54 protein-coding genes and 1 riboswitch (1 of these 55 only partly in view) are annotated in these 56,907 nt (G+C 67.7%); of the genes, 35 read left to right on the top strand and 19 right to left on the bottom strand.

Going from position 1 to position 56,907, the window contains the following annotated elements; translation table 11 throughout:
• On the bottom strand, nt 1-1,882 hold the 5' portion of the coding sequence (locus EEB19_RS21190) for a DUF4878 domain-containing protein (protein ID WP_187589339.1). 59 nt of this gene lie to the left of the window's left edge; only the first 1,882 of its 1,941 coding nucleotides appear in the window; its start codon is at nt 1,880-1,882; its stop codon lies off the left edge, out of view.
• A 175-nt stretch (nt 1,883-2,057) separates the two neighbouring features.
• Between EEB19_RS21190 and EEB19_RS21185 the strand changes: the two genes are divergently transcribed.
• The 4 genes from EEB19_RS21185 to EEB19_RS21170 all read left to right on the top strand — a co-directional run bounded on the left by EEB19_RS21185 (nt 2,058) and on the right by EEB19_RS21170 (nt 5,405).
• Nucleotides 2,058-2,495 carry a DUF3151 domain-containing protein gene (locus EEB19_RS21185; RefSeq protein WP_187589338.1) on the top strand — a complete coding sequence of 146 codons (438 nt, stop codon included), beginning with the start codon at nt 2,058-2,060 and terminating at the stop codon, nt 2,493-2,495.
• Nucleotides 2,492-3,595 (top strand): aromatic acid exporter family protein, encoded by a 1,104-nt coding sequence (locus tag EEB19_RS21180; protein ID WP_187589337.1) that lies wholly within the window; start codon nt 2,492-2,494, stop codon nt 3,593-3,595. Before EEB19_RS21185 ends, EEB19_RS21180 begins: the two co-directional genes overlap by 4 nt.
• Nucleotides 3,596-3,666: 71 nt before the next feature.
• The gene (locus tag EEB19_RS21175; protein WP_187589336.1) at nt 3,667-4,581 is read left to right on the top strand and encodes a cation diffusion facilitator family transporter; all 915 of its coding nucleotides are present in this window, start codon (nt 3,667-3,669) and stop codon (nt 4,579-4,581) included.
• Nucleotides 4,582-4,757: 176 nt separating this feature from the next.
• Entirely contained in the window at nt 4,758-5,405 is a 648-nt protein-coding gene (locus tag EEB19_RS21170) for a pyridoxamine 5'-phosphate oxidase family protein (RefSeq protein WP_262365836.1), read from the top strand.
• On the opposite strand, the gene EEB19_RS21165 is transcribed toward EEB19_RS21170, so the two are convergent.
• Nucleotides 5,372-6,220 carry a site-2 protease family protein gene (locus tag EEB19_RS21165; RefSeq protein WP_187589334.1) on the bottom strand — a complete coding sequence of 283 codons (849 nt, stop codon included), beginning with the start codon at nt 6,218-6,220 and terminating at the stop codon, nt 5,372-5,374. The genes EEB19_RS21170 and EEB19_RS21165 overlap by 34 nt on opposite strands.
• Nucleotides 6,217-6,873, bottom strand: a complete 657-nt coding sequence (locus EEB19_RS21160; RefSeq protein WP_187589333.1) for a hypothetical protein — start codon at nt 6,871-6,873, stop codon at nt 6,217-6,219. The genes EEB19_RS21165 and EEB19_RS21160 overlap by 4 nt, the downstream gene beginning before the upstream one ends.
• Nucleotides 6,874-6,951: 78 nt before the next feature.
• Here EEB19_RS21160 and EEB19_RS21155 point away from each other — a divergent pair, with 78 nt between their 5' ends.
• Together EEB19_RS21155 and EEB19_RS21150 are read left to right on the top strand one after the other, a co-directional pair.
• Nucleotides 6,952-8,238, top strand: a complete 1,287-nt coding sequence (locus EEB19_RS21155; protein ID WP_187589332.1) for an adenylosuccinate synthase — start codon at nt 6,952-6,954, stop codon at nt 8,236-8,238.
• 27 nt (nt 8,239-8,265) lie between these two features.
• Nucleotides 8,266-9,822, top strand: coding sequence for an adenylate/guanylate cyclase domain-containing protein (locus tag EEB19_RS21150; protein WP_187589331.1), 1,557 nt, complete (start codon nt 8,266-8,268; stop codon nt 9,820-9,822).
• A 313-nt stretch (nt 9,823-10,135) separates the two neighbouring features.
• On the opposite strand, the gene EEB19_RS21145 is transcribed toward EEB19_RS21150, so the two are convergent.
• Nucleotides 10,136-11,734 carry a Na+/H+ antiporter gene (locus EEB19_RS21145; RefSeq protein ID WP_187589330.1) on the bottom strand — a complete coding sequence of 533 codons (1,599 nt, stop codon included), beginning with the start codon at nt 11,732-11,734 and terminating at the stop codon, nt 10,136-10,138.
• A gap of 70 nt (nt 11,735-11,804) precedes the next feature.
• Here EEB19_RS21145 and EEB19_RS21140 point away from each other — a divergent pair, with 70 nt between their 5' ends.
• From EEB19_RS21140 to EEB19_RS21115, 6 genes are all read left to right on the top strand, one after another.
• Nucleotides 11,805-12,146, top strand: coding sequence for a UBP-type zinc finger domain-containing protein (locus EEB19_RS21140; protein WP_262365840.1), 342 nt, complete (start codon nt 11,805-11,807; stop codon nt 12,144-12,146).
• Between the two features lie 20 nt (nt 12,147-12,166).
• Nucleotides 12,167-13,855 (top strand): formate-dependent phosphoribosylglycinamide formyltransferase, encoded by a 1,689-nt coding sequence (purT, locus tag EEB19_RS21135; protein WP_187589329.1) that lies wholly within the window; start codon nt 12,167-12,169, stop codon nt 13,853-13,855.
• Nucleotides 13,856-13,858: 3 nt separating this feature from the next.
• Nucleotides 13,859-14,338, top strand: coding sequence for a DUF456 domain-containing protein (locus tag EEB19_RS21130; RefSeq protein WP_187589328.1), 480 nt, complete (start codon nt 13,859-13,861; stop codon nt 14,336-14,338).
• Between the two features lie 10 nt (nt 14,339-14,348).
• Nucleotides 14,349-15,071 (top strand): YoaK family protein, encoded by a 723-nt coding sequence (locus EEB19_RS21125; protein ID WP_187589327.1) that lies wholly within the window; start codon nt 14,349-14,351, stop codon nt 15,069-15,071.
• Nucleotides 15,072-15,223: 152 nt separating this feature from the next.
• Nucleotides 15,224-15,850 carry a helix-turn-helix domain-containing protein gene (locus EEB19_RS21120; protein WP_187589326.1) on the top strand — a complete coding sequence of 209 codons (627 nt, stop codon included), beginning with the start codon at nt 15,224-15,226 and terminating at the stop codon, nt 15,848-15,850.
• Between the two features lie 33 nt (nt 15,851-15,883).
• Nucleotides 15,884-16,540 (top strand): enoyl-CoA hydratase-related protein, encoded by a 657-nt coding sequence (locus EEB19_RS21115; protein ID WP_187589325.1) that lies wholly within the window; start codon nt 15,884-15,886, stop codon nt 16,538-16,540.
• 125 nt (nt 16,541-16,665) lie between these two features.
• On the opposite strand, the gene EEB19_RS21110 is transcribed toward EEB19_RS21115, so the two are convergent.
• The 7 genes from EEB19_RS21110 to EEB19_RS21085 all read right to left on the bottom strand — a co-directional run bounded on the left by EEB19_RS21110 (nt 16,666) and on the right by EEB19_RS21085 (nt 25,659).
• On the bottom strand, nt 16,666-18,558 hold the full coding sequence (locus tag EEB19_RS21110) for an FUSC family protein (RefSeq protein ID WP_262365835.1): 1,893 nt from the start codon (nt 18,556-18,558) through the stop codon (nt 16,666-16,668).
• A gap of 249 nt (nt 18,559-18,807) precedes the next feature.
• Nucleotides 18,808-19,731 carry a molybdopterin dinucleotide binding domain-containing protein gene (locus EEB19_RS27065; RefSeq protein WP_262365834.1) on the bottom strand — a complete coding sequence of 308 codons (924 nt, stop codon included), beginning with the start codon at nt 19,729-19,731 and terminating at the stop codon, nt 18,808-18,810.
• Complete coding sequence (locus tag EEB19_RS27060) at nt 19,728-21,092, bottom strand: molybdopterin-dependent oxidoreductase (RefSeq protein ID WP_262365833.1); 1,365 nt, start codon at nt 21,090-21,092, stop codon at nt 19,728-19,730. The genes EEB19_RS27065 and EEB19_RS27060 overlap by 4 nt, the downstream gene beginning before the upstream one ends.
• Before the next feature lie 237 nt (nt 21,093-21,329).
• Nucleotides 21,330-22,529 carry an ATP-grasp domain-containing protein gene (locus EEB19_RS21100; protein ID WP_187589324.1) on the bottom strand — a complete coding sequence of 400 codons (1,200 nt, stop codon included), beginning with the start codon at nt 22,527-22,529 and terminating at the stop codon, nt 21,330-21,332.
• Nucleotides 22,530-22,655: 126 nt separating this feature from the next.
• On the bottom strand, nt 22,656-23,483 hold the full coding sequence (locus EEB19_RS21095) for an ABC transporter ATP-binding protein (protein WP_187589323.1): 828 nt from the start codon (nt 23,481-23,483) through the stop codon (nt 22,656-22,658).
• Nucleotides 23,480-24,604 carry an iron chelate uptake ABC transporter family permease subunit gene (locus EEB19_RS21090; RefSeq protein ID WP_187589322.1) on the bottom strand — a complete coding sequence of 375 codons (1,125 nt, stop codon included), beginning with the start codon at nt 24,602-24,604 and terminating at the stop codon, nt 23,480-23,482. The genes EEB19_RS21095 and EEB19_RS21090 overlap by 4 nt, the downstream gene beginning before the upstream one ends.
• Complete coding sequence (locus EEB19_RS21085) at nt 24,601-25,659, bottom strand: iron ABC transporter permease (protein WP_187589321.1); 1,059 nt, start codon at nt 25,657-25,659, stop codon at nt 24,601-24,603. The genes EEB19_RS21090 and EEB19_RS21085 overlap by 4 nt, the downstream gene beginning before the upstream one ends.
• A gap of 178 nt (nt 25,660-25,837) precedes the next feature.
• Here EEB19_RS21085 and EEB19_RS21080 point away from each other — a divergent pair, with 178 nt between their 5' ends.
• Entirely contained in the window at nt 25,838-26,320 is a 483-nt protein-coding gene (locus tag EEB19_RS21080) for a hypothetical protein (RefSeq protein ID WP_187589320.1), read from the top strand.
• 292 nt (nt 26,321-26,612) lie between these two features.
• Here EEB19_RS21080 and EEB19_RS21075 read toward each other — a convergent pair whose 3' ends face one another.
• Both EEB19_RS21075 and EEB19_RS21070 read right to left on the bottom strand, forming a co-directional pair.
• Complete coding sequence (locus EEB19_RS21075; RefSeq protein ID WP_187589319.1) at nt 26,613-28,010, bottom strand: FAD-dependent oxidoreductase; 1,398 nt, start codon at nt 28,008-28,010, stop codon at nt 26,613-26,615.
• 168 nt (nt 28,011-28,178) lie between these two features.
• A complete protein-coding gene (locus EEB19_RS21070) occupies nt 28,179-29,219 on the bottom strand; it encodes an ABC transporter substrate-binding protein (RefSeq protein ID WP_187589318.1) in 1,041 nt (346 codons plus the stop codon).
• A 104-nt stretch (nt 29,220-29,323) separates the two neighbouring features.
• Between EEB19_RS21070 and EEB19_RS21065 the strand changes: the two genes are divergently transcribed.
• The 3 genes from EEB19_RS21065 to EEB19_RS21055 are packed head-to-tail and all read left to right on the top strand — an operon-like array spanning nt 29,324 to nt 31,445.
• Nucleotides 29,324-29,839 (top strand): hypothetical protein, encoded by a 516-nt coding sequence (locus tag EEB19_RS21065; RefSeq protein ID WP_187589317.1) that lies wholly within the window; start codon nt 29,324-29,326, stop codon nt 29,837-29,839.
• Entirely contained in the window at nt 29,836-30,249 is a 414-nt protein-coding gene (locus EEB19_RS21060; RefSeq protein ID WP_187589316.1) for a rhodanese-like domain-containing protein, read from the top strand. Before EEB19_RS21065 ends, EEB19_RS21060 begins: the two co-directional genes overlap by 4 nt.
• Complete coding sequence (locus tag EEB19_RS21055; RefSeq protein ID WP_187589315.1) at nt 30,213-31,445, top strand: O-succinylhomoserine sulfhydrylase; 1,233 nt, start codon at nt 30,213-30,215, stop codon at nt 31,443-31,445. Before EEB19_RS21060 ends, EEB19_RS21055 begins: the two co-directional genes overlap by 37 nt.
• A gap of 242 nt (nt 31,446-31,687) precedes the next feature.
• Here the strand turns inward: EEB19_RS21055 and EEB19_RS21050 are convergent, their stop codons facing one another.
• Entirely contained in the window at nt 31,688-32,644 is a 957-nt protein-coding gene (locus tag EEB19_RS21050) for an ERCC4 domain-containing protein (RefSeq protein WP_187589314.1), read from the bottom strand.
• Nucleotides 32,641-33,876 carry an isochorismate synthase MenF gene (locus EEB19_RS21045; RefSeq protein WP_262365832.1) on the bottom strand — a complete coding sequence of 412 codons (1,236 nt, stop codon included), beginning with the start codon at nt 33,874-33,876 and terminating at the stop codon, nt 32,641-32,643. The genes EEB19_RS21050 and EEB19_RS21045 overlap by 4 nt, the downstream gene beginning before the upstream one ends.
• 130 nt (nt 33,877-34,006) lie before the next feature.
• Nucleotides 34,007-34,120, top strand: a riboswitch (SAM riboswitch).
• Nucleotides 34,121-34,137: 17 nt separating this feature from the next.
• Here EEB19_RS21045 and EEB19_RS21040 point away from each other — a divergent pair.
• Together EEB19_RS21040 and EEB19_RS21035 are read left to right on the top strand one after the other, a co-directional pair.
• Complete coding sequence (locus tag EEB19_RS21040; RefSeq protein WP_187589313.1) at nt 34,138-35,496, top strand: aminotransferase class V-fold PLP-dependent enzyme; 1,359 nt, start codon at nt 34,138-34,140, stop codon at nt 35,494-35,496.
• Nucleotides 35,493-35,951, top strand: a complete 459-nt coding sequence (locus tag EEB19_RS21035; protein ID WP_187589312.1) for a hypothetical protein — start codon at nt 35,493-35,495, stop codon at nt 35,949-35,951. Before EEB19_RS21040 ends, EEB19_RS21035 begins: the two co-directional genes overlap by 4 nt.
• 197 nt (nt 35,952-36,148) lie before the next feature.
• Here EEB19_RS21035 and alc read toward each other — a convergent pair whose 3' ends face one another.
• Nucleotides 36,149-37,132: an allantoicase gene (gene alc / locus EEB19_RS21030; protein ID WP_222929965.1), complete on the bottom strand. Its 984-nt coding sequence runs from the start codon at nt 37,130-37,132 to the stop codon at nt 36,149-36,151.
• 177 nt (nt 37,133-37,309) lie between these two features.
• Between alc and EEB19_RS21025 the strand changes: the two genes are divergently transcribed.
• On the top strand, nt 37,310-37,819 hold the full coding sequence (locus EEB19_RS21025) for a MarR family winged helix-turn-helix transcriptional regulator (RefSeq protein WP_262365831.1): 510 nt from the start codon (nt 37,310-37,312) through the stop codon (nt 37,817-37,819).
• Nucleotides 37,816-39,525 carry an MDR family MFS transporter gene (locus EEB19_RS21020; protein WP_187589310.1) on the top strand — a complete coding sequence of 570 codons (1,710 nt, stop codon included), beginning with the start codon at nt 37,816-37,818 and terminating at the stop codon, nt 39,523-39,525. Before EEB19_RS21025 ends, EEB19_RS21020 begins: the two co-directional genes overlap by 4 nt.
• A gap of 247 nt (nt 39,526-39,772) precedes the next feature.
• Here EEB19_RS21020 and EEB19_RS21015 read toward each other — a convergent pair whose 3' ends face one another.
• The gene (locus EEB19_RS21015; protein ID WP_187589309.1) at nt 39,773-40,285 is read right to left on the bottom strand and encodes an inorganic diphosphatase; all 513 of its coding nucleotides are present in this window, start codon (nt 40,283-40,285) and stop codon (nt 39,773-39,775) included.
• Nucleotides 40,286-40,460: 175 nt separating this feature from the next.
• Here EEB19_RS21015 and dacB point away from each other — a divergent pair, with 175 nt between their 5' ends.
• Genes dacB through tilS form a run of 3 tightly spaced genes read left to right on the top strand, consistent with a single transcriptional unit; the run spans nt 40,461 to nt 43,833 of the window.
• Entirely contained in the window at nt 40,461-41,804 is a 1,344-nt protein-coding gene (dacB, locus tag EEB19_RS21010) for a D-alanyl-D-alanine carboxypeptidase/D-alanyl-D-alanine-endopeptidase (protein WP_187589308.1), read from the top strand.
• Complete coding sequence (locus EEB19_RS21005) at nt 41,801-42,907, top strand: zinc-dependent metalloprotease (RefSeq protein ID WP_262365830.1); 1,107 nt, start codon at nt 41,801-41,803, stop codon at nt 42,905-42,907. Before dacB ends, EEB19_RS21005 begins: the two co-directional genes overlap by 4 nt.
• Nucleotides 42,886-43,833: a tRNA lysidine(34) synthetase TilS gene (gene tilS / locus EEB19_RS21000; protein WP_187589306.1), complete on the top strand. Its 948-nt coding sequence runs from the start codon at nt 42,886-42,888 to the stop codon at nt 43,831-43,833. Before EEB19_RS21005 ends, tilS begins: the two co-directional genes overlap by 22 nt.
• Before the next feature lie 31 nt (nt 43,834-43,864).
• Here the strand turns inward: tilS and EEB19_RS20995 are convergent, their stop codons facing one another.
• Nucleotides 43,865-44,584, bottom strand: coding sequence for a glycine zipper family protein (locus EEB19_RS20995; RefSeq protein ID WP_187589305.1), 720 nt, complete (start codon nt 44,582-44,584; stop codon nt 43,865-43,867).
• A 288-nt stretch (nt 44,585-44,872) separates the two neighbouring features.
• Nucleotides 44,873-45,538: a glycine zipper family protein gene (locus EEB19_RS20990; RefSeq protein WP_262365829.1), complete on the bottom strand. Its 666-nt coding sequence runs from the start codon at nt 45,536-45,538 to the stop codon at nt 44,873-44,875.
• A 270-nt stretch (nt 45,539-45,808) separates the two neighbouring features.
• Here EEB19_RS20990 and hpt point away from each other — a divergent pair, with 270 nt between their 5' ends.
• From hpt to EEB19_RS20930, 12 genes are all read left to right on the top strand, one after another.
• Complete coding sequence (gene hpt / locus EEB19_RS20985; protein WP_187589303.1) at nt 45,809-46,387, top strand: hypoxanthine phosphoribosyltransferase; 579 nt, start codon at nt 45,809-45,811, stop codon at nt 46,385-46,387.
• Between the two features lie 201 nt (nt 46,388-46,588).
• The gene (ftsH, locus tag EEB19_RS20980) at nt 46,589-49,006 is read left to right on the top strand and encodes an ATP-dependent zinc metalloprotease FtsH (RefSeq protein ID WP_187589302.1); all 2,418 of its coding nucleotides are present in this window, start codon (nt 46,589-46,591) and stop codon (nt 49,004-49,006) included.
• Nucleotides 49,007-49,064: 58 nt separating this feature from the next.
• Nucleotides 49,065-49,706 (top strand): GTP cyclohydrolase I FolE, encoded by a 642-nt coding sequence (folE, locus tag EEB19_RS20975; protein ID WP_187589301.1) that lies wholly within the window; start codon nt 49,065-49,067, stop codon nt 49,704-49,706.
• Between the two features lie 16 nt (nt 49,707-49,722).
• On the top strand, nt 49,723-50,622 hold the full coding sequence (gene folP / locus EEB19_RS20970; protein ID WP_262365828.1) for a dihydropteroate synthase: 900 nt from the start codon (nt 49,723-49,725) through the stop codon (nt 50,620-50,622).
• Entirely contained in the window at nt 50,622-50,996 is a 375-nt protein-coding gene (gene folB, locus EEB19_RS20965) for a dihydroneopterin aldolase (protein WP_187589300.1), read from the top strand. Before folP ends, folB begins: the two co-directional genes overlap by 1 nt.
• Complete coding sequence (folK, locus tag EEB19_RS20960; RefSeq protein ID WP_187589299.1) at nt 50,993-51,568, top strand: 2-amino-4-hydroxy-6-hydroxymethyldihydropteridine diphosphokinase; 576 nt, start codon at nt 50,993-50,995, stop codon at nt 51,566-51,568. The genes folB and folK overlap by 4 nt, the downstream gene beginning before the upstream one ends.
• Nucleotides 51,565-52,098, top strand: a complete 534-nt coding sequence (locus EEB19_RS20955) for a DUF3180 domain-containing protein (RefSeq protein ID WP_187589298.1) — start codon at nt 51,565-51,567, stop codon at nt 52,096-52,098. The genes folK and EEB19_RS20955 overlap by 4 nt, the downstream gene beginning before the upstream one ends.
• 83 nt (nt 52,099-52,181) lie before the next feature.
• Nucleotides 52,182-53,540, top strand: coding sequence for a DUF6779 domain-containing protein (locus EEB19_RS20950; protein WP_187589297.1), 1,359 nt, complete (start codon nt 52,182-52,184; stop codon nt 53,538-53,540).
• A gap of 181 nt (nt 53,541-53,721) precedes the next feature.
• Nucleotides 53,722-54,687 (top strand): Rossmann-like and DUF2520 domain-containing protein, encoded by a 966-nt coding sequence (locus tag EEB19_RS20945; protein ID WP_187589348.1) that lies wholly within the window; start codon nt 53,722-53,724, stop codon nt 54,685-54,687.
• Nucleotides 54,684-55,598 (top strand): pantoate--beta-alanine ligase, encoded by a 915-nt coding sequence (panC, locus tag EEB19_RS20940; protein ID WP_187589296.1) that lies wholly within the window; start codon nt 54,684-54,686, stop codon nt 55,596-55,598. The genes EEB19_RS20945 and panC overlap by 4 nt, the downstream gene beginning before the upstream one ends.
• 43 nt (nt 55,599-55,641) lie before the next feature.
• Entirely contained in the window at nt 55,642-56,067 is a 426-nt protein-coding gene (gene panD, locus EEB19_RS20935) for an aspartate 1-decarboxylase (RefSeq protein WP_187589295.1), read from the top strand.
• Nucleotide 56,068: 1 nt separating this feature from the next.
• Entirely contained in the window at nt 56,069-56,869 is an 801-nt protein-coding gene (locus EEB19_RS20930; RefSeq protein ID WP_187589294.1) for a type III pantothenate kinase, read from the top strand.
• Nucleotides 56,870-56,907: the final 38 nt, after the last annotated feature.

Raw genomic sequence — 56,907 nt, 5'->3', positions numbered from 1 at the left:
TCTGCGGATCCGCGGGCCGCCCGCTGTGCACCGCGTTGACCTCGACGACCGCCTGATTGCCGTCGTCGGTGACCTTGACGGCCTTCACCTCGCTGACCTGGACGAGCTCGTTGCGGGCCTTCTGGCCGTCGTAGATCTTCTGGAAGTCGGAGTCGCTGATCGACGCGTAGAACTGGTTGCGCTCGCCGCAGGTCACCGTCCGGAGCGTCTCGAGATCACCTTCGTAGAGCGCGGTCGAGAACTTCTCGGCGGCGTCGGCGGCCTCGTCGGCGGGGGCCGGCGGACGCAGGTTGAGGTAGGCGAACACCGCTGCCGCCGCGGCGATGACGACGACCACAGCGGCTCCGAGGAGCAGCGGCCAGCGCTTGCGCCCACGCGATTCGGTCGACTGGGCGGAGGCGGTGGTGGCCTTGTCCCGGCCGTCACCCTTGCCCTTGCCGGGGATCACCTCAGGCTTGTGAGCGGTCGTCGACCAGCCCTGAGAGGCCGAGGTCTTGGCGTCCGCGGGTGCCGACGACGACGCGCCCGCCGCAGCGGCGCCTGCTGCCGCGGCAGCCCCCGCTGCGGCCGCTCCCGCTGCGGGGGTGGGCTTCGTGACCGGCCGGGTGGAGGTGTCGTCGTCCGGGTCGGCCGCGGGATCGGTGTCGGCCGGGAACGCCGTGGTCGTGGCGGTGTCGTCGTCCGCGTCGCGGTCCGACGGCGATTCGACTGCGGCCTTGCCGGAGGTCGGGACCGGGGTCGTGTCGTCGGCGGACGTGTCGCCGGTCGTACTGTCGTCGACGGCGTCGATCTCGGACAGATCGTCGAGGTCGTCGGGGTCCGGCAGGTCGTCGCGCCGGATGACCGTCGTCGCGGAGTCGCTCGGTCCGATCCCCGACTTCTTGGCTGCGGGTGTCTCGGTCGTCGTGGAGTCCGCGTCGTCGGCGTCCTCGGTGGCCGATGCGTCGTCGACGGCATCGATGCTGTCGAGGTCCTCGAGCTCGGTGATGTCGGGCAGGTCCTCGCGCCGGATCACCTTCGTGGCGGAGTCGATTCCTCGGCCGCCCTTGGGTTTCGGTCGTGCGGCCGGCGGGGCGGGAGTCGTGTCCGGGGTGTCGGATTTGTCGGTCGCGGGATCGGCGGTGTCAGCGTCGGGAGTCTCGTCGGCCGGACGTACGGAGTCCTCGGACTCGGTCTCGATCGTGGACTCCGATTCGGCCTCGACCGGATCCGGCTGCTCCACCTCTGCGTTCGCCGACTCTGTGGCCGCTGCCTCTGTGTCTGACGACTCGGTAGCGGTCTCGGCGTCGTCCGCTACGACGGCGTCAGGAGATGCGCTGTCTGCGTCCCCGGCGGCCGCGGCCTCGTCGGCACTCTCGGTATCTGCGGCCTCGGTGTCTGCGGTCTTGGCCGCGGCAGACTCGTCGAGCTTCTGCTCGGCGGTGGCCTCGCCGGACCCGTCGGCGTGACTGGACTCGTCGGCGTCATCGGTCGTGGACTCGTCGGAGACACCCGTGGCAGTCTCGTCGTCCGAGCCCTCGGCGGGGTCCTCGGAGGACGGGCTCTCGACGGCATCTGGGGAACCGGAGTTTGCCGACTCGGTCTCAATCGACTCGCCCTCTGCCGACTCGGTCTCGGTCGCCTCGGCGCTCTCCGCGCTGTCGGCAGTGGTGTCGGTGTCGACGTCGGTTGCGTCGACGTCCGTCCCCTCGTCGCTCGAATCCGTCACACCGTCTGCGTTCGTCGAATCGGTCACCGCTGCGTCGTCGCCCTTCGTGCTCTCCACCCAGGAATCGTCCGGGCCCCTGCGGCCGCCCTGCCCCGCCTGGTCGTTACCGCGATTGCGCCACGCGGAGAGGGCGCGACCGACCAATGACTCCTTGTCGTCCCGTGATGGAGGCATCGTCGTATACACCCCGCCTTCTCCGAACTAGAAGTGTTTCGGCGTCCCCTGTCCCGTGTGAGCTCCGCCGAGCTGGTCGCGTCGTGGCCGACCGCGCCATTCACCCTAGCGAATGCTCTCCGGATCCAGCACTCGGTGGGCGGGGAATCGTCGTCGCTGATGCTTGAATGGAGGCGTGACTTCTTTCGGAGATCTTCTCGGACCGCAACCGGTGCTGCTCACAGGTGATGACGAGGCCGAATCGGACCTTCTCAACGGGGCCGACCCGGCCGCCACCGCAGCCGCGCACCCGACCGCATCGATCGCGTGGGCCCACCTCGCCGATGCCGCGCTGGCCGGCGCCGACGACGGCGCCGACATCGGCAAGGTGATCCAGGCGTACGCCTACGCGCGCACGGGTTACCACCGCGGACTCGATCAGCTGCGACGACATGGCTGGAAGGGCTTCGGTCCGGTGCCGTGGTCGCACGAGCCCAACCAGGGGTTCCTGCGCTGTGTCGGTGCGCTCGCACGTGCCGCCAAGTACATCGGTGAGGAAGACGAGTACCTGCGCTGCCTCGACCTCCTCAACGACAGCGACCCGGCCGCGGCCCAGCAACTCGGACTGGCTTGACCGACTGGCTGCGTCGACGACTGAACTCGTTGCCGCCGCCCGTGCGGCGACGGGTTCGCCGATTGTGGCTGTCGCTGGTCCCGATCGCCCAGTGTTCCCTGGCCGCCGGGGTGGCCTGGTGGGTCGCGGTCCACGTGTTCGGTCATCCGCAGCCGTTCTTCGCGCCGATCGCGGCCGTCATCTCGCTCGGACTGTCCCTCGGTAAACGCTGGCGTCGGACGGTCGAGCTGGTCGCCGGTGTGGCGATCGGCATCCTCGTCGGCGATCTCCTCATCTCGGTCATCGGTTCCGGGACGTGGCAGATCGTCGTCGTCATCGCCCTGGCGATGGGCATCGCCGTCTTCCTCGACGACGGCCCGCTGATCCCGATGCAGGCCGCGTCGTCGGCGGCGCTCGTCGCGACCCTGCTGCCGCCGGGTGGGGTCGGCGGCTTCCATCGGGCGATCGACGCGCTGATCGGCGGGGTCATCGGCATCCTGGTCGGCGCGTTGTTCCCGGTGAACCCGGCGCATCGGGCACGCCGGGACGCCGCGGGCGTGCTCGCCACCCTGCGCGACGCCGCGGGACGCCTCGCCGGCGGCCTGCGCGCGATGGACGAGGACGAGGTCCTCGCCGCGCTGACCTCGGCGCGTGGCACCCAGGAGGCGATCAACACCATGCGCGCCGACATGCGTGGTGGGCAGGAGGTCAGCACGATCTCCCCGCTCTACTGGGGCTCGCGTGAACGGCTGGAACGGATCTCGGCGACCGCCGATCCGATCGACAACGCCGTCCGCAACTTCCGCGTGATCGCGCGCCGGTCGCTGGGCATGACCCAGCGCGGCGAACGCCTCGATCCCGAGCTGGTCGACATCATCGCCGAGATCGGCGAGGCCTTCGAGGTGCTGCGGGAGATGATGATCGCCAAACCGGGGGAGGAGCCCGACCAGGCCGACGCCGCGCGCGTGTTGCGGACCGTCGCCCGTAAGGCCAAACCCGAACTCGTCTCGCACAGCACGCTGTCCGAGACCGCCGTGCTCGCCGAGTTGCGGTCGCTGCTGATCGACATGCTGATGATCGCCGGGCTGCGCAGATCGTCGGCCACGGCCACCCTGCGCTGACCGCCGGGAATTCTGTCCCGTGGGACCACGCTCTTGTCATATATGCGAAAACACGCATATATTGGCGACAAATGGGTCACTCACATTCGCACACGCACTCCGAACCGGTCGGTTCGGTCGGGAACCGTCGCATCTGGCCGATGGCCGTCGCCGTCGCGATCATCGGCGGCTACTTCGTCGTCGAGCTGGTCACCGGCATCATCGTCAACTCGCTGGCGCTGATCGCCGACGCCGGTCACATGCTCACCGACGTCGCCGCGCTGGTGATGGGTCTCATCGCGTTGCTGCTGGCCAAGCACGGCTCGGCCACCGACGACCGTAGTTTCGGATGGCATCGCGCGGAGGTGTTCACCGCGGTCGCCAACGCCGTGCTGCTGATCGGGGTCGCGGTCTTCGTCCTCTATGAGGCGATCCGTCGGATCGGCACAGACCCGGAGGTCCCCGGACTCACGCTCATCGTCGTCGCGCTGATCGGCCTGCTCGTCAATCTCGCGGTGATGCTGTTGTTGCGGTCGGATGCGCAGGGTTCGATCGCCGTGCGCGGCGCCTATCTCGAGGTGCTCGCCGACGCCGTCGGCAGTGTCGGCGTCCTGATCGCCGGCATCGTCGCGCTCACCACCGGGTGGGGATACGCCGACATCGTTGTCGCCGTCCTCATCGCACTGTGGGTGGTGCCCCGCGCGATTCGTCTCGCACTCGACGCGCTCCGCATCCTCAATCAACAGGCCCCCGCACACATCGACGTCGACGCGCTGCGCACCGAGCTCGCCGCGATCCCCGCCGTCGACGACGTGCACGACCTGCACGTGTGGTCGCTGACCACCGGAATGGACGTCGCGACCGTGCACCTCGACAGCGACGGCCCGAACCAGGACGTCCTCACCGCCGCCCAGGCCGTGATGGCTCGCCACGGCCTGGAGCACGCCACCATCCAGGTCGACCCACACGATGTCCAGCGACGCTGCCGCGACGAACTGCAGTGGTGAGGCACGCCCGTCCGCGGTGATCGCGCGCGATCATCACACCGCTCGCCGACAGCCACCCCGACTCCGGAACATCACCGTGGTTCGCAACCAGGGTGATGTCCCGAACAGCGGGTGGCTGCCGGAAGCGCGTCGAAAACCGCTCGCGCGCCGCACGACGGGGCGCCATGCTGGCAACCATGCCCTCAGACGACCTCTCCACCCTCACCCGTAAACCCGAGCGCGGGGGTGAGCGCGCGCTGCTCGACGAGATCCTCGACGAGGCGACTGTCGGCGTGCTGTCGACGGTCACCGACGACGGGCTGCCGTGGTCGGTGCCGATGCTCGCCGCCCGTGACGGCGACCGACTCCTCGTGCACGGATCGTCCGGCGCCGGGGCACTGCGCCACGTCGCGGCCGGTGCGCCGGTCACCTTCACCGCCTTCATCGTCGACGGCCTCGTCGTCGCGGACACGCTCTTCGACCATTCGGTGAACTACCGATCGGCCGTCGTCCGCGGGCGGCTCGAAACCGTATCCGCCGATGACGCGCAACGCTCGCTCGACGTCTTCTCCGACGCGATCCTGCCCGGACGCAGCGCCGAGGTCCGCGATCACACGCGAAAGGAGTTGTCGGCCACGGCAATCCTGGCGCTACCCATCGTCGACGGCGGGTGGCTGGCGAAGGCGCGGGCCGGCGGTCCCGGATCGGGCGACGACACCCACGGCTGGACCGGGCACATCCCGACCCGCCGGGTCTACGACGAGCCGATCACCGACCACGACGGCGAGCTACCGGACTCGGTGGCCGGGCTCTATCGCCAGAAGACGAACAGGTCCCACCCGTAGGACGCGAGCGCGCTGGGCACACCGGACAGACCGAAGAGCCAATACACCAGATCGAAGAAGGCGCGGTTCAGGAACGGGATGAACAAGAGCGCGAACACGATCAGGAATCCGTAGGGCGCGACCTTCTCCATCGAGAACCGGGTCTTGTCCGACAGATACGGCTCGATCGCGCCGTAGCCGTCGAATCCCGGGACCGGCAGGAGGTTGAGTACGGCCGCGGTGATCTGGAGGAACGCCAGCATCGACAGGGCGGCCCACAGGTTGAAGCCCTCGGAGACGTAGAGGACCCCACCCCCGCCCCAGGAACCAGAGCCCTGCGCGCCGAACGACTCCGGAGATGCGAACCGCACGACCGCCAACAGGATCGCGGCCAGGACGGCATTGGTGAACGGCCCGGCCAACGACACGATGGTGCGCTGGGCGCGGGTGAATCCGTGCTGGTTGACGTACACCGCGCCACCGGGAAAACCGATGCCGCCCAACAGGATGATGAGCAGTGGCAGGCCGATGGACAGGCCGGGATGGGTGTAGCGCAACGGATTCAGCGTGAGATATCCGCGCAGCTCGGCATTGCGGTCGCCGAACCGGAACGCGGTGACCGCATGCGCGAACTCGTGCAGGCACAGCGAGATCACCCAGCCGGCGAGCACGATCAGCAGCGTGCCGCCGACGGATTCGAGGTTGCGGCCCGGCTCCGAACCGGCCACGATCCACCCGCCGACGACGGCGACGACGACCAGGCCGAGGAACAGCGGGCCCGGCCGGATCGCGCGCAGGATCTCGCGTGTCGACGGGCGCAGCGGTGTCGCGGTCATGGCCGCACCAGCAGCAGATCGGTGTCATGCCGATAAAAGGTGGAGCGTTTGAGCACGCGTGGGGTCACCACACCCTCCCGTTCGACGACGATATTGGTCCCGCCGGTCTGGGCGGCCCGGCCATGGAGCCAACGACCGGGCAGCAGCAGGCGTTCCACCTGGGCGCGCAGCCCGGGTTCGTCGGGGGTCGGTTCGATGCGGACCGACCCCACCTCACCGGTGAAGAGGCGCTCGCTGTCGACATAGGTCTCGCCGTGCAGCTTGGCGCCCTCGGCGCCGAGGTGGCGAGCCCGCCCGACCAGGACGGTCGCCGCATCGTCGCGGATCAGTGGAACCGCGGATGCCTGGCCGTTCTCGGCGAGCTCGCGCGCCGCCGGGCCGTGCGGGAGCCCGTAGCGCTTCGTGGCCTGCGTCGCCTCTGCCGGCACGTATGCGACCTCGACGTCGAGGCGTTCGGTCACCATCAGTGCGGCCAGCACGTGGGCGAAGAAGAGGTCCGACTCGTCGCCGAGGTTGGGTGCGACCCGCTCGGCGACCCGGGGTTCGACGAACAGACGCGTGACAGCCCGGTCGGACACCGCGGCGGCCACCGCGGCCCGGATCGCCTTCTTGTCGTCGGAGCGGGAGTCCTGAGAGATCAGCGCAAACGGCACGTGGATAGCGTATCGAGAGGCCGGAACAAGTAGGGTTGGCCTGTTGTTCAGCGTGCCAACTCAAAGGAGTAACCGACCATGGCCGCGATCGTGCTGATCGGCGCCCAGTGGGGTGACGAGGGCAAAGGCAAGGCGACCGACCTCCTCGGAGGAAAGTTGCAGTGGGTTGTCCGCTATCAGGGCGGTAACAACGCGGGTCACACCGTGGTGCTGCCGAACGGTGAGACCTTCGCCCTGCACCTGATCCCGTCCGGCATCCTGACGCCGGGCGTCAAGAACGTCATCGGCAACGGTGTCGTCGTCGACCCGGGTGTCCTGCTCACCGAGCTCGGCGGGCTGGAGGATCGCGACGTCGACACCACGGGCCTGCTCATCTCGGCCGACGCCCACCTGTTGATGCCGTACCACGTGGCCATCGACAAGGTCACCGAACGCTTCTTGGGCAACAAGAAGATCGGTACCACCGGCCGCGGCATCGGACCGTGCTACCAGGACAAGATCGCGCGTGTCGGGGTCCGCGCCGCCGACGTGCTCGACGAGAAGATCCTGGCGCAGAAGGTCGAGGCGGCCCTCGAGCTGAAGAACCAGATCCTGGTCAAGATCTACAATCGCCGGGCCCTGGACCCAGCCCAGGTCGTCGACGAGGTACTCACCCAGGCAGAGGGTTTCAAACACCGCATCGCCGACACCCGGCTACTGCTCAACCAGGCACTCGAACGCGGGGAGACCGTTCTGCTCGAGGGCTCGCAGGGCACTCTCCTCGACGTCGACCACGGCACCTACCCGTATGTGACGTCGTCGAACCCGACATCGGGTGGCGCGGCGGTCGGATCCGGCATCGGCCCCAACAAGATCACCACCGTCCTGGGCATCCTGAAGGCGTACACCACGCGCGTCGGCTCGGGACCGTTCCCGACCGAACTGTTCGACGAGTGGGGTGCCTACCTCGCGAAGACCGGCGGAGAGGTCGGCGTGACGACCGGCCGCGCGCGTCGTTGCGGTTGGTTCGACGCCGTGATCGCGCGGTACGCGACCCGCGTCAACGGCATCACCGACTACTTCCTCACCAAGCTCGACGTGCTGTCCAGCCTGGACACCGTGCCGATCTGCGTCGCCTACGAGATCGACGGCGAGCGCGTCGACGACATGCCGATGACCCAGACCGACTTCCATCATGCGAAGCCGATCTACGAGGAGATGCCCGGGTGGTGGGAGGACATCTCCCAATGCAGGCGGTTCGAGGATCTGCCGAAGAACGCGCAGGACTACATCCTCCGGCTCGAAGAGCTTGCCGGCGCGCATATCTCGTGCATCGGTGTGGGCCCGGGTCGCGAGCAGACCATCGTCCGCCGGGAGATCGTGTAGCAGAAGCGGATTCGAGGGGGCGGGGCAATGGCGCGGGGAAGCCGTGACTACGGTTCGATCCTGCTCGGGTCGAAGTCGGAGGGTGGTACCCGGCAACGCGTTCGCATCCAGACCCTGCTGACCACCTTCATCGTCGTCGCGAACCTGATCGGTGCGACGTTGGCGATCGCGTTGTCGGCGGTCGGGATTCCGCAGCCGACACTGATCCAGTCGAAGCTGTGGTGGATCAACTTCATCGCGGTACCCGTGTACGTCGTCGTCGCCTTCGTCGTCGGCACGACACTCGGCACCGTGGTCGTGGTGCGCGACCTGCGATGGGCGATACGTGACCAGCGGCCCACCGCCAAGGACGCCCGTCGGGCGAATCGTGCTCCCTGGCAACTGGTTCTGATCCAGGGCGTGCTCTGGGGCGTTGCGACGATCATGTTCACCATCATGTACGGCGTCCTCGACCCGAACCTGATCCCGAAGATGTTCTTCGTCGTCGGGTTGAGCGGATTCGTCGTCGTGGCGGTGTCCTACCTGCTGATCGAGTTCGCTCTGCGGCCGGTTGCGGCCGAGGTCATCACCGCCGGATATCGGCGTCGCAAGCGAAGTGGCGTCCGGTCGCGGTCGATCGTGTCGTGGACCGTCGGTTCGGGCATCCCGATCGTCGGCATCCTGCTGGTCGTGTTCTTCGGCGCTTTTCGTGAGGACACCTCGAAACTCGATCTGTTCGTCGGTGTCACCGTCCTCGCGGTGATCGCCCTGTCGACCGGGCTGCTCCTGACGGTGCTGACCAGTATCAGCGTCACCGCCCCCATCCGCAGCGTCCGCAACGCGATGAATCGTGTTCAGCGGGGCGAGATCTCCGACGTCGACCTCGTCGTCTACGACGGCACGGAACTCGGTGATCTGCAGGTGGGGTTCAACGGCATGGTGTCCGGACTGCGTGAACGCGACCGGATGCGCGATCTCTTCGGTCGCCACGTCGGTCGTGACGTCGCCGAGGCCGCGCTACAACGGGATCCGGAACTCGGCGGCTCCGAGCGGACCGTCGCGGTGGTGTTCGTCGACGTGATCGGCTCGACGACCCTTGCCGCCGGACGCAGCCCGACCGAGGTCGTCGAGATCCTGAACCGGTTCTTCGCGGTGATCGTGTCGGCGGTGGAGGAACACGGCGGTCTGGTCAACAAATTCGAGGGCGACGCGGTGCTCGCGATCTTCGGTGCGCCCATCGACCTCGACGACCCGGCCGGTGCCGCCCTCGCGGCCGCGCGGACCATCGCGCACGGCCTCGCCGACGATGTCCCGGACATCTCTGCCGGACTCGGGGTGAGTCATGGTCCGGTGGTGGCCGGAAACGTCGGCGCCATCGAACGATTCGAGTACACGGTGATCGGCGATCCGGTCAACGAGAGTGCTCGACTCTCGGAACTGGCCAAACGGGATCCGACGCGACCGCTCGCCGCGGGACGTGCTGTGGACGCGGCCGACCCGGCCGAGGCGCAGCGGTGGGAGCGTCTGGAGACGACCGAACTGCGCGGCCGCACCGAAGAGACCGAGGTCTATGCGGCCAGGATCGGCGAACCCGAGGAGCTTTGATCCCTGAGGAGCGAGGCGGCCGATCCCTGAGAAGCGGGGCGTCACGCAGCGCCCGATCCCTGAGGAGCGAGGCGATAGCCGAGCGTCACGAAGGGCGGCCCCTTCGTGACGTTCCTCCGCTGGCGCTCCGGAACTCCTCAGGGAGCAGGCGATCTGGGCGCTCCGGAACTCCTCAGGGAGCGAAAGGATCTGCGCGCTTGGCAATCCTCAGGGATCAGGTGATCTGGGTGCTCCGGGATTCCGCAGGGAGCAGGTGGATCTGCGCGCTTCGGAACGCCTCAGGGAGCGAGAGTATCTGCGCGCTGGGCAATCCTCAGGGATCGAGTGGTCGATCCATCTGTCCCTCGGTGAAATCGAGGCGGCGCAGCGCCGAACGCAGCACCTCGTCGTCGATCCGGCCGGCGTCACGTTCGTCGATGAAGACCGCTCGCTGAATCTGCAGGAGCTCCATACGCATCCGGTTGCCGGCGGCGGTCGGGCTCTCACCGATGTCCTCCGGCCCACGGCCGAGTTCCTCCCAGGCGACATTGCGCTGGGTGGTCACCCACTTGCGGAGCATCATCACCTGATGTCGACGGGGGTCGTCGTCGGCGAGGCCTGCTGCCACCTCGTCGAGGTGGCGTTCGGACTCCCGGGACGCACGGTCCTGCGCACCGGCAAACGCCAGCCGGTCCCGTTCGGCGTCGTCACCGGCCACTCCGAATCGCCGGATCATCGGGCCCAACGTGGTGCCCTGGATGAGCAGCGTCCCGACGACGACCACGAATGTCAGGAACAGGATCTCGGCGCGCGCCGGGAACGGCTCACCGGAGTCGGTGACCAGCGGGATGGCGAAGGCGGCCGCCAGGGACACCACGCCGCGCATGCCGGCCCAGCCGACGATGAAGACCGCCTTGGGGGTCGGCAGCGGTTCGCGTTGCCGGATCCGGGCGGAGAACACCCGCGGCAGGTAGGTGGCCGGGTAGACCCACAGGAAGCGGGCGACGATCACCGCGACCAGCACCACGGCCGCGTCGATGGCCACCTGTGCCCAGGACTCGCCGGCGAGCCCGCGGATCAGGAACGGCAACTGCAGGCCGATCAACAGGAAGACGAGTGACTCGAGGATCGCGTCGAGGGACTTGCGGGCCGCGTCGTCCTGCAGGCGGGTGGCGTAACCGAGGCGCACCGAGCGCTGACCGAGGAACAGGCCGGCGACGACGACCGCGATCACGCCCGACGCATGCGCCTCCTCGGCGACGTAGTAGGTGGCGAACGGGACGAGAATGCCGATGGCGGTCTCCATCGGTGGGTCGGTCAGCCACAGCCGGAGCCACGACACCGCGTATCCGACGACCAGGCCGATGACCACGCCGCCGACAGCGGCGATCGCGAAGGTCGCGAGCCCCTCCCACAGCGAGGCGGTCGCGCCGACGACCGCCGCCAACGCCACTCGGTAGGCGGTCAGCGCGGTCGCGTCGTTCAGCAGACTCTCGCCGCCCAACAGCGTCATCAGACGTCGGGGCAGACCCACGCGTCGGCCGATGGCCTGCGCCGACACCGCGTCCGGTGGTGCCACCACCGCTCCCAGTACCAGCGCTGCGGCGAGGGGGAGATGGGGCACGGTCCAGTAGGCGACCAGCCCGACGACCAGTGTGGAGAACAACGGCAGGCCGATGGCCAGCAACCCGATCGCCCGCCGATTCGCCCGGATGGCCTGATATGAGCTCTCCTGGGCTGCGGAGTACAGCAGCGGCGGCAGGATCAGGAACAACACGAGTTCGGGATCGAGCTCGACCTCGGGGGTACCGGGTATCCACCCGATACAGAGTCCGGCGAGGACGAGGATCAGCGGCGCCGACAACCCGTACCGCCGGCACAGGGCGGCGACGATGACGGCGACCACCGCCACCAGCAACAGCGATGCGCTCACCGGAGAAACCTATCCCGCCCGCGACGACGGCGGTGAACGCGGAGCGATCGGCGATAATGACGGCATGCGCATGTTCCGGCGATCCCCAGCAGAACAAGCCGAGTCCGCGGCACCACGGACCGACATCCCGGACGGTCGGTGCGCTGAACTGGGCACCCTCGGGGTCGACGTCACCGCCGACCCCGATCCCCGCGTCGGTGATCTCAGCGCGTGCGAGGAATGCACGCAACTCGGCGAACATCATTGGGCACATCTGCGGATCTGTCTGACCTGCGGACACGTCGGCTGCTGCGACTCCAGCCCGCGGCGGCACGCCACGTCGCATTTCGAGGAGAGCGGCCACCCGGTGATGCGTTCGGCGGAGCCGGGCGAGGTCTGGCGATGGTGCTATCTCCACGAGGTGATGGGCTGAACTGCACGTAGGATCTGGTCATGACGTCAGACAGCCACAGCGCTCCCGAGGCGTCGGTGCCGCCCGACGGTGATCCACAGGCGTCGGCCGGTCCCGACGCGGTCGCGGCTCCGGCGCCGGTCGAGCCGGCCGCCCCGCCGGCCCGCACCGCACCGCCGGTCGGTCCGCCCGCGGTACTCGGCACCCCGTTGAGTCCGACCGCGACCAAGGTGATGGTCCTCGGTGCCGGTGAGCTCGGCAAAGAGGTCATCATCGCGTTTCAACGGCTCGGTGTCGAGGTGATCGCGGTCGACCGGTACGCAGACGCACCCGGTCATCAGGTCGCCCATCACGCCGAGGTCATCGACATGACCGACGCCGACGCCGTGCTCGGTCTCATCGAACGTCACCAGCCGCACTACGTCGTGCCGGAGATCGAGGCGATAGCGACGCAGGCGCTGGTGCAGGTCGAGGAGCGCGGGCTGGCCGAGGTCATCCCGACCGCGCGTGCCGTCGTCGCGACCATGAACCGCGAAGGCATCCGACGTCTGGCCGACGAAGAACTCGGCCTGCCGACATCGCCCTACCTGTTCGCGTCATCGCTGGAGGAACTCGAAGCGGCGGTGCAGGAGATCGGTTTCCCGTGTGTGGTGAAGCCGGTGATGTCGTCGTCGGGCAAGGGACAGACCGTGCTGCGCGCCCCCGCCGACATCGGGGTCGCGTGGGACACCGCGACGACCGGCGCCCGCGTGCAGGGTGAGCGGGTGATCGTCGAGGGATTCATCGAATTCGACTACGAGATCACCCTGCTGACGGTGCGTGCCGTCGATCCCGCGACCGGACGTCTCGCGTCGTACTTCTGTGCCCCGATCGGGCATCAGCAGGTCTCCGGCGACTACGTGGAGAGCTGGCAGCCGCATGAGATGAGCACCGACGCCCTCGGCGCTGCGACGTCCATCGCCGCGCGGATCGCCACCGCGCTGGGCGACGGTCGTCTCGGCGGCCGCGGCATCTTCGGGGTCGAACTGTTCGTCAAGGGTGACGACGTCTACTTCTCCGAGGTCAGTCCGCGCCCGCACGACACCGGGCTGGTCACCCTTGCCACACAACGGCTCTCGGAGTTCGAAATGCACGCGCGGGCCATCCTCGGTCTGCCCGTCGACGTCACGCTCGCCTCACCCGGCGCGTCCGCCGTCATCTACGGGCAGCTCGACGAACCCGCGATCGGATTCACCGACGTGGCCCGGGCACTCGCGGTGCCGGAGACCGACATCCGTCTGTTCGGCAAACCTCAGAGCTTCCATCGCCGCCGCATGGGTGTCGTCACCGCGACGGCCGACGACGTCGACACGGCGCGCCGCCGCGCTGTGCAGGCCGCGTCGATGGTGACGCCCGTGCCGGGACGTCCGTTCGAACGTGCGGTGCCTGCACCCATCGTCGGGCAGTCGACCCCGGCCGTGCGACCGCCCGCACCACCGCAGCCGCCCGCACGCCCCGCAGGCCCGAGTGGCCCCGGTGGACCGGCCGGGCCCCCACCGCGCAACGGCCCGGTCCCGCCGCCGGGTGCACGACCCGGTCCGCTTCCACCCCGCGGTCCGATGCCGCCACGGGGCGTCCCCGGCCGACCCGCCGGACCTCCGCCGCGTCAGGTTCCGCCGCCCGCGGCCGGCCGGCCCGCCTCACCGCCGCCGCCCCGACAGTCGAATCCCTCACGCGCCACGGTCGACTAGCGGATGTCATTGGGTGGGGAGCTGCTCGTCGGAGCGGTCATCCTCGTCGGACTCCTGGGCATCGTGTTCCCGGTCCTCCCGGGAGGGCTGTTGGTCATGGCGGCGATCGGTGTCTGGGCAGCTCTGGTCGGCGGGTGGGCGTGGGCGATCTTCGCCGCGGCCGCCGTGGTGATCCTGCTCGGTGAGGTCGTCAAGTACTTCGTCGCCGGGCGGTCGCTGCGGTCCGCCGGCATCCCGAACGTCACGATCGCGGTCGGCGGTGTACTCGGCATCGTCGGGTTCTTCGTCATCCCGGTGATCGGCCTGTTCATCGGGTTCGTCGTCGGCGCGATGCTGGCCGAACTGGTCCGCACTCGCAGCGCCGGTGCGGCCTGGCGCGGCACGGTGTCGGCGTCGAAAGCGGCCGTCATCACCATGGGCATCGAGCTGTTCGCCGCATTGCTGGGCACCGCGATCTGGCTTGTCGGAGCGGGGATCTGGTGAGGGAGCGGGCATGACCGAGTCGCCGGCAGAAGGCTCGAGGGACCGCATCGCGCGGCGCGTGACCGCACCGTCGTTGTTGCTCGTGGCCGGGTTCGTCGACGCCATCGCCTTCGTCTACCTACAGGCCAATTTCGTGTCCTTCATGTCCGGGAACACCACGGTCCTCGGAGCGTCGTCGAGCGTCGGCCGGTGGGCCGATGCCGGGATGTGTGCAGGACTCATCGCGTTGTTCTTCCTCGGTGTCACGTTCGGGTCGATCGTCAACCGTTCCATGTCCCGGCCGCGAGAACGGTTGCTGTGGATGGTGTTCGGAGGTCTGACGATCGGAGCCGCGATCGCGATGTGGGAGCCCGGGGTGGCGGTCGACGGTGGTGTGGCCGGCGCGGGCACCGTCGGCATGCTCGTGGTGGCGGTGGCGACCGGGATGGTCAACGCGGTGTTCGAGAAGGACCCGAGCATGCCGTACGGGCTGACCTACGTGACCGGGACCCTGGTGACCGCGGCCCGTCAGCTCGCCGACGTCGTGGTCTCGGTCCGTCGGCAGCCGGTCTCCGCCGCTGGACGCCGCGCGTGGTTGACCTCGTTGGGAATGTGGGCACTGCTGGCCGTCGGCGCTGTCATCGGCGGATTGTGCTATCGCTGGATATCGTTGTCGGCGTTGTGGATACCCGCCGCTGTCCTGCTCCCGATGGCGGCTGTGATGAGCGCGATGTCGGGATCGCGCACTCGCTGACCGACGACGCCGCGGCAAACCGGACGACGCCTGTCGACCCGGCCCACCGTTCGGGATGTCGTGATGGCGCGCGTCGGGGGGATCCGAGGTTCCGGGCCAGTCGGGAGCGCATAGGTCTATAACAGAGCACGTGCTCTGTTATGGTTGCGTGCATGCCTCGACCGCGCACTCATGATCTCGACGCGTTGATGGATGCTGCTGAGACCCTGGCGGTCGAATCTGGAGCCGCGGCAGTGACCGTTCGCGCCCTGTCGGAGTCGACCGCGGTGTCCAACGGCGCGATCTATCACGCATTCGGATCGCGAGCCGGATTGGTTGGCCGGGTGTGGCTGCGCGCAGCGCTACAGTTCCTCGCGATGCAGCGCGAGGCCGTGGATGCCGCCCTGGGTGACGGCACACAGCCGGGCGCGGCAACCGATGCCATTGTGGCCGCGGCGGATACCCCGGCGGTGTTTCTCCTCGAGCATCGTGTGCGAGGGCAGTTCCTGCTCACGGTCAGCCGCCGCGAACTTCTCGGTTCCGACGATCTTCCCGAGGACCTTGCCGCAGATCTCCGCCAACTCGACGACACCCTGACCGAGCTGTTCATCGCGCTCTCGCAAGCGATGTGGGGTCGTGCTGACAAGAGTGCCCTGGCGGTCGTCCGGGACTGCGTCGTCGAGTTGCCCACGGCGTTGTTGCTCCGGGGCAGAAGAACGCCCGACCGCCATGTCCGGCAGCGGCTCGCGACAGCGGTACGCGCTGTGCTGACGGTCCCACTTCCAGAAGACGTCAACTGACAAACGATCAACCGACCTGTGAAAGGAACTGTCATGGCTACTTCGGTGACCTACGACGGCGACATCGCCGTGCTGACCCTCGGCGACGACGAGAACCGTTTCTCCCCCGACTGGATCGACAGTGTCAATGCGCACCTCTCCGAGATCGAAACGAAGGCAACCGGTCTCATCACCGCCGGCGAGGGCAAGTTCTACTCGAACGGTCTCGACCTCGACTGGCTGATCGCCAACAGCGAACGTGGGGACTGGTACGTCGATCAGGTGCACAACCTGTTCGCCAGGATGCTGACCTTTCCGCTGCCCACTGTCGCCGCGGTCAACGGCCACGCCTTCGGCGCCGGAGCGATGCTCGCCATCGCCCACGACTACCGGATCATGCGATCCGACCGCGGCTACTACTGCTTCCCCGAGGTCGACATCCACATCCCATTCACACCCGGGATGGCTGCCCTCGTCCAGGCCAAGCTCACACCGCAGTCGGCGATCACCGCGATGACCACCGGACGGCGATTCGGGGCGACAGAGGCACTCGAGGCAGGTCTGATCGACGCCTGTGCCGCAGACGGTGAAGTCGTCGACGCTGCCCTGAACAAGCTGAAGGACGCCGGCAAGGACCGCACAACTCTTGCCGCCATCAAGTCCACCATGTTCGCCTCGGTCACCACAGCCTTGCGTCAAGGCCGCCAGTAGCCTGCTCGTCGTCCCGGTATCGACGGAACTGCCAGATGACTCACCATCTGTTCGACGAGATCTCGGCTCGACAGCGTCAGATGGTTCAGCAGTACGCGCGGCCAGTCCTCGATCGAATCACCGGCTCAGTTCGCCTGCGCACGCGCGACCAGCGTCCGAAGATGGGCGATCTCGTCGGCGAGCTGACGGATGTCGGCGTCTGCGGAATTGCCGGCCCGGGCCGGGGGCACTGGCGTGCGGTCGTCGGCCGAACCGGAACCGGTGGCCAATCGGTCCAGCGCGTCGGCGACGGCTAGGAGATCCTCGGTGACCACGGGAGTCCGGGCGGCCGAGGCGCCGGTGATCCGATCGGTGATGCGTTCGGCCGCAGCGACCACGGGGACCCAGGCCCATGCTTCCGCGCCGGCCGGCGGCGGTTCGGACAGTGTGCGTTGAAGACTGACCCGAGTGTCGGACAACTGTCGGTAGACCGACTGGCGGTCGATCCCGATTCGGCGGGGACCGACCTCGTCGACGATGTCCCGCGCATAGTGCGCCACATCGGACAGCGTCGCGTCGAACGGTTCGGCGATGCGAATGTGTCTCTGCGACGGCCAGATCAGATAACCGAACACCACCACGATCAACCCGCCGACGAACGTGGTCGCGACTCGGGCCCCGCCGAGGTCGAGTACCGATTCGTGGGGAACCACGAGGTCGATCAGGATCATGACGAGCGGTGTCAGGAACAGGGCCTGCCAGAGATACGACCGCGCCATCGCCCACGGGAGGCAGGCGGCGAGTACGGCGATCGCGATCGCCGCGATCTGGGGTTCGACCAGTACAGCGCTCACGGTGACGCCGATGACCGCCCCCGCAACAGTGCCGGCGCTGCGCAGCACGGCCCTGCTGAAAATCGAACCGAGGTCGGGTTTCATCACCAGCGCGACCGTCAGCGCGATCCAGTACCCGTGCGCGAGTGTCAATGTGAAGAAGGCGGTGTAGGCCAGCCCTGTACAGAGGGCCAGGCGGGCTGCCGAGGCGATGAGCGCGGGGCCCGGCCGGGACAGGCGGGCGCGTTCGGCGGTGGGCAGGATCTCGATCCCCGTGTCGTTCTCCCACATGGCCGACTCGAGCATCCGTAGACGGATCAGCAGATTGCCGGACACCTCCATCGGCAGCAGGCGCCGACGGTGGGTGACGGCGTCTGCGTCGTCGGTGAGCCGGTCGGCGGTGCGGGCGCACAGATCTCGGTCGGCGTCGTCGGCGAGCAGGCGGGCGAGGAGCTGATCGGCGGCCCGGGTCACGGATGCTGCTCTGGCGTACTCGGGCGTCGGTCCGTGGGCGGAACCACGGGCGGCGATCGCCATCGCGTCGAAGGCATCGATGGCCGAGATCGCCCGCGCGCGCAGCGAGGTCACATCGGCGGTGTCGTCGGCGCGCGCTCGGGAGAGGGCTGCGAGGGACCGGAGCATCGCCACCTGCGATTCACGGTGCGGGCGACGTCGGTCGGTGACCATCTCGATCGCGAGGGCGAACACGTAGAGCAGTGCGCCCGCGACGAACAGTGCAGCGGCTTCCCAATACGGCGCGGCAGCGGGTACCCCGATGGCGATCGCGGCGATCAGCATCGCCTGCATGGTGCCCACCGACAGCGTGCTCGAGTATCCGCTGACGATCCCGCACGCGAATGCGACTGCTGCCATGACCGCGATGGTGACCACGTGGGGAGCGTGCGACAGCTCGCCCAGGAAGTAGGCTGCGGCCGCAAGGGGAGTGGTCACCGCGATCTGTCGGAATCGTGCGGCGTAGGTCACCGATCGCTCGCCCGCGGCGAGCAGCAGCGTGCCCATGCTGATCCACATCCCGATGAGTGCGTGGTCGAGCAGAGCACCGACGAGAAGTGGTCCGGCGACGGTGATTCCAGCGCGCACCGAACGCCCGACCGGCCAGGCGGCCGGCGTGGCGGCGAGGAGCGACCGAAGCCAGATCGACGGTCGCCAGGGCGTCGATGACCGGTCGGTGTGTGTTCCCACCACGCGCCTGTTCCCTTCGTCGGCGTGAACAGCCGCTCGTCGCGGGAACCGACCGACCGTAGATCTCGATCTCTGTCTACCCGACTCGTGGGACGAATCCGACGCGATGTCGATCTTGTGTCATCTCATGGCACAAACACGCCGTCGACCCACGTGTTGTGCCCGGTGCGTGCACCGCCGATCTGTTGTGATGACGCCCGATCCTGACCCGAGCGTCAGCGAGTGATCGGACGTCCGCTGGCGACCGGCTGCTCACCCGGCTTCGATCCGCACGATGACCTGCTTGGACGTCGGGGTGTTGCAGTCGTCGGCCACCGATGCCCGCGGGATGAGGGCATTGCCTTCGGGGAAATACAGTGCAGCACAGCCACGTTTGGTCGGAAAAGAGACCACTCGGTAGCCACGCAGGGCGCGATCGGGCTCGCCCGGCCACTCGCTGAAGATGTCGACGGTGGCGCCGTCCTCGAGCCCGAGGTCGGCGATATCCTCGGGATGGAGGAACACGACGAAGCGTCCGTTCGAGATTCCTCGATAGCGGTCGTCGAGCCCGTACATGGTGGTGTTGTGCTGATCGTGCGCCCGGAGAGTCTGCAGCATCAGTCGGCCGGGCGGGCACGTCACGTGTTCCGGGTGATGAATGGTGAACCGCGCCTTGCCGCTCGGTGTGAGGAAGGTGCGCGAGTCGCGGGGCGGGTGCGGGAGCATGAAGCCGTGGTCGCGACGGATGCGCTCGTTGAAGTCGTCGAAGCCGGGGATCACATGTTCGATCGCGTCACGGATCGTGTCGTAGTCCTCCTCGAACTGCTGCCACGGAATCTCCTTGTCGGCCAACACTCGTTTCCCGAGTCGGCAGAGGATCGAGACGTCGGACAGCAACCCCGGTGCGACCGGGGGCAATTCGCCACCGCTCTGATTCACGAAGCACACCGTGTCCTCGACGGTGGTGATCTGTCGTCCGGTGACCTGCTCGTCGTACTCCGTCCGGCCGATGACCGGCAGGAGCAGCGATTCCTGACCGGTGACGGCATGGGACCGATTGAGTTTCGTGGTCACCGACACCGTCAGGTCGACCGAACCGATGCCGGAATCGGCCCGGTTGGAATCGGAGATGGCCGCGATCAGGTTGCCTGCCATCGAGAACAACACCCGGATCTCGCCACGATCGATGGCGTTCATCGCGTTGACGGAGTCCAGACCGTGCGCGCGGGGCGGCTCGAACCCGAATTCGCACCCAACGCATCGAGAAATGGATCGGGCATCCGCTCCCAGATGCCCATCGTCCGATCGCCCTGCACGTTGGAGTGCCCGCGGATCGGTGATGCGCCCGCCCCGGGCTTGCCGATGTTGCCCTTGAGCATCAGGAGATTCATGATCTCGGCGATGGTGCCGACCGCCTTGCGGTGCTGGGTGATACCGAGCGCCCAGGTGATGATCGTCGCGTCGGAGTTCAGATACCGCTCTGCGAGCTCCTCGATCTCGGCGGCGTCGAGCCCGGTGGCGGCAAGTACCTCGTCGTCGTCGAGAGCGAGGATGTGCTCGCGATAGGCGTCGAAGTTCTCACGGTGCGCGTTGATGAAATCCCAGTCGAGAACGTTCGTCGGATCGACCTCCTCGGCCAACAGGACGCGCTTGGCGATGGCCTGGATGAGGTGCATGTCCCCACCGATCTTGATGTGCACGAACTGATCCGACAACTTGAGGCCGTCGCCGATGATCCCGATCGGCTTCTGCGGGTTCTTGTACCGCATCAGCGACGCCTCGGGGAGGACGTTCACTCCGACCATCTGTCCACCGTTGACCTTGGTGTCCTGCAGCGCATTCAGCATGCGAGGATGATTCGTGCCGGGATTCTGTCCCATCACGATCACGAGGTCGGCGTGGGCGAAGTCGTCGTAGTGGACCGTCGACTTGCCGATGCCGATGGCCGGGGTCATCCCAGCGCCGGTCGCCTCATGACACATGTTCGAGCAGTCCGGCAGGTTGTTCGTCCCGAATGCGCGCGCGAACAGCTGAAACAGGAACGCGGGCTCGTTGGTGATGCGGCCGCTCGTGTAGAACACCGCTTCGTCGGGGGTGGCCAGACCGCGCAGCTTGTCGGCGACGAGGTCGAGCGCCTCGTCCCAGCCGATCGGCCGGTAATGGTCGGAATCGGCGCTCTTGTACATCGGTTCGACAATTCGACCCTGCAAACCGAGCCAGTACTCGGACTTGGTCGCGAGGTCGGTCAGCGAGTGCTCGGACCAGAACTCGGTCGGGATCGTGACCGGCGTCGACTCCCAGACCACCGACTTCATGCCGTTCTCACAGAACTCGAGCGGCTTGCTCTTGTCGGGGTTCGCCCATGCACAACTCGGGCAGTCGAAACCCTTCTTGTGGTTGATGGAGAACGAGACCTTCGCGGTCCGTTCGGGATCGAGCTCACCCATCGCCGGCACCATGGCGTGCTCGATGGCCTGCAATCCCACCGCCCACGTGTGCGGGGGACCGACCTTCAGGTGGGCATCGGTGAAATCGTCTGCCGGAGGTCGACGGGTCACGGGGGTTCCTCTCGGGCCGAGGTGAGGAAACGTCGGCCGAGGGCGCGGCACGACGACTTCACTGTGGCAAAGAGTATCCGGAATCGGCCATCGGCGCGGTCAGTGTGTGGGATCGGCATCCGGGTCCGGTGTCGTCATTGACCGGCGAGTTCAATGGGCGCGCACCGGCGCGATCGACTGATGATCGAGTCCCAGATCGACCTCGGGCCGATCGTCCATCACCATCGTGCGATTCCCTCAGACGATCGCCGAGCCATCCCACGAGACGTCGAAGAACTGGGCCGCCATCAATTCCTCCCGCTTGTTGCGGTCGATGCCGAGTTCCTTGCGGTAATGCAGGACGTGCTGCAGCGACAAGGCCGAGTACAGCAGCGGAAGGTGATCTCGATGCTGGTCGTAGACGCCGGTCGCGCCCCGCGATGCCCGCACATTCGGCCGAAGATGGCTGGGGTGCTTGAGGACGTCACGCAGGACCGCCGCCTTGATCGCCTTCTTGCGTCCGGCCGGCACGACGACGAGCTCGCCCGGATCGAACAACGCGGTGGCGAACTCATCCGAGGTCGCGACCGTACAGCCCGCCGTCGGGCGCGCGTTGCATTCGACCATGTGGTGCACGCCGTCGTCGGTCTTCAGATAGTCGAAGCTGATCTGTCCGTGCCAGTTCAGTTCCCGGGCGATCAGCTGTGCGGTCTCGAGCGACTCCGGGGAGTCGACGGACTCGAAGACGATGCCTCCGCGATTGTCGATGGCCAGAGGGTGCTCGTAGCAGGAGTGCAGCACCACCTCGCCGTGGTGGACGACGCTCCAGCTGCACCGGTCGACCCCGGACAAGTACTCCTGGACCAGCCAGGGATCGTCGGGCGTGGGGTGGATCTCGTCCAGCGCGGTCTCCCCGGCGAGAGGTCCCGCGTTGGTGATGACATCGAGGCCGCCACGACCGAAGGCCGCCCGAGCGAACCAGGAGCTCCAGTGCGCGACGGCATCGGCGAGTTGCGCGTCGGAGGTGGCGGTGATCGATTCGGCGACCGGCAGCCCCAGGTCCCGGCACATCTCGGCGAAGGTCACCTTGTCGTGCACCTTGGCGAGGGTCTCGAACGGCGGGAAGAACAACTCGAGGTCGGGACGGTCGGCAGCGAGCCGATCACGGTGCGCGGCAAGGTAGAACACCTCTTCGAACATCGGCAGCAGCCAGGTGATCTCATAGCGGTCGAGCGTGTCGACGATCGCCGCGATGAAGTCTTCGGTGCGTTGGGTAGGAGCCGGCACCTCGACGTGGCGTCGTGCACCGCGCGAATGACTGCCCGGTGACGCCGAGAACGTGTCGGCCGCCGTCACATCGACTCCGGCCTCGCCGAGTTTGTGGATCTCGTCGACCGCGAACGGCATGCGGGACGTCGTCGCGAGGACACGTGGCCCTGATGTGGTGCTGCGCTGCATGAGGTGACGGTATCCAATGACGGAGTTCTGTGCAGCGAAGAACCGACATAGCCGACAGGGGGATGAAGGGCTCCGGGTGAGGAGCGAGTCAGCGATGAAGCGGGTTCGGGCGGGCGAACGGCAGGGTCAGGCGCGGGCGTCCGACCGGACCGAGTGCCTGGACCCCAGCGGGACGATCATCGGCGAGCCGAACACGGGATCGGCCATGACGTGTGACCGCAGACCGAACGCCTCGAACAGGAGGTCGGCCGTGATGACGTCCTCAGGTGTGCCCTTGGCGACGATCTGGCCGGACCGCATCACGAAGAGCGAATCACTGTATCGTGCAGCCAGATTCAGGTCGTGGAGGACCATCACCACGGTTTTGCCGTGCTCGCTGCGCAGGGTGTGGACGAGGTCGAGGATCTCCACCGAGTGCGCGAGGTCGAGGTATGTGGTCGGCTCGTCGAGCAGGAGCAGATCGGTCTCCTGGGCCAGTGTCAGTGCGATCCAGACACGTTGCCGCTGACCGCCGGACAGCGCCTCGATCGGCCGGTCGGCGAGGTCGGTCGTCGCGGTCTGGGCGAGAGCTCGCTCGACGGCGACCTCGTCCTCCGGTGTGGCCTGCTGATACCACCGTTGGTGCGGGTGACGGCCACGCGCGACCAGGTCGGCGACCGTGAGCCCCTCGGGCGCAACGGGATTCTGCGGGAGCAGTCCGAGCGTGCGGGCCACCGACTTGGGCCGCATCGTGGTGATGTCCTCGTCGTCGAGGTACACGGTGCCGGTCCGCGCCGGCAGCAGCCGCGACAATGCCCGCAGCAGCGTCGATTTGCCGCAGCCGTTGGGTCCGATGATGGTCGTGATCGCCGCGTCGGGGATCTCGATGTCGAGGTCGGAGATGATGGTGCGGTCGTCGTATCCGACGCTGAGACGCTCGGCGCGCAGCCGTGAGTGCGGTGCCGGGTGGTTCATACTGTCGCCTTCCGGGACATCGCGATCATGAGGTAGATGAGGAACGGTCCGCCGATCGCGGCGGTGACGATGCCCACGGGCAGTCCGCCGGGCAGCACGGTGCGGCACAGCAGGTCTCCGCCGAGAACCAGAATCGCGCCGAGCACTCCCGACGCCAGCGGTGTCGGCAGGGGAGAACCGGTGAGTCGCAACGCGATCTGCGGTGCCAGCAGCGCGACGAAGGAGATCGGCCCGGCCGCCGAGACGCACAACGCGGTCACCACGACCGCGGCCAGCAGGACGATCATGGTCACCCGACCGGCGTTGATGCCGAGTCCGCGGGCCACGTCGGGGCCGAGGCCGAGGACCCCGATCGGCCGCGACAGGCCGATGACCATCACCACTCCGACGCCGAAGGCGATTGCCGACGGCCAGACATCCGACCAGGTCGACTGCGACACCGAACCCACCAACCACGTCTGGGCCCGAGCGGCGTCGGCGATCTGTGCTCGGGTCAGCATGTAGCTGGTCAGTGCCTGCAGCATCCACGTGACGCCGACGCCGATGATGACCAGACGGAACGGGTCGATACCGATGTTGGCGGATCGGCCGGGCCAGGCGAGCAGATACATCGCGATAGCGGTGACGAACCCGCCGAGGAGGGCGGCCAGCGGGGTGCCGAGCCCGGCCAGCCAGGCGCCCCATGTCGAGGAGAACGCGATCGCGGCGACCGCGGCGGCACTCGCGCCGGCAGTGATGCCGAGGATGTCGGGGGTGGCCAACGGATTCCGGGCGATCATCTGGGTGAGGGCGCCGGCCATGCCGAAGCCGAAGCCGACGAGCAGCGAGACGAGCGCTCGGGGCAGTGACACGTCGAAGACGACGACGTTCTCGATCCGCGTGCCGCCACCGAGTAGCACGCGTGCGACGTCGACGACGTTCATCGGGTAGTCGCTGATGCCGACACTCAGCAGGAACAGCAGCAGCGTGACCGCGAGTCCGACGGTGATCGCCAGCAGCATCCGTGGCCGCACGACCCACGACGAGGGGCCGACGCGCAGGACGCGGCGGCGGCCCGATCGGGGACGGGTGCTCGGGCCCGGGTCGTGGGATGTCTGTCCCGGCTGCAGGTCGACGGTCATACGCTGGCCAGCTTCCGTCGTCGGACGAGGGCGATGAGGAAGGGCGCGCCCACGAGCGCGAGCACGACTCCCACCTGTACTTCTCCCGGCCGCGCGATCACACGACCGAGGACGTCGCACACGAGCACCAGGATGGCCCCGAGCAGTGCGGCATACGGGACGATCCATCGGTAGTCGGGCCCGGTGATCGCCCGTGCGATGTGCGGGACGACGAGTCCGAGGAACACGATCGGTCCGCACGCCGCCGTCGCCGCCCCGACGAGCAGGGTGATGCTGAGGATCCCGACCGTCCGGATGAGGACGACGCGTGAGCCCAGCGCTTTGGTCATGTCCTCGCCCAGACTGAGGACGTTGAGGAAGTAGCCGCTGCCGAGGGCGAGCACGAGTCCGATGACGATGAACGGAAGGCTCGCCGAGAAGACGTCGAGCCCGCGGCCGCTGGTCGCACCGACGTTCCAGAACCGCCACACGTCGAGGGTTGCGGCGTCCGAGAGCACGATGCCCGAGGTGATCGCCAGCAGCAGGGCGGAGAGGCCGGTGCCGGCCAGGATCAGTGTCAACGGGCTGGCCCCCGACAACGCGGACAGGCCGAACACCGCGCTCGCTGCGACGAGTGCACCCAGCAGACCGAAGGCCATGTAGGCGATGGGGCTCTGGATGCCGAGCAGGTATACCCCGACCACGACCGCGCAGGCGGCGCCGGCGTTGACTCCGAGCATGCCGGGGTCGGCGAGCGGATTGCGTGTGTGGCCCTGCGCGAGCGCGCCGGCGGCCCCGATCGCCAGACCGACGGTCAGGCCGAGCAGGGTCCGCGGGAAGCGGAGATCCCAGACGATGCCGTAGCTGTCGTCGGCGCCGGGCGGTGCGGCCGGCGATTCCAGGACCACCCAGGGGATGCCGTGGAAGTCGGTGAAGCGCAGGTGCGGCCACCCGCCGGCCTGGAGGACATCGAACACCTCGCCGATGCCCAGAGCGCGCGCGCCGATCGCGATGGACGCGAACAGCGCGACCACGAGTACCGCGATGAGCAGCACGATTCCGGTGATACGACGCACGAAGGCCGACCTTACCAAGGGTTGGCTTGCCCGGGATTCCGGGCCAGGTCACGACATGTCGTTTGCATAACGAAAGAGATACGTACCTGTGAGCATGCTGTGCCGTGCGTAACGATTCGCTTGGTATGGGTCGATAGACCGACCAGAAAATGCAACGCCGACAACGAAGGAGAGGTCGATGAAAGCATCGCTCAAGCGCGCAAGTGTGGCGGTCATGGCAACCGTCGGAATCGCTGCCGGCACCCTCGCCGGAACCACCCCCGCACAGGCCGCGGCGCCGGGTGATCTGCAGATCACCGGTGGTATCGAATGCCACTTCGGGCAGTGGGGTCAGCCGTGGAACAAGGCGTGGTACATGTACCGCTGGATGACGGTCAAGAACATCGGTGGCTCGACCATGCACAACGTGATCCTCAATGAGATCAACGGTGCATCGGTGCGCGTCAAGGAGTTGAAGCCGAACGCGACCATGTCCAAGTGGGATGCCAAACAGAATCGCTGGGTGCGTCCGATCGAGACCCGCTGGTTCGGGTGCTTCCCGGCCACCATCTCGGGCTGGACGTTCGGCGACGAGGCGGAGAACATCACGAACAACTTCGGCTACTGGCAGAACTGGCGCAACCAGGAGAACCCGGGCACGACCAACCCCACGGGTAGCTGACGGAATCGACCCCGGAGGGTCCGCGGGAGGCGAGAGGACGCCTCGCCTCCCGCTCCCTCACCTGACAAAACGGCGACCGGATCACCGGTCGCCGTTTTGCTGCGTTCGTCTCACCACCCGGCCCGTGGCGCCCAAACCCCTTGACGCCGACCGGGTCCAGAAATTCGTCGAGCGTGCCCACCGCGGGGTCGCGAGGGCACGCTCGATGAAAATCAGGGCACAGTCGCCGAGTTCGGGTCCCGGGCCGGCGGGCGAGGATTCCCCGACCTCTGGCCAGTGACCCGCGCGAGTGTCAGGCCGAGGGGCGAGAGACCTTGTCCGGTTCGGACGCGGCGATCATGTCCTCGCGCTCGACGACCTTCACCCGCTCGCGGCCTTCGGCAGCGCCGAGAGCGCGCTCGTGCTCGTCGAGGCGGTACCAACCGTCCCACGTGGTGAACGGGATGCCCTTGCCCTCGAGCAGTTCGATGACGGCGTCCTCGGACGGACGGCTCGGCGAGAGCAGCGCGTCGTTGGTCATGTCCTCGAGGATGCAGTCGACGGTCTCGTTGGCATCGCCCTTGGTGTGGCCGATGAGACCGACGGGCCCGCGCTTGACCCATCCGGTGGTGTACATGCCGACGAGGTGCTTGCCGTCGTCGAACACGCGTCCGGCTTCGTTCGGGATCACGCCGGCCTGCTGATCGAACGGGATCTTCGGCAGGTTGTCCGACAGATAACCGACGGCCCGGTAGACCGCGCCCAGCTCCCAGTCGGTGTGCTTGCCGGTCGGCTTCACGTTGCCGGTGCCGTCGAGCTGCGTGCGCTCGGTACGCAGACCCACGACCTTGCCGTCCTCACCGAGGATCTCGATGGGGTTCTCGAAGAAGTGCAGGAAGAGCTTGTGGATCGCGCCCTGCTTGGGTTCGCGGATCGCGTAGTTCTCGATGATGGTCGCGACCTGGTCGGTGATCTTCGATCCGCGACGCGCCACGGCCGAGCCCTCGTCGTACTCGATGTCCTCGGGAGCGACGATGACCTCGATGTTCGGCGAGTGGTCGAGCTCCTTGAGCTCGAGCGGGGTGAACTTCGCCTGTGCCGGACCGCGACGGCCGAACACGTGGACCTCGACGGCCTTGTTCGCCTTGAGGCCTTCGTAGACGTTGGCCGGGATCTCGGTCGGCAGCAGTTCGTCGCCGGTCTTGGCGAGGACTCGCGCGACGTCGAGCGCCACGTTGCCCACACCGATGACGGCGACCTTCTCCTGCTCGAGCGGCCAGGTCCGTGGGAAGTCGGGGTGACCGTCGTACCAGGCCACGAACTGCGCGGCGCCGTAGCTGCCGTCGAGGTCGACGCCGGGGATGTCGAGGGCGCGGTCGTCGGTGGCGCCGGTGGAGAACACGACGGCGTCGTAGAGGTCCTGCAGTTCCTCGAGGGTGATGTCGGTGCCGTAGTCGACGTTGCCGAGCAGACGGATCTGCGGCTTGTCGAGCACCTTGTGCAGTGCCGTGATGATGCCCTTGATCCGTGGATGATCGGGGGCCACGCCGTAACGGATGAGGCCGAACGGGGCCGGCATCCGCTCATAGAGATCGATGCTGACGCCACGATCTTTGGCGGTGTCGGACTTCATCAACGCATCGGCGGCATAGATCCCGGCGGGACCCGCACCGACGATGGCAACCCGCAAGGGGCGGCTGGTGTCACTCATGGAATTGGGTGCTTCCTGGCTCTCGTGGAACTGGCTCTCGTGACGACTCATTCGACGAGCCGCGGGTGGTGCCGCGATTTGCGGCGCTATCCCTTCTACGGTAGGCGCTCTTCGTCCCCGGCCAAAATCTCATGTGAGGTTTACCTCACCTGGAGATTGCCGTGCAGGTCACTTCGCCTTCTTCGCCGCGTCGGAGATCGGCCCGACCGACTGTTCGGCAACCCACGGCAGCGTCAGGACCGTCGGGACCGACATCGCGCTGCCGACTTGCTGATCGAGGTAGACCGCCCGGCCTTCGGTGACGAAGGGCAGTTTCGACCAGGTCGCGTCCTTCTTCAGTCGGTCGTTGGCGCCCTCCCAGTCGACGGCGACCACCACGTCCACGTCGTTCAGCAGGTTCAGGTTCTCCGGGGAGATCTCACCGTAGAAACCGCTGGTCAGTGCCGGCTTGAGTGATTCGGGGAAGCTGAATCCGTAGTCGGACAGGGTCTGTCCGCGGCCGTCCTGCGGACTGAAGATCGAGACGGCGCCGGTCGGCAGCCCGGACACCACGACGCCGGTCTTGCCCTCGAACTCCGGATGCTGTTTGCGTACCTCGGCGAGATTGCCCTTGGTCTCGTCGATCTTGGCCTGTGCGGCGTCAGGGAGGCCGACCGCACGGCCGATCTCGGTGGTCTGCACGTCCCACGGGATCTGCCAGTTCGGGTACTGCTTGGGTCCGACGATCGTCGGCGCGGCCTTGCTGAGCACGTCGTACTGCTCCTGGCTGGGCGCGGCGCCGATCGCGGTGACCAGGTCCGGATCGGTGCCCAACGCCTTGGCGATCTGTCCGCCGAAGTCCTGGGCGGCCTGCGGCAGGATCACGGGTTCGGCGTCGCCGAGCAGCTTCTCGTTCCACGGCGCGGACCGCTGCGTCGGATCGGCGAAAGGAGCGATCGTCGTCGGCGTGATCCCCAACGACAGCAGGGTGTCGGCGTCGCCGACACCCATCGCGGCCACACGCTTCGGTGCGCTCGAGATCGTCGTCGCACCGAACTTGTGGTCGACGGTCACCGGGAGGGCGCCGGGTTCGGCGCTCGGTGCCGCCGACGACGCGCCCGTGTCCTCCTCGGGAGGGCTGCAGGCGGCGACGGCGACCGTGGCCGTCGCGGCCATGGCCACCGCGGCCAGCCTGAGCGGATGGGGGAGTCGGGCTCGGGACAAACGCATAACGACCTCACGTCGACGACAGTTAACCCACCCTTACCACCGCACGCAGGGTGACGTCGATGCCCGGGATCGGCGGTGGGGACGTGGTCGATAGACTCGCCGCCATGGCCAAGAGCGCAGGTGATCGCGACCGTGACCGGTCGGGATCCGCCGATTCCCGGGAGCCGGCACCTGCCGACGACCGGCGATCGTGGAAGGACGCGTGGCCGTTCCTGGTCGCGTTCGCCGTCGTCGTGATCGCCGCGGCCGGGATCGGCATCTCGTATCTGATCCGGCCGGCCGACGACCGGTTGAGTGTCGAGGCACAGGTCCAGCACGCGATCAACGATTCCTACACGGCGCGCAACGATCTCGACTACGGCAAGTATCGCGGGGCGACCTGCAGTGCGGACCTGTCGTCGGACACCTTCCCCGACGAGACGACCTTTCTCGATCAGAATCGGAAGTCGTTCGACGAGAACGGTCACATCGTGATCCCGGAGATCACCGACATCACCGTCGACGGTGACCGGGCGACCGCGAAGGTACATTGGCACTTCGATGAGAAGGCCGACCAGAAGCAGGTCGCCGACACGATCGTGGTGCGTGAGGACGGGGACTGGAAGGTGTGTACGTCGTGAGCTACTCGGGAGACCTCACGCCGCAGGAGGCGTGGGAGAAACTGGAGAACGATCCGAACACGGTCCTCGTCGACTGTCGGACACGGGCCGAGTGGTCCTTCGTCGGCGTGCCCGATCTCGAGGTCATCGGCAAACGGACGGTGTTCGTCGAGTGGAACACCTTCCCCGACGGCCGGCCGAACGAGGCATTCACCGCGCAGCTGCGTGAGGCCGGCATCTCCGACGAGAACGAGGTCATCTTCATCTGCCGGTCCGGGCATCGCTCGATCGCGGCCGCCGAGGCCGCGACGTCGGACGGCATCGGCGCCGCCTACAACATCCTCGACGGATTCGAGGGTGGGCTCGACGAGAACGACCATCGTGGCGCCACCGGATGGCGGGCGCTCAATCTCCCGTGGCGGCAGTCGTGAGCAGGCAACTGCCCGAAGGGGTTTCGCCGGACACGCTGGCGGTACGCGCAGGGCTGGACCGCTCGGGATTCTTCGAGACGTCCGAGGCGCTCTACCTGACCAGCGGCTACGTCTACGACTCGGCGGAGGCCGCCGAACGCGCCTTCACCGGTGAGGACGAGCGATTCGTCTACTCCCGCTACGGGAACCCCACCGTCGAGATGTTCCAGGAGCGGCTGCGGCAACTCGAGGGTGCCGAGGCGTGTTTCGCCACCGCGAGCGGCATGGCGGCGGTCTTCGTCGCGCTCGGTGCACTGCTCAAGGCAGGTGACCGTCTGGTGGCCGCGCGCAGCCTCTTCGGTTCGTGCTTCGTGGTCTGCAACGAGATTCTGCCCCGGTGGGGAGTCGAGACCGTCTTCGTCGACGGAGAGGATCTCGACCAGTGGGAGGCCGCGCTGTCGAAGCCGACCACCGCGGTGTTCTTCGAGACCCCGTCGAACCCGATGCAGACCCTCGTCGACGTCCGCGCGGTGACCGCGTTGGCCCATGCCGCGGGCGCACAAGTGGTGCTGGACAACGTCTTCGCCACACCGCTGCTGCAAAGCGGGCTCGACATGGGTGCCGATGTCATCGTGTATTCCGGCACCAAGCACATCGACGGCCAGGGCCGCGTGATGGGCGGCGCGGTCCTCGGGACCAAGGAGTACATCGACGGTCCCGTGCAGACGCTGATGCGCCACACCGGCCCCGCGATGAGCCCCTTCAACGCGTGGACGATGCTCAAGGGCCTCGAGACGATGCGCCTTCGCCTCGATGCGTCGGTGTCGTCGGCGTTGCGGATCGCCGAGTTCCTCGAGGCCGACGATCGGGTCCGGTGGGTGAAATACCCCTTCCTGCAGTCACATCCGCAATACGACCTGGCGACGTCGCAGATGTCGGGCGGCGGCACTGTGGTCACCTTCGAGATCGGCGACCGCGACGGTGTCGACGGCAAGAAGCGTGCGTTCGAGGTGCTCAACGCCTTGCAGGTGGTGGACATCTCCAACAATCTCGGTGACTCGAAGTCGCTGATCACGCATCCGGCGACGACGACGCATCGCGCGATGGGGCCGGAGGGGCGCGCGGCCATCGGTGTCACCGACTCGGTCGTCCGCCTGTCCGTCGGACTCGAAGGTGTCGACGACCTGCTCGCGGATCTCGATCGCGCACTGGGGTAGTCGGCCCTTCGTGACGCTCGCAGGCTCGCTCCTCAGGGACCGGAGATGCTGCAGGCCCGCTCCTCGCCTGACCGGAGATGCTCGCAGGCTCGCTTCACGCCCGCTCCCTGAGGTGCGGTGCACGGGGCTCGCTTCACGCCCGATCCCTGAGTGCGGTGCACGGGGCTCCCTCCTCGCCCGATCCCTGAGGTGCGAGGAGCGCAGCGACGAAGCCACGAAGGGTCCACTCCCGGTGCGTGCCCTCAGCTTTCGCGACGGTCGTTGCGCGCTTCCCAGGCCTGCCGCACGCGAGTGGGTATTCGGCCCTTGGCCGGCACCTCGAGCCCGTTGTCGACCGCCCAGGCACGGATCTCGGCCGGACTCGCCGAGGGCCCCTCGAGATCGGCGACGACGATGTCGGTGCGCTGCGACAGCCGCCATTCGTGCAGCACCGCACCGAGCCAGCGGTAAGTCCACTCCTCGGCCATCTTCCTGTTGTCGCAGAACACGATCGGCACCCGCGGAAAACGGACCTGCGCTTCGGCGACGGCCTCGGCGAGCGTGGCCCCCGCGACATACTCGCGCTTGAACAGGGCACTGTATGGTGCCTCGACCACCAGCGCCGCCCGGTGCAGGCCGGCGAGATCGGCGAGTTGAAACGTGAGCTTGCCCGAGGTCAGACCCGCACTCAGATCGTCGATCGACTTGCGCTCGACAGCACCGACGACGGTGTCACCGTCGACGACACCGTAGTCACCGGCGGGAAGTTTGCGGCGCTCGATCGACGTCTGCTGATGGGTGAACCCGTATGCGTAGCGTTCCTGTGAGTCGACGACGATCTGCAGCACCTGACCGTGCGCGCGGGCGGTCGGCAGGGTGACGTTCGGTCGGGCCTGCTTCGTCGTCCGCCGCGACTGCCAGAAGATCATCTCGCGCCCCCGGGCGCGGGTCAGGACGAATTGGGATCTGTTCTCGCGGCCCCGTTCGAGCACGAGATCGATTGCGGCACCGCGGCGGGACACGCTCCGCACGGGCAGTGTCTCGACGATGTCGGGGTCGGCCGGCCAGGCCTCGGCGCGATGGCAGTAGATCTTGGTGGTGCGCGGCCAGGTGTCCCGCACCTTGAGAATGATGCCGTTGGCGCCGAGCGGTATTCGCACGATGAACGGCAGCGACGAGTTCTCCTCCGGGTTGCGGGCGATCAAGAAGTCGTCGGTCACGGGTGCTCCAGCCCCAGCGCGTTGAACACCGTCCGTAGCTTCGCCGTGGTCTCGTCCACCTCGGCCTGCGGATCGGACTGGGCGACGATGCCGCCGCCCGCCCACGTGCGCAGCCGATGTCGATCGGTGGACAGTTCGAGACAGCGGATGGTGACCATCCATTCCCCGTCACCGTGCTCGTCGCACCAACCGACCGCGCCGCCGTACAGGCCGCGACAGCCCTCGACCTCGCGGATGAACTGTGCGGCAGTAGTACTCGGTGTGCCGCAGACCGCGGGTGTCGGGGTCAGCGACAATGCCAGGTCGAGGGCGGTGAGCGACTCGTCGCGCAGGATTCCCCGGATGGGTGTCGCGAGATGCCAGATCTCGCCTGTCGAGCGGAGTTCCGGTCTGCCCGGGGCGTCGAGATCGGAACACAGTGGCCCCAGTCGATTTCGCAGATGGTCGACGACGAAGGCGTGCTCGGCCAGGTCCTTCGCCGATGAGAGGAGGGCCTCGCCCGCGGCGCGGTCGGCGACCGGGTCGGCCGATCGGGGAGCCGATCCCGCGTACGGCTGGCAGGTCACCACGCGACCCTCCTTGCGTACCAAGGATTCCGGGCTCGCACCGAGTAGCCACGCCGAGCCCGATGCGGCGCCCCCGCCGTCGGACGTCTCCCCGGTCCCTGAGTAGCGGGCCTCGGATGTCTCCCCACCTGTGGAACAGTGCGCGGATGTCTCCCCGGTCCCTGAGGAACGGAGCGCCAGCGGAGTGTCACGAAGGGCCCCCAGATCCACCGCGAACACGTTGCGCTCCGAATTGCCAAATGCCAGAGCGCCGATCAGCTCGTCGACATCGATCTCCGGCTCCACGGTGAGGTCGACCGAGCGGGCCAACACCACCTTCTCGAGCCGTCCGGAACCGATCTCGGCGATGGCCCGGCGAATGCGCTCGCGGTGCTCGTCGGGATCGGGATGCAATGCCATCGACGAGATGGTGCGCGACCTGCCGCGCTCCCCACGCCATGGCTGCTCGGACCGGCTCAGTGCGTGGGGCGTGATGAGCGCCGCGGTGTCATCGAGATCGAAGGGAAACGCACCGACGACGGCTCCGACCGTTCCGGTCCGGAGCGCCTGCGCGGCGGCGTGGGCGTCGTCGAAGCGCCGGTCGACGCCCTCCGCGGTCACCCTCCCGGAGGGCCGCGACAACACGAACGCGGCCGACCCGAGCGAGTCACGGTCGGCGGCAGTCACACCTCCACGCTACTGCGCGGCAGGCGCCGTCGTTCGACACCGGGGCGGCCTCGGGTCGGGCGAAGCGGGGGTTTCGTGCACGGTGAATCAAAATTGACACCCCGACCGGCCATGGGTGACTCTTGATGCGGGTCATGAGTGCCAGTGACAAGCCCCGGCTCGCTGGTCGGCAACCCTCCTCCGCGGTGGGGTGCTCCGGGTGACGACCCGGCCGTGTTCGAGGTGATCACGGCAAGTGCGGATTCCACAGGAGTATTTGTCATGACCGCTGTTCTCTCAGCACCGTTGCCGACCACATCGGACGTCGCCGGCGACGTCGAACCCTGCATCGAGTCGAGCCCGGTGACCGCCACCGCTGACTCGTTCACCGGACGGCCTGGCATCGCGCCCCTTGCCGGGGTCGTCGGTGCCGACGAGTGCGTGCCGTGCGCGTCCGGCTCGCCGGTTCGCTACGCCAACCTCGACTACGCGGCAAGTGCGCCGGCACTGGCGGAGGTGGCGAGTGCCGTGCAGGGCGCGCTGGCCCAGTACGCCAGCGTGCACCGCGGTGCCGGCCATCTGTCGCAGGTCACCACGCGTCGGTACGAGGCGGCACGCGACGTCGTCCGACGGTTCGTCCGCGGGCGGATCGACGACAGCGTCGTGTTCACGCGAGGCACCACCGACGCGATCAACCTCGCCGCGCACGCGACCCGCGGTGACGTCGTCGTCCTCGACATCGAGCACCACGCGAACCTGTTGCCCTGGTGCGAGACCGATCAGACGGGTTCCTCGCGGGTGCGGATCGTGCAGGCCTGCGACACCATCGAGGACACCCTGACAGCGCTGGAGGCCGAGCTCGCGTCGTCGCCGGCGGCGCTCCTCGCGGTGACCGCGGCGTCGAACGTCACCGGTGAGGTGCTCCCGATCGGCCGACTCGCCGCAGCCGCCCACCGGCACGGGGCGCGCATCCTGATCGATGCAGCGCAACTCGTCGCCCATCGTCGGATCTCGATGGTCTCCCACGGTATCGACTACCTGGTCTTCTCCGGCCACAAGTTGTACGCGCCATTCGGTGCCGGTGTCCTGGTCGGTCGTTCGGACTGGCTCGACGAGGCCGCGCCGTACCTGGCCGGAGGCGGAGCATCGGCACACGTCGCCGTCGGTGCATCCGACGAATCGGGTACCGACGTGCAGTGGCACACCGGACCGGCGCGCCACGAGGCGGGATCGCCGAACGTGCTCGGCGCCATCGCGATCGCCGCGGCCTGCGACGCGCTCGCCGACATCGGCTTCGAGTCGATCGGCCTGCACGAGGCAGAGCTGACCACCCGGCTCGACGAGGGCCTTGCGGGTCTGACCGGCGTCACCGCTCTGCGGATCTTCAGCGACTCCACCGAGCGTGTCGGCATCGCCGGTTTCGACGTCGCGGGCTTCACGCCGCGGGAGGTCGCCGAGTACCTGAGTTCTGCAGCGGGGATCGGCGTGCGGGACGGGAAGTTCTGCGCTCATCCGTTGTTGAAGCGACTGGGCCATCCCGAGGGGGCCGTGCGCGCGAGCTTCGGGCTCGGCACCGGCTCCGACGACATCGACCGACTCATCGATGCCCTGAGCGGGCTGACGAGAGCGAGGACAGCGTGACCATCGAGTTCGCCGCGCCGACGTCGGCCACCATCAGCATCGGGCGGCCGCGTCTGCAGGTCGCCATCGCCGGAGACGATGTCGCGCAGTCATTTCCGATCGTCGTCCGACGATCCACGTTGCGCGATGCGCAGCGCGCGCGGTCCTTGCTCCGCTCCGGCACCCACGATCAGGCCAACTTCGTGGTCGCCTTGGAGGTGGAGGCCGCGATCGCACCGCACCCGGCGTCGGCGCGGGCCGCGGCCGGTGACCCGGCGGCCTCCGAGGACGATGTGCCCGAGACGATCCGCTACATCGGCACCCCGCGCGGTCTGGTGACACTGATCCGCGACATCTACATCGCGGAGATCGCCGATGCGGTCATCATCGTGCCCATCGACGGTTCCGCCACCGAGTCTCGGGTGCGTGAGCAGGTGCTACCGCTGCTGGACCCGGCGCGGGGGCGCGTCGCCTGAGCCACGGCGCCGCCCTGAGGCCGGCCGGAAACGTCACCTCGGCCGGGGGAACGCGCCCACAAGCCGCCCGGGAAGTGGTGACCGCCCCCGAAATGCGCCCGGCGGTTCTGCGTAGTCCCAGGTCGGACGGTCGATCCGGCAGTCACACGCTCCGTGAGAGCGGTTTTGCGGGGCGGTTTGCCCGAGCGCCTGCGGGCTCAGGCCTCGCCGCGCTCCCACTGCTCGACGAGTGCGGCCTCGGCATCTCCGGTCAGGGTCCCGTAGAGCTTGAAGCGGGCCATCCCCCCGTCGGGGAAGATGTCGAGGCGGGCCTCGGTCATCGGACGGTCCAGGTCGAGGACGAATCGGTGGCGGGTGTCCGGCTGCAGATCGGTGCGGCCGAGCACGTCGAACCACTCGCCGTCCTCGCCGTCGCGCCCGCGGACCGTCGCGGAGCCGGGAGCATTGCCGAGGAAGTAGCTGGTGTCGAGTTCGACCAGGCTGACATTGCTGCGCCCGGCCAGCCGGACCTGCACCCAGTCGTTGCCCGAGTCACGGCGACGCGACGTCTCCCAGCCCTCGCCCATGTGCCGTGCCCGTCCCGGCATCAGCAGGTTGTTGGGTGAGCCGTAGAACATGTTGGAGCAGGCGGTGATCAGCCCGCCGTTCTCGAGTGCGGCCAGGTCGAAGTGGCCGTACCGGAAGAAATGCGGGTCGGGGACGCCTCGTCCGTGCACGCGGAACCGGGCGACGCCGCCGTCGGGATGCATCGACAGCCGGACATGGGTGAACCGGTTCTTGGCGTCGACCTTGAACGGATTCCGGGTGTCGCCGTCGACGGCCGACTTCTCGACGATGGTCACCCACTCGGTGTCGTCGAGCAGCTGACCGACCGATGCCACACCTTCGACGGCAGCCGCCTCCACCGAGATGTAAGGCGGGTAGTTGCCCTTGAACCACGACGTGTCGACGACGACGCCGTAGACGACGCCGGGCGCGCCGAGTCGCACGATTGCCTGGTCGACACCGGTCTCGCGTCGTCGGCGGGTCTCCCAGCCGTCGTACACCTGGCCCTTGTGGCCGAAGGTCGCCGGCTGATACTGCGCCGGCGGTGTCTTGATCAGATTCTGCGCCTCGGCGAAGAGATCATCGTTCGTCCAGACCACCGCGCCACCCAGGTCGCGCAGGGCGAGGTCGGGCATCGACGTGAAATGTGGACGGTTGCCCGGGGTGTTCGGCGGCTGCGGGGTCACGGGTTCTGATCGTAGGTAGTCGTTTGCCTTTGTACGAATCCGCGCGCATACTTGCGGACGGCAACTAATTGCGGCCTACAACTAATTGCAAAGAGAAAGTAAAGACATCCGTCGGGGAAGGTGGGAGTGCCGGTGCTCGATCAAGACGCGATCGACGACCTGTTCGACACGCTGATGCGTTTCGTGCGGATTCGTGAACGGGCCGTCCACACGACCTTCCGGACACCCGAAGGCGAGTTCGAGACGGCCGCATTCAAGGCGCTCTTCCCACTCGCACGGGTGGCCATGCGATCTCGCGAGCTCGCCGAGGCGATGAACGCCGACCCGTCGACCGTCAGTCGGCATGTCGCTCAACTCGTCGACCTCGGTCTCGTCCGTCGGGAAGCCGATCCGGCAGACGGCCGGGCCACCATTCTCGTAATCACCGACGACGGGCGCGCCCGGGTCGCGGCGATGCGCGAGATGAGGCGTTCGACGATGGCGGATGCGATGTCGGGGTGGACCGACGACGAGCTGCACACCCTGGTCCGGTTGCTCGACAGATTCGTCGACGCTGCCGATACGGCCCTCAACCCGGCCTGCGCGGCCCGCAGATCGGATGCGGCCGCTGCGAAACTTGTGAAAGGACAGCAATGACAGACTCCTCGGCTGCCGCCGGAACGGCGGCGCACGACGACGTGGCCGGGGCGGGACTGACCCACCGTCAGATCCTGACGATCCTCGGCGGCCTGATGATGGGCATGTTCCTGGCCGCGCTCGATCAGACCATCGTGTCGACCGCGATACGCACCATCGCCGACGACCTGCAGGGCTATGACATGCAGGCGTGGGTGACCACCGCCTACCTCGTGACCTCGACCATCGTGACGCCGCTGTACGGCAAACTCTCCGACCTGTACGGACGGAAACCGTTCTTCCTGCTGGCGATCTCGATCTTCGTCGTCGGCTCGCTGCTGTGCAGTCTCGCGACCTCGATGTACGAGCTCGCCGCGTTCCGTGCCTTCCAGGGGCTAGGCGCGGGTGGACTGTTCACGTTGGCGCTCACCACGATCGGCGACATCGTCCCGCCCCGCGAACGCGCGAAGTATCAGGGTTACTTCCTCGCCGTCTTCGGAACGTCGAGCGTGCTCGGCCCGGTTCTGGGTGGATTGTTCGCCGGCCAGGCGTCGATCCTTTGGGTGTCCGGCTGGCGCTGGGTGTTCCTCGTGAACGTGCCGATCGGCATCATCGCGCTGGGTGTCGTCGCCAAGGTCCTCAACTACGACCAGCAGAAGGGCGTCGGCGGCCGCACCGACTACTGGGGTGCCACCGCTCTCGCGGTCACCGTCGCGCCGCTGCTGATCGTCGCCGAGCAGGGCCGGATCTGGGGATGGTTCTCGCCGTGGGCGCTGACCTGCTACGCAATCGGCATCATCGGTCTCGCGGTGTTCGTGTGGATCGAGCACAAGATGGGCGACGACGCGCTGATCCCGTTGCGCGTCTTCAAGAATCCCGTGTTCGCGCAGGGCATCATCATCTCGATGATCATCGGTGCGGTCATGTTCGGCGGCATCTCGATGCTCCCGCAGTACTTCCAGGTGCTGCGCGGATCGAGCCCGATGGTCGCCGGTCTGCAGATGTTGCCGATGGTGTTGGGCCTCATGACGGGCTCGATCGTGTCCGGGCAGCTGATCTCGCGCACCGGACGCTACAAGATCTTCACCATCATCGGCTCGGTGCTGATCACGGTCGCGACGTTCCTGCTGCACCTGGTGTCGACGAGTACCCCGGTCTGGCTCGTCATGGCGATGGCCTTGCTGTTGGGCTTCGGGCTGGGCAATCTGATGCAGCCGATCACCCTGGCGATGCAGAACATCCTGCCGCCCAAGGACATGGGGCTCTCGACCGGCACCGCCACGTTCTTCCGGCAGATCGGCGCCACTCTCGGTGTCGCGGTGTTCTTCTCGTTGCTGTTCTCGCTCATGGGCCCGAACATCAAGGACGAGATGACCTCGGCCGCGCAGCAACCGCAATATCGGACCGCCGTCGTGCAGGCTGCTCAGAGTGACGACGGCCAGGTCAGCGGATTCGCCAAGTCGCTGATCTCCGCCTCGCAGAACCCGTCGGCCGCCTCGTCATCGTCGGACAGCGTCATGAGCGACACCTCGGTGATCGAGAAGCTGCCGACGGAACTGGCACACCCGATCAAGCAGGGTTTCACCGACGCCATGGACAGCGTCTTCCTGGCGGTGTCGATCATGTCGCTCCTCGCGATCATCGGCACCATCACCTGGAAGGAACTGCCGCTGCGGCAGGGCAGGCCCATCGGTGAGGCGAAGGAGACGACGACCTCGTCGGCGTAGGCCGGACCCGTCGTCGGCGTCGGTGACGGCACCCGCCCCACGCGCCTACGGCACCCCGCCCCACGCGCCGAGCGTGCCCTGTTTCGCGCCGACCGTGTCCAGAATTTCAGCGAGCGTGCACACAGACCCGAGTTCGGGTGCGATCCTCGATCGCGGTGTGCACGCTCGTTGAAATTCTGGGCCCGGTCGACCTCCGCGCTGGTGGCGTCGGGAGGTCGGGCGCGGCCTTGAGGCGGCCGAGCTCCGGCTAGCCGCGGCTCGGCTCGTTGGTCTCTTCGGGGTGTTCCTTGAGGCGGTCGACGGCGGCCTGCGCGATCTTCTCGGCCTGATCCTTGCCGACCCAACCGCCCGGATCGACCTCCTTGCCCGGCTCGAGGTCCTTGTAGTGCTCGAAGAAGTGCGCGATGGGGCCGAGTTCGAACTCGCTCACATCGGTGATGTCCTGGATGTGGTCCCAGCGGACATCGTCGGCGGGCACACACAGCAGCTTGTCGTCACCGCCGGCCTCGTCGGTCATCGTGTACATGCCGACGATGCGCGATCGCACGATCACGCCGGGGTAGACCGACTCGGGCAGCAACACCATCGCGTCGAGCGGGTCGCCGTCCTCGCCGAGGGTGTTGTCGATGTATCCGTAGTCGGCCGGATAGCCCATCGAGGTGTAGAGGTACCGGTCGAGGTAGATCTTCCCGGTCTCGTGATCGACCTCGTACTTGTTGCGTCCGCCCTTGGGGATCTCGATGGTCACATCGAATTCCACGGTTCCTCCTGGCAAGTCTGTTCGGGGGTGGTGACGGCAGTCGGCCCACGGGTAGCCGTGGGTCGCCTGCGCAGATCGCCTCAACGATACTGTGAGTGCCAAGAGAAGGGGGCATGACCCCGCACCGCACTCACCCGGAGGTTCTGTGGGCCCACGGCGCAGATCGACTCGCCGCATGATGTTGTGGACGGTCATCTCGGTGGTGATCCTCGCGTTGATCGCCGCCGGTTCGGTTGCCGTCGCGCTCCATCTCGACAAGTCCGACGAACTGCCGCCCGGTGTCCCTCCGCAGCCGGCCGCCATCTCGGTGAACCCCCAGATCAAGGCCGTCTCTGCGAATGCTCCTGAACCGACCGCCGCGGGTGTCTCGCAGGCGATCGCCGCCTCGGTCCGCAACCCGGCGCTCGGCCAGTTCACCGGCCAGATCAGCGATGCACTGACGGGTGCGACCCTGTGGACGGACTCGCCCGCGGAACCGCGGGTGCCGGCCTCGAACGCGAAGATCCTCACCGCGTCGGCGGCTCTGCTGGCACTGCCGCACGACCAACGATTGACGACGACGGTCGTCGCCGGTCCGAACGGCCAGATCATCCTGAAGGGCGCCGGCGATCCGACGCTGTCGGCGCAGCCGCGCGGCGCTGACACCTTCTACACCGACGCCCCGCGCATCGCCGAGCTCGCCGCGCAGATCCGCAAGGCGGGCATCCCGGTCAACTCTGTCGCCGTCGACACCAGCGCCTACAGCGGACCGACGATGGAACGCACCTGGGATCGCCGGGACATCGCCGGTGGTGACATCACCCCCATCGAGTCGTTGATCGCCGATGGCGGACGGATCGAACCGCTCGACGAGTACTCGCCGCGTGTCGAGGACCCGGCCGTCAGCGCCGGCACCGCACTCGCCAGTGCGCTCGGGGTGCAGGGGCGGGTGACCGAGGCGAACGCGCCTGCGGGTGGTGAGGTGGTGGCGAAGGTGACGTCGGCGCCGCTGGTCACGCGGGTGAACGACATGATGCGCTACAGCGACAACGTGCTCGCCGAGACGCTGTCCATCGAGTTGTCGGTCGCGCGCGGCGGACCGGCGAGCATCGCCGGCGGGGTCTCCGCGGTGGAGGGCGCGCTCGCCGAGCACGGATTCGACATGACCGGAGTCACGCTGAGCGACGCCTCCGGGCTGTCGTACGCGAACCGTGTGCCCGCGGCGGTGTTGGACAAACTGATGGCCGCAGCCAGTGGTCCGTCGCAGCCGTTGATGCGATCGATGCTCGACGGGCTGCCCGTCGCCGGAGGTACCGGTACGCTCGCGGACCGCTTCGACCCGACCAGCAATCCGGGCGCCGGCTGGGTGCGCGCCAAGACGGGAACCCTCACCGGCGTGAGTTCGTTGACCGGGATAGTCCAGACCATCGATGGCCGGGTGCTGTCCTTCGCGCTGATGTCGGGAGGCACGTCACCGGCCGATGCCCGGCCCGCCCTCGACGACGTGGCCGGCGATCTGAGGGAATGCGGGTGCCGATGACCAGCAACGATCTGAGCCGAACCGACCTGACGCGCGACATCGCCGACGGTGACGTCGAGTCGATCGGCGCCAAGATCGACTGGTCGCTGGCGGCCGCCACCGGTCGTCGGCTGTCGCGTCCGGGCCCGAAGACCACTGCCTACACTCTCGACGTCGCGCGCACCGAACTCGCTGATGCCGCCACCCGCGCCGAGGGTCCGGTCCGAGAGGTGACCGGTCTCGCCGACGGCCTCCGCGTCCCGACCACCCGTCTGCTGGACCGCGAGGAGTGGGTGGATGCGGCGGCGCAGTCGATGCAGTCGATGCTGGGCGCCGGGAGCGCTGACGAGCCCACGCCCTCGGGCCTAGCGGGGATCTCCGCGAAGGCCGGCGGGTTGCAGGCGGGCGCGCTGCTCGCGTTCCTCTCCGGTGCCATTCTCGGGCAGTACGATCCGTTCACGCCCGATCCGGACACCGGAGAACCCGGCGTGCTCATGGTGGTCGTGCCCAACATCATCTCGGTGGAACGGTCACTTCGTGTGGTGCCCAGCGACTTCCGGCTCTGGGTGTGCCTCCATGAGGTCACCCATCGCGTGCAGTTCTCGGCGAATCCGTGGCTGCGCCAGTACATGGTCGACAATCTGGAGATCCTGACCTCTGATGCGGGGGAGTCGACGAGCGAGATCATGGCCCGCATCACCTCGACGGTGCGCGGCAATGGGCAGCCGAGGGAGAAGGGCATACTCGGTGCGATGCAGTTGCTGCAGACGCCCGAACAGTACGAGGCGTTCAACCGCATGATGATGCTCGGTACCTTGCTCGAGGGGCACGCCGACCACGTGATGGACGCCGTCGGTCCGGTGCACGTCCCGACGGTGGCGGCGATCCGGCAGGCCTTCGACAAGCGTCGCACCGCGCCACGAAATCCGGTGCAGCGCATCATCCGCGCACTGATCGGTATGGATGCCAAACTGGCGCAATACATTCGGGGTAAGGCGTTCGTCGACGAGGTCGTCGGCGCCGTCGGTATGACGGCGTTCAACACCATCTGGACCTCGCCCGTGACGATGCCGCGACCGAACGAGATCGACGAGCCGCGGGCATGGATGCAGCGGGTGCTGTAACCCAGGCCGTCACGCGTTTCGTCGCCGGCGTCCCGGCGACCGCCGACGGTGTGTGCGTCGGTCTCTCGGGTGGACCTGATTCGCTCGCACTCCTGGCCGCCACGGTGCGCGCGGGCCTCGATGTCCGGGCGCTGGTCGTCGATCATGGCCTGCAGGAGACGTCCCGATCGGTCGCCGCCGAGGCGGCAGTCGCCGCTCGCGGGCTGGGAGCGGACGCCGAGGTCCTGACGGTGGTGGTCGACGGCGTCGGCGGACTCGAAGCGGCGGCGCGCGACGCCCGTTACCGCGCCCTCGACGACGCTCGGACCGGCCGGCCGGTCCTGCTGGCACACACGGCCGACGACCAGGCGGAAACCGTCTTGCTCGGGTTGGCTCGCGGCTCCGGGGCGAGATCCCTTGCCGGGATGCGTGAGTGGAATGCCCCCTGGGGGCGGCCACTGCTCGGCATCCGCCGCTCGCAGACGATGGCCGCGTGCGCAGACCTCGGCCTCCGGCCGCATCACGATCCGCACAACCGCGATCCGCGGTTCACCCGCGTCCGCGTCCGCGCCGAGGTGCTGCCGTTGCTCGACGACGTGCTCCACGGTGGCGTCGTCGAGGCGCTCGGCCGGACGGCGGCGGCCCTGCGCGCCGACAACGACGCGCTCGACGACTACGCCGCCGACGCCTACGACCTCTTCGCCGACGGAACCGGACTCGAGACGCCGACGCTGTCGGGGATGCCGGCGGCGGTGCGCACGCGGGTGGTACGACGGTGGCTCATCGCGATCGGTGCCACCGAACCGACGCACCGGGTGATCAGCGCCGTCGACGACCTCGTCACCGACCGAACTCGGGGCCAGGTCGCGATCGGCGGCGATCCGTCGGCGCGCCGGGTGGTCGAGCGGTGCGGAGAACGACTGACGGTCCGCCTCGTCGAGCGTTGAGGCGGACCGTCAGGGGTGAAGCGCTACGCGTCTAGCGTCCGGGTCGGAACGGCGCGTTGATCGTGTTGAAGTAATTGATGGCGCTGTAGACGAGCGATCCGCCACCGCCGAGGACGAGACCGGCGACGCCACCGAGTGACGCACCCAGCGGGATGCCGGGAAGGCAACCGAGGCCCGCGAGCGGTAGGCCGAGAATGCAGCCCGCGACACCGCCGACGATCGCACCGAGTGCGGTGCCGACGATCGACGAGATCGACATCCCGGCGCTCAATTCCTGGTTGAAGCGCGCAAGCGCCTGATCGTCACGTTCGCGCTTGGTCTTGGGCGCGTCCGCCTGCTTGGCCGCCGCCACACGGATGGGATCGACCTGGGCTGCGTTCAGCTGGGTCGACCGTGCCACATCACGAGACGGAATCAGTGTTGCGGTATTTCCCGCGGTGCGAGCATCGATCGGGAACTGCCGATATTCGAGCCCGTAGGACAACGGCATGCGGAACTTTTCGGCACCTGCCGCATTGCGAATGGAAAGAATGCCATCTTTTGTGGTGATGGTCCCGTTGTGCACCGTGAAACTCACCGAGGACGCGGTGGGGGTGATGTCCAGTGTCGTCGGAGCATCCTGTTTCGGGGCTGCCTGCGCGACACCGGAGAACGCCGTAATCCCTGCTGTGGCAAGGGCGATGACGGTCAGGATGCGGAGTCGGAGCCGGGAATGGGGCCGGGTGGCGACGATACGCCGGTCATGGGACATAGGGGAGTCTTTCGGGTTGTCGGCTCGTCTGGCCGAGCCTGCGTACATGGGCTGAGCAGTGCTTGTGTTCGCAGAACAAACAATCGGTTCCCCTCCAACCGAGAATTGTCTGCGGACACGATCACCTTCACAAATTCGTCTTCAGTTATGGGTGGAAATGTGCCGCGTGTGAATCGATGGTGCCATTCGTGATCGGAGTGTGATACCCGACACACCGGCTCCGGGCTAGATGTCGTACAAGTGACCGACTTCGTTACAGCTGTGCCCGCGCAGACGACCCCGCACTGTCTACTCGGGTGCCTTGAACGGGGAGTTGATCGTCTGGAAGTACTGCACCGCGGCGTAGATCAGCGTGCCACCGCCACCGAGTACGAGACCGATCACTCCGCCGAGTCCGGCGCCCGCGACGACGCCTGTGCACGCGGCGAAGATGGTGAGGATGCAGCCGATGATGCCGCCGCCGACCGCGCCGACGATGAGGCCCACGAGCTGCGACACCGTCATGCCGATGCTGAGCGTCTGCGTGAACTGGTTGAGCGCCCTGTCGTCGCGCTGCTTCCGGGTCTTCGGCGCATCGGGGTCGGACTGCTTGGCGGCCTGGACCCGCAACGGGTCGACCTCGCTGCGGCTGACCGCGACCGACCGCGCGGGATTCTTCGACGGCGTCAGTGTCGCCGTCGAACCGACGGTCTTCGCGTCGATGGGGAACTGTCGGTACTCCATCCGATAGGCCAGCGGCATGCGGTAGAGCTCTTTGCCCACGGTGTTGCGGATCGACAGTGTGCCGTCCTTGGTGCTGATGGTTCCGTTGGCAACGGAGATCTTGAGGTCCGACGATGTCGACGAGATCTGCACCTTCACGGGAGCCGGTGTCGCCGGAGCGGCCTGCGCGGTGCCGGCGATGGCGGTCGCGGCGACGGTGGTGAACGAGACGACGGCGAGCGTGCGGAGCACTCCGCGCGATCGTGTGGGGGAGGCAGATGGACGCGAAGCTGCAGCGAACATTCGTTGTTCTTTCGTATCGGCTGACTCGGTGGGCGGCCGAGTCGCAATAGGGGAGTTGAGCGGGGCCGGCGCTCGTTCGCAGGATCAGAAAGCTGTAGTTCGAGATCTCATTGTGATGTGTTGGACACTTGTTCCACAAGTCGCTTCCCAGAAGTCCTTCGAACGCTCTACAACGCATGCTGTAGCCCACCGATCCGGTCGGCATGACAAGCTAGAGCCGTGGAGTCCACCAGTCCCCATGGCACCGGCGCATACGGCGACGACATCGAAGCGGTTCTCATCACCGAGGGCCAGATCAGAGAACGAACCCAACAACTCGCCGACTCGGTGGCCGCGCGCTACGCCGACATCAGTGAGGACCTCGTCCTGATCGGCGTCCTCAAGGGCGCGGTCATGTTCATGACCGATTTCGCTCGCGCACTTCGGATCCCGTCGCAGATGGAGTTCATGGCCGTCTCGAGCTACGGGTCGTCGACCTCCTCGTCGGGCGTCGTGCGCATCCTCAAGGACCTCGACCGCGACATCACCGGTCGCGACGTCCTGATCGTCGAGGACATCATCGACTCGGGTCTGACCTTGTCGTGGCTGATGAAGAACCTCGCGACGCGATCACCGCGTTCGCTGGAGGTGTGCACGCTGCTGCGCAAGCCGGAGGCGGTCCGGTCACCGGTCGACGTCGCCGACGTCGGGTTCGACATCCCGAACGAGTTCGTCGTCGGCTACGGCCTCGACTACGCCGAGCGCTACCGGGACCTTCCCTTCATCGGGCGGCTGCGGCCGTCGGTCTACCAGAACTGACGTCTACCAGCGCCGAGTGGTGGCGAGTCCCGTCTCCGAGCGTGCCCGGAACGGTTTTCCCCGGATGTTCGTTGAACGGTAGCCTCTAGAAATACGGACAGTCGCACATCGACGGGTGCGACCGGTCCACGACGTCGACCGGGAAGGACAGTGGGACGGCGCGGCAGCTCTCGACGACGAGCCCGACCACCACCAACAGGCATGAACCGTAAGTCAGTCTTCCGCAACCTCGCCATCGTGGCGCTCATCGTGCTCGCCCTGTGGGGCTGGAGCGTGATGCGCGACTCCGGTCGCGAATACCGGTCTGTGGACACCTCGGTCGCGTTGACCCAGCTCAACGTCAAGAACACCGATCGCATCGACATCGACGACCGCGAACAGACCTTGCGCATCGAGCTCAAGGAACCGATCAAGATCGACGGCGCCGACGTCACCAAGATCAGCGCCAAGTACCCGGCGTCGGCCGGCGAGCAGGTCTTCGACTCCGTCACCACGACCGGCGCGCCGTATCAGACCAACGTCAGCCAGGAGTCGGCGCTCTGGCAGATCTTGATCTTCATCCTCCCGATGCTGCTGCTGTTCGGGCTCTTCTTCTTCGTGATGAACCGCATGCAGGGCGGCGGCAAGGGCGGGGTGATGGGCTTCGGCAAGTCCCGGGCCAAGCAGCTCACCAAGGACATGCCGAAGACCACCTTCGCCGACGTCGCAGGTGCCGACGAGGCGGTCGAGGAGCTCTACGAGATCAAGGACTTCCTGCAGAACCCCGCCCGCTATCAGGCACTCGGGGCGAAGATCCCGAAGGGCGTGCTGCTCTACGGTCCGCCCGGTACCGGCAAGACGTTGCTCGCACGCGCCGTCGCCGGTGAGGCGGGCGTGCCGTTCTTCACCATCTCCGGTTCGGACTTCGTCGAGATGTTCGTCGGCGTCGGTGCGTCCCGTGTCCGAGATCTGTTCGAGCAGGCCAAGAACAACAGCCCGTGCATCATCTTCGTCGACGAGATCGACGCGGTCGGGCGTCAGCGTGGCGCCGGTCTCGGCGGTGGCCACGACGAGCGCGAGCAGACCCTGAACCAGTTGCTCGTCGAGATGGACGGATTCGGCGATCGCTCGGGAATCATCCTGATCGCCGCGACCAACCGGCCCGACATCCTCGATCCGGCGCTGTTGCGTCCGGGCCGCTTCGACCGCCAGATCCCGGTCGGCAATCCGGACATCGCGGGCCGTCGCGCGATCCTGAAGGTGCACGCCAACGGCAAGCCGATCGACTCCGACGCCGACCTCGACGGTCTCGCGAAGCGGACCCCGGGCATGTCGGGTGCCGATCTGGCCAACGTCGTCAACGAGGCCGCGCTGCTCACCGCACGTGAGAACAAGAACACCATCACCGCGGAGGCGCTCGAGGAGGCGGTCGACCGTGTGATCGGTGGCCCGCGCCGCAAGAGCCGGATCATCAGCGAGCACGAGAAGAAGGTCGTCGCCTACCACGAGGGTGGTCACACGCTGGCGGCGTGGGCGATGCCGGACCTCGACCCGATCTACAAGGTGACCATCCTGGCCCGCGGCCGGACCGGCGGACATGCGCTGGCCGTGCCCGAGCAGGACAAGGACCTGATGACGCGGTCGGAGATGATCGCACGTCTGGTCATGGCGATGGGCGGACGTGCCGCCGAGGAACTGGTGTTCCATGAGCCGACGACCGGTGCGTCGTCGGACATCGATCAGGCCACCAAGATCGCCCGCGCGATGGTCACCGAGTACGGCATGAGCGCCAAGCTGGGTGCGGTGCATTACGGGCAGGAACAGGGCGACCCCTTCCTGGGCCGGTCGATGGGCAACCAGGCGTCGTACTCGGCGGAGATCGCCAGCGAGATCGACGACGAGGTGCGTCGCCTGATCGAGGCCGCCCACACCGAGGCCTGGGCGATCCTGTCCGAGTACCGCGACACCCTGGACATCCTCGCGACCGAGCTCTTGGAGAAGGAGACCCTGACCCGCAAGGATCTGGAGCAGATCTTCTCCAGCGTCCAGAAGCGGCCGCGTATCACCACCTTCAACGAATTCGGTGACCGCACGCCGAGTGACAAGCCGCCGGTGAAGACGCCGGGAGAGCTCGCCATGGAACGCGGCGAACCGTGGCCGCCGGAGCCGGTGAACCCCGAGCCGCTGCCCGAGCCGGTCGGTGCCGGGACGGGCTACGGCGCTCCGGGTGACCATCACGGCAGCGGCCAGCCAGGCGGGGCCTACCCGAATCCGACTCCCGGACAGGCGTATCCGCCCGCGTATCCACCGCAGTCCGCGCCGGGCCAGCCGCAGCAGTACGGCGGCCATCCCGGTCAGCAGGGTGGATACCCGGGCCAGCCGACGCATGGCACCCGCCCCGACTACGGCGCACCGCGCGACTGGTCGGCGCCCGGATGGCCGCCGCAGGACTCGAACCCGGGTTACCCCAACGGCGCCGGCGACAACGGTGGCGGCGGGTACGGCAACGGTGGATACCGGGGCGGTGGATACGGCGACGGGGGTGCCAACGGCACCAACGGGACCAACGGTTCCGGGCACCACGGCGGCCCGAACGGGACCGGCGGGCACGGTACCGATCCCGGATCCGATCACCGGTAGGCTCCGCGAGGAACGACCATTCCTGCAGCAGCGGTTCGTAGAACGGATCAGATGAGCGATGACGGTCAGTGAACATCAGGACGCGCACGTGGACAATCACGACGACACCGGGCTCGTGACCCCGGACGGGCGCGTGTTCGATCAGGCCCGTGCGGAGGCCGCGATCCGTGAACTGCTGATCGCCGTCGGCGAGGACCCCGAGCGGGAAGGGTTGCAGCGCACGCCCGCCCGCGTGGCCAACGCCTATCGCGAGATGTTCGGCGGGCTCTACACCGATCCCAGTGAGGTCCTCGCCACCACGTTCGACGAGAACCACGACGAACTGGTGCTGGTCAAGGACATCCCGATGTACTCGACCTGTGAACACCACCTCGTCTCGTTTCACGGCGTCGCACATGTCGGTTACATCCCGGGGGTGTCCGGTCAGGTGACCGGCTTGTCGAAGCTCGCCCGCCTAGTCGATCTGTACGCCAAGCGCCCGCAGGTCCAGGAACGGCTCACCAGTCAGATCGCCGACGCTGTCGTCAAACGTCTCGACCCGCGCGGGGTGATCGTCATCATCGAGGCCGAACACCTCTGCATGGCGATGCGCGGTATCCGGAAGCCGGGTGCGACGACGACCACCTCGGCGGTGCGCGGACTGTTCAAGACGAGCGCCGTCTCCCGGGGCGAGGCCCTCGACCTCATCTCGCGCCGCTGAGGGCGCAGCCGGACCGATGCGTCACGCGACACTCCTGCACCCGCCGGCCGGCCGCACCCTGGTCATGGGCGTCATCAACGTCACGGCCGACTCCTTCTCCGACGGCGACCGCTACCTCGACCATGACGCCGCGATCGCCCACGGACGTGAACTGATCGCGCAGGGCGCCGATCTGATCGACGTCGGCGGCGAATCGACACGACCCGGTGCATCGCGCGTCGACCCCGACGAGGAGGCGTCGCGTGTTGCGCCCGTGATCGCCGGTCTCGCCGATGCCGGCATCCCGATCTCGGTGGACACGATGCGGGCGGCGGTGGCCGAGGTGGCCATCGAGGCGGGTGCGACGGTGATCAACGACGTGTCCGGCGGCCGCGCCGACGACGAGATGGGCCGTGTCGTCGCTGAATCCGGGTTGCCGTGGATACTCATGCACTGGCGTCCCGTCGAGGCACCTGTCGCGGACCCCGGCGGCACCTTCATCCACGGCGTGGACGATGCCGGCGGATACCGCGACGTGGTGGCCGAGGTGAGCGGCGAACTGCTCGCCCAGGTCGACGCCGCAGTGGCCGCCGGGGTCGACCCCGATCGGATCATCCTCGATCCCGGACTCGGGTTCGCCAAGACCGGCGCCCACAACTGGGCACTGCTGCACGCGTTGCCCACCCTCGTCGGGCTGGGATTCCCGGTTCTGGTCGGCGCCTCCCGCAAGCGGTTCCTCGGAACCCTGCTCGCCGATGACGACGGCACTGTCCGCCCGCCCGCGGGTCGCGAGGTCGCGACGGCTGCGGTGTCCGCGCTCGCGGCGACGGAAGGGGCGTGGGCCGTGCGCGTGCACGACGTCGCGCAGAGTCGGGACGCCATCGCCGTGGCGACGGCGTGGCGCCAGGGCGGTCGACGTGGGACAGTGAGCGACTGATGGCCGACCGCATCGAACTCACCGGACTCGTCGTCCGCGGCAACCACGGCGTCTTCGACCATGAGCGCCGCGACGGTCAGGACTTCATCCTCGACATCACGTTGTGGATCGACCTCTCGGCTGCAGCGGCATCGGACGATCTGGCCGACACCGTCGATTACGGTGCGCTCGCGCAGCGTGCCCACGAGATCGTGTCCGGCGAACCCCGCAACCTGATCGAGACGGTCGGCGGGGAGGTCGCCGAGGCGATCATGGACGACGAACGCATCGCGGCCTGCGAGGTCACCGTGCACAAGCCGTCGGCACCCATTCCCTTGCAGTTCACCGACGTCGCCGTCGTCACCCGCCGGTCACGGAAGTCGATGGGCCGATGACCCCGACGATCGCGGTGCTGTCGGCCGGGTCCAACATCGGTGACCGGCTCGCCCACCTGACCTCGGTGACCGACCGTCTGGCCGGCGATCTGATCGCCGTGTCGCCGGTGTACTCGACCCCGCCGTGGGGCGGCGTCGAGCAGGGCGACTTCTACAACATCACTCTGATCGCCTCGGCCGACCGCAATCCGTACGAGTGGCTCGAGCTGTGCCACGAACTCGAGCAGGCCGCCGACCGTACGCGCGATATTCGTTGGGGTCCAAGAACTCTCGACGTCGACGTGATCAGCGTAGTCGCCGACGGCGACGTCGTACGCAGCGAGGACCCCACTCTGTTGCTGCCGCACCCGCGGGCAGCCGAACGGGCATTCGTCCTCGTGCCGTGGCTGGCGATCGACGCAGACGCCACCCTGTGGACGTCGGCGGGGGAGCGCCGCGTCGTCGATCTCGTCGAGCGGCTCGGTGCGCAGGAGCGCGATGGCGTGGTGCCTGTCGCCGAGTTGCCGGTGCCGGCATCACGCCGCACGGAACCGCCCGAGTCCACCGGAACCCACGGGGTGAGCGGGCGGTGACCGCGCCTCGCCGTCCACCTCGTCACGACCAGGACGAGGAACCGGGCCTGGGCCCGACCAAAGTGCGTGACCTCGTGGTCATCGCCGTCATCGTGGCCGTGACCGCCTGGATTCTCGTTCGCTACAACTACGGCAGCCTCCCGCCGATGCCCCTGCTGGCCGGGATCGTCCTCTACATCCTGGCCGCGCTCGAGGCGGTGATCGCTTTCATCGTTCGCAACAGGGTCGCGTCGCGCGACGTCGGCCGTGCCCGCGGACAGTTGCATCCGCTGACCGCCGCACGCGTGCTGGCGCTCGCGAAGGCGTCGGCGATCCTCGGGGCAATCGCGGTCGGCGTGTGGGCCGGGCTGCTGCTGTTCCTGCTGACCCAGCACGATCTGTCGGCGGCCGATCACGATCGGCCGGGAGCAATCATCGGGTTGATCGGTGGCGTTGTGCTCGTGGTGGCGGCGCTGTGGCTCGAATACTGTTGCCGCGCTCCGGATGACCCGACCGACGACGCGATCGAGGGGCATCCGGGCCACGCCTGAGCGGTTCTTCGGCGCCCGGTGAATCGTGACTCTCCGCCACCGGTTGGCCGATATCGGTGCGGTCAGGCGGTATGTTCACGATCATGACGACCTCGAACGGCCGTTCCACCGAGCCGCGCCGATCCGGCAGATCCGTGGGACAGTGGCTGCTCGGTCTGCTCATCGTGCTGGCGATCGTGGCCAGCATCCTGATGGTGTTCACCGACCAGCTGTCGGTCGCCGGTTCGCTCGCCGTCATCGCCGCCCTGTGGGCCGCCGTCATCGGCGCGATCCTCGTCACCAAGTTCCGTCGCCAGGCAGAGGGGGCCGAGGCGAAGAGCCGCGACCTGCGGCTCGTGTACGAACTGCAACTCGAGCGCGAGATCGCGGCGCGACGACAGTACGAGCTCGACGTCGAGACGACGATCCGCAAGGAGCTGAGCGCGGAGTCCAACGAGGAACTCGCCGATCTCAAGGCCCAGGTGCTGGCGCTGCGGTCGAGCCTCGAGACGCTTCTCGGTGAGTCACTGCCCGATCCACGCGCGGCGCTGCCCAGCGAGAAACTGCGCGAGTTGGCCTCGGGCATCAATGCCGGGCAGTCGCGCAGCGGCTTCGGCGGCCAGACTTACGGATCGGGCTACGGGCAGAGCTTTCGCACCGACGACAGCGCTCTCGCCGCCCGCGACTTCGCGGCGACGGCACCCGCGGCCGATGTCGGGCGGCACATCCCACAGGATGTCGATCCCAACGAGATGACCGAGGTCATCCCGGTGATCAGCGACGACGCGCCGATGTCGGGCCGGATCGCGACGGAGGTGCCCGAGACCCCCGTCGACGACCAGGTGGAGGACGCGGTCATCGCGGAGACCGAGGAACCGACCGCGACATCGCCGAGCGGGCCGACATCGCCGAGCGGGCCCGCAGTCGGGTCGCGGTCGCCGTACGTCGATGAGACACCCACCGACGAGTGGGCCAAGTCCGCGCCCGAGCCCGTCGTCCCGGGTTCCGGGGTGGCTGCCGGGGTGCCGGACGCCGGGGTGCCGGACCAGGTGGTGCCCGAGGCCGTCGTGCCGGAAACCGTCGTACCCGGGGCCGTGGTGCCCGAGGCCGTCGGGCCCGAGGCCGTGGCCGAGGAGGTGCCCGCGGATGCGGTGACGTCGTCGGCGGGAACGGCCGTCGAAACCGATGCATCCGAGGCGGCCGCACCCGTCGTCGACCCGGTGGTCTCGGCGGTTGCCGACGAGGCAGTCGAACCCGCCGTCGCCGGCCCGCCGTTCTCGACGAGCGGCCGTCACGAGTCGTCGGGTGATTCGGTCAGTGCCTCGGTCGCGGGTCGTCGGCGGCGGCGCTCCGACGACGACGGCGAGAGCGCCCACTCCGCCGGACTGCCGGTCTCCGAGTTGCTCAGCCAGCTGCGCCAGTCCGGGTCGCCCGGTGGTGGCCGTCGGCGGCGCGAGGACTGAGTTCGAGCTCACCGCGGGACTCCGGAAAGCTCCGCGGGTGAGGCCCATCACACGTGTTGGCCTTCGCGCCGGTGCGCGGCCTACCCTTGCTCTGCAACGTCTGGTACCCGAGCGCAGCCGGGACTGGAACTTTTGACGGAGGACAGTGGTGACCTCATCGAGCGATGATCGTGGCCCGGGTATGGGCGGGTCCGACAGCGCCTATCTCGACGGCGTCTCCAACCTCCCCACCCCCGCACGCCTCACCGTCGGCATCGTCTCGGCCGGACGGGTCGGTATCGCCCTGGGCGTAGCCCTCGAGCAGGCCGGACACGTCGTCGGCGCCGTCGTGGCCCGGTCGGATGCCTCCCGTCGACGGGCCGCCGATCGTCTGCCCGAATCGGAGATCCTCACGATCGACGGCGTCGTCGCGCGATCCGAACTGCTCGTTCTCGCCGTCCCCGACGCCGAACTCGACGGGGTCGTCGCCGAGATCGCCCGCTCGGGTGCTTTGCGACCCAACACCCTGGTCGTGCACACCGCGGGAGCGAAGGGCATCGGGGTGCTGGCGCCGCTCACCGACCTCGGGGCCCTGCCGATGGCAATCCATCCCGCCATGACCTTCGTCGGCACCGACGACGACATCGCGCGCCTCCGTCATGCGTGCTTCGGGGTGACCGCGGCCGACGAGGTGGGCTTCGCGATCGCCCAGGCGCTGGTCCTCGAGATGGGTGGCGAACCGGTCCGTATCGCCGACGCCGACCGCGTGCTCTATCACGCCGCGCTCGCGCACGGCGCCAATCACCTGATCACGCTCATCGCCGACGCCGTAGCGGCGCTCGACGCCGCCATCGACGGCCCTGAGGGCGACACCGCGCGTGACGCCGCGACCGTCGACGGCAGCGGGACACGACTGGCAGAGCGCATCCTTGCCCCGCTGGTGACCGCGTCGCTGCAGAATGTCCTCGAACTCGGTCCGCGCGCGCTGACCGGACCCGTGGCGCGCGGTGATGCAGCGGCGGTCGCCGACCACCTCGCCGCTCTCCGACGGCTGCCCGAAGGACCCACCGGAGTCGGGATCGCCGAGGCCTATCGGGTGCTCGCGCGCCGCACCACGGCCTACACCGACGCCCCGGCCGACCTGATCGACGTGTTGGAGATGTCATGACGTCCGCTCTCGAAAATGCCTACACACCAGGTGAACTGACCGTTCATCGAGATCCTGCCGTGGTGCACCGCGTGAGTCAGGCGCTGCGTGGCGCAGGAAAACGCGTCGCGCTCGTCCCGACGATGGGTGCCCTGCACGAGGGCCATCTCGAGCTCGTCCGGACGGCCAAGTCGCGGGGCAACACCGTGGTGATCGTCTCGATCTTCGTCAATCCCTTGCAGTTCGGGGCCGGTGAAGACCTCGACGCCTACCCGCGCACGTTCGACGAGGACTGCGCGCTCCTTCGTCGGCTGGGCGTCGAGTTGGTGTTCGCACCGACGGTCGCCCACATGTATCCGAACGGTCAGCGCACCACCGTCCAGCCGGGTCCGGCCGGGGCCGTGCTCGACGGTGTCTCGCGTCCCACCCATTTCGCCGGGATGCTGACCGTCGTCCTCAAACTGCTCGGCATCACGACACCCCACGCCGCGTTCTTCGGCGAGAAGGACTACCAGCAGCTGGTCCTGATCAAGCAGATGGTCGACGATCTCGACGTCGACGTGGAAATCGTCGGGGTGCCGACCGTCCGCGAATCCGACGGGCTCGCGATGTCGTCGCGCAACCGCTATCTCGACGAACGGCAGCGCGACCTCGCCACCACGTTGTCGGCGGCCCTCGTCGCCGGAGCGCATGCCGCCGCGGGTGGCCGCGACGCCATCATCGCTGCGGCGCAGTCGGTCCTGAACGCACACCCGGAGATCGAGGTCGACTACCTCGCTCTCACCGGCCGGCAGCTCGAGGAACCGCCCGAGAAGGGCGACGGACGACTCCTGGTCGCCGCCCGCGTCGGCGCCGCACGACTCATCGACAACGTCGGCGTGGCCATCGGCACCGGATTCGCCGGCCGCGATCCCGAACAGGCCTTGCACTGACCGAACCCTCCCGATCGAGATCCCTGCACCAGAAGGAACCAACATGCTCCGCACCATGATGACCTCCAAGATCCACCGGGCCACCGTCACACAGGCCGACCTGCATTACGTGGGATCGGTGACCATCGACCAAGACCTGCTCGACGCCGCGAACCTGCTCGAGGGTGAGCAGGTGACCATCGTCGACATCGACAACGGTGCCCGCCTCGAGACATACGCGATCGCCGGTGAACGCGGCTCGGGTGTGATCGGGATCAACGGTGCGGCAGCGCATCTCGTGCATCCCGGCGATCTCGTGATCATCATCGCCTACGGCATCCTGAACGAACAGGAACTGCGTGATTACGCGCCGTCGGTGGTATTCGTCGACGAGAAGAACAGGGTCGTGGACGCCGGTAGTGATCCCGCGCACGTGCCGGCCGGCTCGGGACTGCGCGACCCTCGCGAGCTCGCTGCGAGCTCTGTCTGACATGTTGCTCGCCGTCGACGTCGGGAACACCAACATCCATCTCGGCGTGTTCGCCGGGACCGGTGATCACGCGACGATGGTGCGGGACTGGCGCATCCACACCGAACCGAACCTGACCTCCGACGAACTCGCACTGCTCATCCGAGGCCTCCTCGGGTCCGACGCCGACCAGGTCACCGGCGTCGCGGCGCTGTCGACCGTCCCGTCACTACTGCGCGAGCTCCGCGTGATGGTGCCGAGATACTTCGGCGATGGCTTCCACCACATGTTGCTCGAACCCGGTGTGCGGACCGGTGTTCCGCTCCTGGTCGACAACCCGAAAGAAGTCGGTACCGACCGAGTCGCCAATTGCGTTGCAGCGCATCACAATTATCCGAGCGGACCGTGCATCGTGGTGGCCTTCGGGACGGCCACCGTCGTCGACGCGGTGTCGGCCAAGGGTGAGTTCCTCGGCGGGGCCATCGCGCCCGGCGTGAACCTCGCGGTCGAGGCGCTGTCCGAACACACCGTCACCGTCCGCAAGGTGGAACTGATGCCGCCGCGCAGCGTGCTCGGCAAGAACACTGTCGAGGCGCTGCAATCGGGCATCCTCTACGGATTCGCCGGTCAGGTCGACGGCCTCGTCGACCGTGTGCGCGACACCATCGACGGGTTCGACGGCGACGACGTGACGGTCGTCGCCACCGGTTACCTCGCGCCGCTCATGTTCGACGAGTGCGAGACCCTCACCGCCCACCATCCCCACCTCACGCTCGACGGGCTGCGCCTCGTCCACGAGCGCTCCAAGCAGCGCCGCCGCTGACCCCGGTCCGACCCGACCCCTGTCTCTTATACACCTCT

The organism is Gordonia sp. OPL2, from assembly GCF_003797825.1.
GTDB lineage: Bacteria > Actinomycetota > Actinomycetes > Mycobacteriales > Mycobacteriaceae > Gordonia.
The sequence above is the reverse complement of the archived record's forward strand: the minus strand, read 5'-3'. Positions and strand labels throughout refer to the sequence as shown.

Excerpts from the sequence above, each read along its gene's own strand:
- EEB19_RS21005 (WP_262365830.1), top strand. The coding sequence starts at position 41,801 with ATGACCAGCAACGATCTGAGCCGAACCGACCTGACGCGCGACATCGCC.
- EEB19_RS27065 (WP_262365834.1), bottom strand. The coding sequence starts at position 19,731 with ATGAACGCCATCGATCGTGGCGAGATCCGGGTGTTGTTCTCGATGGCA.
- EEB19_RS21120 (WP_187589326.1), top strand. The coding sequence starts at position 15,224 with ATGCCTCGACCGCGCACTCATGATCTCGACGCGTTGATGGATGCTGCT.
- EEB19_RS21040 (WP_187589313.1), top strand. The coding sequence starts at position 34,138 with ATGACCGCTGTTCTCTCAGCACCGTTGCCGACCACATCGGACGTCGCC.
- dacB (WP_187589308.1), top strand. The coding sequence starts at position 40,461 with ATGATGTTGTGGACGGTCATCTCGGTGGTGATCCTCGCGTTGATCGCC.
- EEB19_RS21170 (WP_262365836.1), top strand. The coding sequence starts at position 4,758 with ATGCCCTCAGACGACCTCTCCACCCTCACCCGTAAACCCGAGCGCGGG.
- EEB19_RS21140 (WP_262365840.1), top strand. The coding sequence starts at position 11,805 with ATGTTCCGGCGATCCCCAGCAGAACAAGCCGAGTCCGCGGCACCACGG.
- EEB19_RS20995 (WP_187589305.1), bottom strand. The coding sequence starts at position 44,584 with ATGTCCCATGACCGGCGTATCGTCGCCACCCGGCCCCATTCCCGGCTC.
- EEB19_RS21150 (WP_187589331.1), top strand. The coding sequence starts at position 8,266 with ATGGCGCGGGGAAGCCGTGACTACGGTTCGATCCTGCTCGGGTCGAAG.
- EEB19_RS21165 (WP_187589334.1), bottom strand. The coding sequence starts at position 6,220 with ATGACCGCGACACCGCTGCGCCCGTCGACACGCGAGATCCTGCGCGCG.
- folP (WP_262365828.1), top strand. The coding sequence starts at position 49,723 with ATGCGTCACGCGACACTCCTGCACCCGCCGGCCGGCCGCACCCTGGTC.
- EEB19_RS21065 (WP_187589317.1), top strand. The coding sequence starts at position 29,324 with ATGGCCAAGAGCGCAGGTGATCGCGACCGTGACCGGTCGGGATCCGCC.
- EEB19_RS20945 (WP_187589348.1), top strand. The coding sequence starts at position 53,722 with ATGGGCGGGTCCGACAGCGCCTATCTCGACGGCGTCTCCAACCTCCCC.
- purT (WP_187589329.1), top strand. The coding sequence starts at position 12,167 with ATGACGTCAGACAGCCACAGCGCTCCCGAGGCGTCGGTGCCGCCCGAC.
- EEB19_RS21090 (WP_187589322.1), bottom strand. The coding sequence starts at position 24,604 with ATGACCGTCGACCTGCAGCCGGGACAGACATCCCACGACCCGGGCCCG.
- folE (WP_187589301.1), top strand. The coding sequence starts at position 49,065 with ATGACGGTCAGTGAACATCAGGACGCGCACGTGGACAATCACGACGAC.
- EEB19_RS21020 (WP_187589310.1), top strand. The coding sequence starts at position 37,816 with ATGACAGACTCCTCGGCTGCCGCCGGAACGGCGGCGCACGACGACGTG.
- EEB19_RS21095 (WP_187589323.1), bottom strand. The coding sequence starts at position 23,483 with ATGAACCACCCGGCACCGCACTCACGGCTGCGCGCCGAGCGTCTCAGC.
- EEB19_RS21070 (WP_187589318.1), bottom strand. The coding sequence starts at position 29,219 with ATGCGTTTGTCCCGAGCCCGACTCCCCCATCCGCTCAGGCTGGCCGCG.
- panC (WP_187589296.1), top strand. The coding sequence starts at position 54,684 with ATGACGTCCGCTCTCGAAAATGCCTACACACCAGGTGAACTGACCGTT.
- EEB19_RS21080 (WP_187589320.1), top strand. The coding sequence starts at position 25,838 with ATGAAAGCATCGCTCAAGCGCGCAAGTGTGGCGGTCATGGCAACCGTC.
- EEB19_RS21155 (WP_187589332.1), top strand. The coding sequence starts at position 6,952 with ATGGCCGCGATCGTGCTGATCGGCGCCCAGTGGGGTGACGAGGGCAAA.
- EEB19_RS21075 (WP_187589319.1), bottom strand. The coding sequence starts at position 28,010 with ATGAGTGACACCAGCCGCCCCTTGCGGGTTGCCATCGTCGGTGCGGGT.
- EEB19_RS20950 (WP_187589297.1), top strand. The coding sequence starts at position 52,182 with ATGACGACCTCGAACGGCCGTTCCACCGAGCCGCGCCGATCCGGCAGA.
- folK (WP_187589299.1), top strand. The coding sequence starts at position 50,993 with ATGACCCCGACGATCGCGGTGCTGTCGGCCGGGTCCAACATCGGTGAC.
- EEB19_RS21055 (WP_187589315.1), top strand. The coding sequence starts at position 30,213 with ATGGCGGGCGCTCAATCTCCCGTGGCGGCAGTCGTGAGCAGGCAACTG.
- alc (WP_222929965.1), bottom strand. The coding sequence starts at position 37,132 with ATGCCCGACCTCGCCCTGCGCGACCTGGGTGGCGCGGTGGTCTGGACG.
- folB (WP_187589300.1), top strand. The coding sequence starts at position 50,622 with ATGGCCGACCGCATCGAACTCACCGGACTCGTCGTCCGCGGCAACCAC.
- panD (WP_187589295.1), top strand. The coding sequence starts at position 55,642 with ATGCTCCGCACCATGATGACCTCCAAGATCCACCGGGCCACCGTCACA.
- tilS (WP_187589306.1), top strand. The coding sequence starts at position 42,886 with ATGGATGCAGCGGGTGCTGTAACCCAGGCCGTCACGCGTTTCGTCGCC.
- EEB19_RS20930 (WP_187589294.1), top strand. The coding sequence starts at position 56,069 with ATGTTGCTCGCCGTCGACGTCGGGAACACCAACATCCATCTCGGCGTG.
- EEB19_RS21130 (WP_187589328.1), top strand. The coding sequence starts at position 13,859 with ATGTCATTGGGTGGGGAGCTGCTCGTCGGAGCGGTCATCCTCGTCGGA.
- ftsH (WP_187589302.1), top strand. The coding sequence starts at position 46,589 with ATGAACCGTAAGTCAGTCTTCCGCAACCTCGCCATCGTGGCGCTCATC.
- EEB19_RS21125 (WP_187589327.1), top strand. The coding sequence starts at position 14,349 with ATGACCGAGTCGCCGGCAGAAGGCTCGAGGGACCGCATCGCGCGGCGC.
- EEB19_RS21100 (WP_187589324.1), bottom strand. The coding sequence starts at position 22,529 with ATGCAGCGCAGCACCACATCAGGGCCACGTGTCCTCGCGACGACGTCC.
- EEB19_RS21175 (WP_187589336.1), top strand. The coding sequence starts at position 3,667 with ATGGGTCACTCACATTCGCACACGCACTCCGAACCGGTCGGTTCGGTC.
- EEB19_RS21115 (WP_187589325.1), top strand. The coding sequence starts at position 15,884 with ATGGCTACTTCGGTGACCTACGACGGCGACATCGCCGTGCTGACCCTC.